The following is a 57671-nucleotide window of genomic DNA, read 5'->3' as shown; positions in this document are numbered from 1 at the left end:
AACTGCTTCGATTAACTTCTTGAAATCCTCTTCCGTACTCAGGATGCGCGGCAGGCCGAGAATAGAGTAGGGAGGATCGTCCGGATGGATAACCAGTTTTACACCGGCTTCGTCGGCTACGGGAGCGATCTCCTGCAGGAAGTAGATCAGATTAGCACGCAATTTTTCCGCATCAATATCCTTATAACGATCCAATGCTTCTTGGAATTGTTCGATAGTGAAGCTCTCTTCCGAGCCGGGCAGGCCGGCAATCATATTGCGGGTAAGCAAATGGCGATCCTCTTCGCTCATGGAGTCGAAGCGGGCTTTCGCTTTCGCCTTTTCTTCTGCGGAGTAATCCATTTCTGCTCCCGGACGCTTCAGGATGAAAAGGTCGAATGCTACGAAAGCTGCCCGTTCGAAACGGAGTGCTTTGGAACCATCCGGCATTGTATAGGCAAGATCGGTACGTGTCCAGTCGAGTACAGGCATGAAGTTGTATGTCACTACATTCACCCCGCATTTACCAAGATTACGTAGACTTTCCTTGTAGTTATCAATATATTTTTGAAATTCTCCGGTTTGTGTTTTGATATGTTCATGAACAGGAACACTTTCAACAACAGACCAAGTTAAACCAACTTCTTCGATCAACTCTTTCCGTTTCATGATCTCCTCTACCGTCCATATTTCCCCGTTAGGAATATGATGCAGGGCATTAACGATACCGGTAGCACCGGCTTGTTTGATATCCCAAAGGCTGACAGGATCATTCGGCCCGTACCAACGCCATGTTTGTTCGCATAAATACATAATATGTATAGTGTTTATTGGGTTATTAAATTGAGAATGCATCGAAACCACCGTCAACGATGGCGATTGTGCCCGTTACGAATTTAGATGCGTCACTTATTAAATATTGAATGGTACCGAACAATTCTTCCGGTGCTCCTAAACGTCTGAACGGTGTATGAGCGATAACAGATTTAGCACGGTCTGTATAAGAACCGTCCGGATTTGTCATCAAAGTTCTGTTCTGTTCTGTCAGGAAAAATCCCGGGGCGATTGCATTTACGCGCAGACCTTCACCGAATTTGATTGCTAATTCGCCTGCCATGTATTTAGTCAGGTTAGATATAGCAGCTTTAGCTGCACCGTAGCCAACGACACGTGTCAATGGGCGCAAAGCCGATTCGGATGAGAAGTTTACGATCGCACCTTCTTTTTGCTGAGCCATTACTTCTGCGAAGACCATTGTCGGGAGAACCGTACCGAAAAGGTTCAGGTCGACAACTTTTTTGAAAGCATCGATCTGCAAGTCGAATATATTGCTATCAGGCCCGATAGTAGCACCGGCCATGTTTCCACCGGCAGCATTCAGTAATGCATCGATACGGCCATATTTGGCAAGGATATCTTTCTTATTCTGTTCAAGGATTTCTTTATTCAGCACATCAGTCAGGAAAAAACAAGCTTCGCCACCTTTGGCTTTGATGTCTGCAACGATTTTTTCACCTGTCTCAACAGCACGGTCAAGAATTACTACTTTGGCACCTTCTTCAGCCAGATGACCTGCAATTCCACTACCCAGAATACCGGCTCCTCCGGTAATAATGACAACTCTGTCTTTAATACAAAATAAATTAGCCATTTTATGTATGATTTTATTGTGATATTTCCATTTTGCGCTCGATTTGTGGGCGAACACACATCGAGCGCAAATGTATACTATTTATTTGTCAAACAAAAAAAATAGAGGGGAAAAATGATAAATTATGCCATTAAATATAATTATTGTAATACTTAATGTTCTCTTTTATAAGTATATCAATCGGCATATAGTTTATCTGTTCGATTTTTTCCTTCAATACCAGGTGCCGGAATAAGGCACGCACACAATTGAATCCCTGTACTTCCGGTCGCTGGGCGATCAGGTGGGTGATGTGCCCGCTGTTCAGATAGTCCAGATTGGAGTCGATCACATCATATCCAATCAGCCTGAAGCGTTTGTCGGTATCCCTATGCCGGAAATAGTCTCCCAGTACATGTGCTCTGGAATTAAAGATGATGCCGGCTTGTATTTCCTCATGCGTGGCGAAGAATGAATCGAGAATATCTTTATTTTCCTTTGATTCGTCTGCGTGAATATGTACCGGGAATATCTTTCCCTGAAAGTCGTGTCCGTACAGATAATCACGGAAACCTTCCTCGCGTTTCATAACCTGGGTAGAATGCATGTCGCCTTTCCGGATGAAACGGAAGATCGCGATATTGTCTTCAGGCTGTATCTGTTCGAATAACAGGCGTCCGGCAATGTATCCTGAGTCGTACGAATTGGTTCCGTAGTAGGCTATGCAATTCGTATTTTCGATAAAGGCATCGATCAGTACATAAGGAATCTCCAGTTTGTCGAGTTGTTGGGTGAGTTGCAAAACGCTTTCCTTGAATAAAGTAGCGATGATTACTCCCTGGCAATCGGATTTTTCAATTACGGGGATCAGATTGTCGAAACTGGTTTTGTCATACTGGTCGAAACACATCCGTTCGATTTCAACGTTATAGCTGAACAGTTCCTGCTCTGCTTTATCGATGCCTTCCGATAGTTTAGCCCAATATTCTCCTTCGGCAAAAGAAGGAGTGAGCGTTATGAAGTGATATTTCTTCTTCAAGGCAAGCGAACGGGCTATCAGATTCGGATGATAGTCTATCTCTTTCAATACTTTTTCAACCTTTTTCTGAGCTTCTTCAGATACCTTACCACGATTGTGCAGGATACGGTCGACCGTTCCGGTCGATACTCCGGATAACTCTGCTATATCTTTTATTCTATATGTTTTCCCCATAGGGCTATTAGTTATTTATACTTCTTCAAGAATTTGCAAAGGTGCATTTAATTTACGAAAAACATAGGCATACATCATATATATAAGCGGCATTGCCACAAATATTCCTATACCTAACAGGATAAGACCTAAAATACAGATCCCGATCATAGCCAACATCAGCATGAAAAGAGACATCTCTTGTCCACGGGTGATTTCCCAGCTGCGTTGGAGTGACTCGATTATTCCTGCATCATCTTCAACGATAAGAGCTGCATAGAACTGCAGCCTCAAAGCCAGGTAGATTCCCGGAATGATAAACAGGCATAACCCCAAAGTAACGATGATTGCCATAAGAATATTGGCTACAAGATAAGTAATGATCTTTCGGGCTTGCTGTCCATAAGCCGAGAATTGAGGTTCTTCTCCGTCCAAAGCCTGGAATATATTTTTCATGTACCCCAGAGCAAAAATACAAGAGATGATGCAACTGATCAGATTAATAACGATCGCTCCCATTACCGATTGCTGTATAGGCATTGCAAATGCCCCTAATGTAAAAGAAATAATGCTCATACCTATTATCAATCCGGATAAAACCCATATCTGAGCCTTGGTCCGTTGCCATGAAGTACTACATACTTCGGAAATTGAAAATTTAGATCCCATCAGATTGTAGATTATAAAGTTTAAAAGATAGCTGTAAATTTAAGGTAAATTATTGAATAAACAAATTATGCCCTGAATTTGTATAGCAATTTGGACTAATTTACTTTCGAACGGTCAAAAAATAAGCTATGTGTTTGATCTCTACATATAAATAAGCTATTTTTTAGTATAAAAGAATGTATAAACGGGAAAAGTACAATAAAAAGACTTTACATTTGTACGTTTTTTTAGATATGAGTCCTTCAAAAATCGAGCCTGATAAAACAAGACTTTGAATCGTTTGCAAGAAAATATACTAGGCAGAAATATATTAAATTATGAATATGAATAGACAAATGTTGAGAACTACTATTACCCAATTTAGGCAAATTGCATTATTTGCAGTGGGAGTGTCTTTATTAACCGCCTGTGGAAACAGCCAGAGTGGTATGAAATTAGGCGACAGCGAATACGCTGTTCTGGCCCTTAATTCCTCTTCCAGCAATCAGACAACGTCTTATCCGGCGACTATCAGAGGTACGCAGGATATCGAAGTGCGTCCCCAGGTGTCAGGGTTTATTGTAAAGTTGTGTGTCGATGAAGGTGCAACAGTCCGCAAAGGGCAGCCCTTGTTTGAAATTGATCCTACGCAGTATAAGGCAACTGTGAATCAGGCTAAAGCTGCTGTGGCTATGGCTAAAGCTAATGTTAATACGTTGAAGCTAACAGAGAAGAACAAGAAAGATTTGTTCGACAAAGCGATTATCAGTTCCTTTGAATATCAGACAGCTGTTAATCAGTTGTTGTCGGCAGAAGCAACGTTGGCGCAATCGGAAGCTTCTTTGGTGAGTGCAAATCAGAATTTATCTTTTTGTACGGTGACCAGCCCGTCCAACGGTGTTGTGGGTACTTTCCCGTACCGTGTCGGAAGTTTGGTTAGTCCTTCTGTGGCAGAACCGTTGACCACTGTCTCTGAGATCGGTGATGTTTATGTTTATTTCTCGATGACGGAAAAAGAATTGCTGCAACTGACAAAGGCAGGCGGCACGCTGAAAGAACAGTTGGATAAGATGCCGGCAGTTCAGTTACAGCTGGCTGACGGAACAATGTTGGCGGAAACTGGTAAGATCGACGCTGTCAGCGGTGTTATCGACCAGTCTACCGGTTCGGTAAGTATGCGTGCAGTTTTCCCGAACAACCAGAATATATTGAGAAGCGGTGGTACAGGTAATGTCGTATTCCCTTACTCAATGGATAATATCATTATGATCCCTCAGTCTGCTACGGTGGAAATTCAGGATAAGAAGTTCGTATATGTTCTGCAACCTGATAATACAATTAAGAATGTTGAAATTCAGATTTCTTCTTTGAACGATGGCAAGAGCTATCTGGTAACAAAAGGCTTGAAGGCCGGTGACAAGATCGTTGTCGAAGGTGTTCAGAGTTTAAGGGACGGTCAGGAAATTAAGCCGATCACACAGGCTGAGCAGGCTGCTAAGTTTCAGCAGGCGATGAAAGACCAGAACGAAGGAAACTTAAAAACAGCTTTTAATTAATTAAAGGTATTATAGAATTAGCCGGGTTACACCTGATGCTATTCATATATAAAAAAGTAACATATGAAATTAGATAGATTTATTAACCGTCCGGTGCTTTCAACGGTGATCTCCATCCTGATTGTCATCCTGGGTATATTAGGTTTGTTCACATTGCCTATTACCCAATATCCGGACATTGCGCCTCCTACCGTTTCGGTAAGGGCCACTTATACAGGTGCCAATGCGCAGACTGTATTGAATAGTGTGATTGCGCCGCTGGAAGACCAGATCAACGGGGTAGAGAACATGATGTATATGACATCAAATGCATCCAATAACGGTTCAGCCGATATTTCCATATACTTCAAGCAGGGTACCGATCCGGATATGGCGGCGGTAAACGTTCAGAACCGTGTGTCTATGGCACAAGGTCTGTTGCCTGCCGAAGTAACGAAGATCGGTGTAACTACCCAGAAACGCCAGAACTCCATGCTGGTTGTTTTTGCCGTATATGATGCGGAAGACCGTTACGACCAGAAGTTTCTGGAAAACTATGCAAAGATCAACCTGATCCCGGAAGTACAGCGTGTGCCCGGTGTTGGTGATGCCAACGTGTTGGGTACCGACTACTCTATGCGTATTTGGTTGAAGCCGGATGTGATGGCCCAATACAAGCTGGTGCCTAATGATGTATCGAATGTGCTGGCTGAACAGAACGTGGAGGCTGCTCCGGGTTCTTTCGGTGAACAGGGAAACCAGTCGTTCCAGTATACGATCCGTTATAAAGGACGTTTGCAGACTGCTGAAGAGTTTGATAATATCGTAGTTAAAGCATTACCCGATGGTGAAGTTCTTCGTTTGAAAGATATTGCCGATATCGAGTTGGGACGTTTGACTTATAACTATGTGAATAAGGTAAACGGTCATAATGCGGTAGCTTGTATCGTTTACCAGATGCCGGGAACGAATGCAACTGAAACCATCAACAATATCCAGGATTTGCTGGTGAAATCGGAAAGCACCATGCCTCCGGGTATGAAGGTGGAAGTATCTATGAACGCCAACGACTTCTTGTATGCCTCTATCCATGAGGTTCTCAAGACCTTGCTGGAAGCCTTTATCCTCGTGTTTATCGTGGTATATGTGTTCCTGCAAGACTTACGTTCAACCCTGATCCCGGCTATTGCCATTCCGGTAGCCTTGATCGGTACATTCTTCCTGTTGTCACTGATCGGATTTAGTATCAACTTGTTGACACTTTGTGCGATGGTATTGGCTATTGCAATTGTGGTCGATGATGCGATAGTCGTCGTCGAGGGGGTCCATGCCAAGTTGGACCAGGGATATAAATCGGCGAAACAGGCATCTATCGATGCGATGAGTGAACTTGGTGGTGCAATCGTTTCTATTACCTTGGTGATGATGTCCGTGTTTATCCCCGTAAGTTTCATGGGAGGTACAGCCGGTATATTCTATCGTCAGTTCGGTGTGACTATGGCTATTGCCATCGGTTTGTCAGCATTGAATGCCTTGACTTTGAGTCCGGCGCTTTGTGCGATCTTCCTGAAACCTCATGACGAACATGCAGAAAAGAAGACAACTTTCGTTTCCCGTTTCCATACTTCTTTCAACGTGGCATACGATTCGCTGCTGAAAAGTTATAAGAAACGCGTTTTGTTCTTTATCCAGAAGAAATGGCTGGCATTCGGAACTGTAATCGCTTCTGTCGCTTTGTTGGTATTCTTCATGCAGGTAACGCCGACCGGTATGGTGCCGAATGAAGATATGGGTACGATCATGGGCGCTGTGACACTGCCTCCCGGAGCCTCTCAGGAACGTACCATTGAAATCATGGAACGTGTAGATAGCCTGATCGCATCCGATCCCGCTGTAAAATCACGTACGGCTATTACCGGTTTTAGCTTTATCGGTGGACAAGGACCTTCTTACGGTTCATTCATCATCAAGTTGAAAGACTGGGATGAACGTTCGATGACACAGAGTGCGGAAGTTGTTTACGGTAGCTTGTTCATGCGTGCACAGAAAGTAGTGAAAGATGCGCAGGTATTGTTCTTTACTCCGCCTATGATTCCGGGTTATTCGGCTTCCAGTGATATCGAGTTGAACATGCAGGATAAGACAGGGGGTAGTTTGGAGAAATTCTTTGAAGTATCCAAAGACTATATGGCAGCTTTGACAGCCCGTCCGGAGATTAAGTCGGCTCAGACAACTTTCAACCCGAACTTCCCGCAGTATATGATCGACATCGATGCGGCAGCTTGTAAGAAAGTCGGTATCAGCCCGAGTGATATCCTTATGACGTTGCAAGGTTACTATGGTGGTTTGTATGCTTCCAACTTCAACCGTTTCGGTAAGATGTACCGTGTAATGGTACAGGCCGATCCGGCTATGAGAGCCAATATGGAGTCGTTGAAAAATATCAAGGTGAGAAACGGTAACGAAATGGCACCGATTTCCCAGTTTATCACCATAGAAAAAGTATATGGGCCGGATATTATCAGCCGTTTTAATATGTACACCTCTTTGAAGGTGATGGTTGCTCCTGCTGATGGATTCACCAGCGGGCAGGCATTGAAAGCCCTAGAAGAAGTGGCAAGTACGACACTTCCTGCCGGTTTCGGTTACGAGCTGGGAGGTATGGCGCGTGAAGAGGCTGAGACAAGCGGTAGTACGACCGGTTTGATTTTCGTTCTCTGTTTCGTGTTCGTTTACCTGTTGCTGAGTGCCCAGTATGAAAGTTACGTATTGCCGCTGGCCGTATTGCTCTCCATCCCGTTCGGTTTGATGGGTAGCTTCCTGTTCGTTCAGGGCTGGGCAGCGCTAGGTAGCATTCCGGCATTGAAGATGATATTGGGAACGATGTCGAATAACATCTATATGCAGATCGCGTTGATCATGTTGATGGGTCTGTTGGCGAAGAACGCTATCTTGATCGTAGAGTTCGCCCTCGACCGTCGCCGTATGGGTATGAGTATTACCTGGGCTGCCGTGTTAGGAGCTGCTGCCCGTTTGCGTCCTATCCTGATGACCTCCTTGGCGATGGTAGTCGGTTTGTTGCCGATGATGTTCGCCTTCGGTGTAGGTGCTCACGGTAACCGTACATTGGGTACTGCTGCTATTGGCGGTATGTTTGTCGGTATGATCTTCCAGATCCTGATCGTTCCGGCTCTGTTCGTAGTATTCCAGTACCTGCAGGAAAAGGTTAAACCGATCGAGTGGGAAGATCTGGACAACAGCGATTTGAATACGGAAATAGAACAGTACGCTAAAAAATAAGTGAGAAGACAATGAAGAAGAAACAAATTATATATATGATGTGTGCGACCGCTCTGCTGAGCAGTTGCCACATCTACAAAGCATACGATCGTCCTGATACGATCACGGCTGACGGTATTTATCGTGATCCGGTATCAGCGACGGATACACTGGCTGCGGATACGACCAATATGGGAAATCTTCCCTGGCAGGAAGTCTTCCGCGATCCCAAACTGCAGGCTCTGATTGAAGAAGGTCTGGCAAATAACGTAGATATGCAGGCTGCCATTCTCCGTGTGGAAGAAGCGAAAGCCTTGCTGACTTCTGCCCGCCTGTCTTTCCTTCCGTCCTTAAACCTGGCACCACAAGGATCCGTGACCACAATGGGCGGTTCCAGCTATGCAAAAGCCTATACTTTACCGGCGGCTGCTAACTGGGAAGTCGATTTGTTCGGCAAACTGCTTAATGCAAGCCGCGACCAGAAAGCGATCTATCTGCAGAGCCAGTATTCGCAACAGGCCGTTCGTTCGCAACTGATCGGTGGTATTGCCAACGCTTATTTCACTTTGCTGATGCTCGACCGCCAGGTGGAGATCACAACCGAAACAGTCGGTATCTATAAAGAAAATGTACGCGCGATGGAGGCAATGAAAGAAGCCGGAATGACTACCGAAGCTGCTGTTGTCCAGATGAAAGCCGTATACCATCAGGTATCGTCTTCTTTGATCAACCTGAAACGCCAGGTGCGCGAAGTGGAAAATTCTTTGTCCGTACTGCTGGCAAAAGCACCGCAAACAATCGAACGCGGCCGTTTGGATGAACAGGTCATTCCGGACGAGATCATGGCCGGCGTACCTTTGCAGTTGCTGGAAAACCGTCCGGATGTGAAGATCGCAGAAATGTCACTGGCCAGTGCTTATTATACGACCAATAAAGCGCGTGCCGCTTTCTACCCGGGATTGAACATCACTGCTACGGCAGGTTGGACGAACGGTTCCGGTATAACTATTTCCGATCCGGGTAAATTCATGTTCCAGGCATTGGCCTCATTGGCACAGCCTATCTTCAACAACGGTAAGCTGATGGCTAACCTGAAGGTGTCGAAAGCGGAAGAGAAGATCGCGCAGATGAATTATCAGCAGAAAATTCTGGAAGCCGGCAAGGAGGTAAGCAATGCACTGCATCTGTATGATGCAACCAATAAGATGCTGGTTCAGGATAAAGAACAGATTGCGCAATTGGAGAAAGCCGTAGAATACACGAAAGCTTTGTTCCAGTCGGCACAGTCCACTTACCTGGAAATCTTATCGGCTCAACAAAGCCTTCTCAGTGCACAATTGACAGAAGTATCCGACAACGTTCAGCGTATGCAGGCTGTTATCAATCTGTATAGTGCTGTCGGAGGAGGAAGAGAGTAATAACCATTAAAACTCAGATTATTATGATTAGTCCGTTAGCTTATGTAGATGCCAGTGCAAAACTGGGTGCGAACGTAACCGTCCATCCTTTTGCCTACATCGATAAGAATGTAGAGATTGGCGATAACTGCGAGATCATGTCTCACGCCAGTATAATGAATGGCGCACGTTTGGGCAAAGGAAACCGTGTATTCAATGGTGCTGTCATTGCGGCGGAACCTCAGGATTTCAAATATAAAGGCGACAATACGCTGGTAGTTATCGGCGACGATAACGTGATCCGCGAAAACGTTGTCATCAACCGTGCCACCACACCGGACGGGCAGACGTTTATCGGTAACGGAAACTTCCTGCATGAAGGTGTACATATTTCGCATGATACCCATATCGGCAACCATTGCGTGCTGGGTTATGGCAGCAAGGTGTCCGGTAATTGTTTCTTTGAAGATTATGCCATCTTCGGTGGTAATGTGTTGGCAAGCCAGGGAAGCCGTATCGGAACCTGGTCGATGACACAGACCGGTTGCCGTTTCCGTAAAGACGTACCGCCTTATATCGTGGCAGCTCAGGAACCGACTACTTATTATGGGGTCAACTCGTTTATTTTGTCGCATCAGGGAGTTAGTGATAAGGTTATTAAACATATCAGCCATGCTTACCGTATCATCTACCAGGGTAACACCAGTCTGTTCGACGCCCTGCTGATGATCAAAGACCAGGTGCCGATGAGTGACGAGATACAGCATATCATTGATTTTATCAATGATTCGAAGCTGGGGATTATCGGAAGATAACTGTTCCGCTCTGAATTTGATTATATAAAAAACGGGATCTTCTTGAATGAGGATCCCGTTTTTTATCCGGTTGTACGTACATTTATGTTTATAGGCAGATTATTGGCAAAACTTTCCACGGAGATACAAAATGAGAATTAATCTATTTCCATTCATTTGGTAAATCGGAAAAATCTGATAATCCGACACATTCGCTGAAACAGGAATAAAAATATTTAGGTTTGATAAATTCACCGGTCTTATCATTACGTTCATAGAGATGGACTTTATTATTTTCTATTATTGTATAGGGAGATTCTCCTGTCAGATTTTTACATCCGGCGAATGTGACCATTAAATTTTCTATTTCTTTACAATTATCAAACAATCCGAAAGGAATTTCCGTCAGGTTTTTACAATTTTGAAAAGTAGACATAAAGTCGGAAGCTTGTGTGCAGTTATTGAATAATCCGGATGGTATTTCCTTCAAATTGACACAATTATGAAAAGTACTGGCAAATGTCATAACTGATGAACAATTGTCAAACAAACCGGGAGGAATTTCTGTTAAACCTGTACAACCGTTGAATGTGTTTTTAAAAGATTCAACTTGTGTACAGTTATTGAATAATCCGGATGGTATTTCCTTTAGATTGACACAATTATTAAAAATACCGGCAAATGATATAACTGATGAACAATTACCAAATAAACCGGAAGGAATTTCAGTCAGGTTTATACAATTATGGAATGTATTCTTAAAAGATATAACCGATCCACAGTCTGCAAAAAGATCGGAAGGAATTGTTGTTAACGGGCATTCGGAGAATGCATCTTCAAAAGATGTAACATCCGCAAGTGAACTTGAATCATAATTAGATAAATATGTTAAGTTAGTACATCCCTTAAATGCACTATACAGATTAGTTAGTCCGGTTTTTCCAAAATTATATATACCGGAAATACAAGCCAATTCTGATTCATCAAGTCCATTGGCGTTTATTTCTGTCACTGTGCCGGAAATAAGAATGAGATAGTCACCTTTTTTAGAATAAGTATGAGTAGGATAAGCCTCGGTAACTGTCTCCGGTTCCAGGTTATTGCCATCCCAGGCTATTTGGCAATTGACGGTGCCGGTAAAAGGTAGTTTTATCGAAGTTCCATCTATTGGAGTTGTTATTTTAAGCATCATTTTCTCTTCCAGAGGAATTTCAACTTCCGGTTCTTTAATATCTTCTTCATCTTCTTTGTCACAACTAAAAAGATGAAGACATAAAATGATGAAAAAGAATAACTTTAGTCTTTGAAAAATTACTGTTTTCATATGTTATTAATTTTATATCGGTGAGGGTGTGTCGAAACACCCTCATTAGCAGATTAATTAGTAAAGATTCTCCATTCAAGTTTTTTTCCCCAGTCAGTAGGTTGTATTTCTGATGTCCCTTTAACCGGAAAGTATAGACTTGTTCCTCCTTCTGTAGAAAAAGCCAAAGCATAGGTGGTTAATTGATAAAGTATACCGTCAGATATTGGTAGTGCTGTAAATCCAAGTGATAGAGATGTGTTGTTATTTATATTAGATACTTCTGGCATTTTGTCAGGATTTATACCTATATAATCCTGAGCTGAAGATAATGGAATTACATCTGAAACTTTCGTTGTAAAATATGCATGCAGAGTAAATGCATAAAATCTTACATTATATGGCCCGTTTCCTAAATGAGTAAAAAAATCGCTATAACCGAGTGATTGTCTAAGAGCTGAAGAAGAATAATCTGTTAGTGAAACAGTAATAGGATTAAGTATTGTTTCATAGCTACTGTATCCTGTTAATATAGTTGTTGGAATATTAGATGACGCTTTTGTTGTCACTGCTTGTGTAGAAGAATCTCTCGTAAAGAGAAAAGGCAAAACTTCTTCAATCGGATGTACAGAGGTAATTGTATCTAATGAATTAATAAGTTCTTGCATTTGTGGTGAAATATAAGTTTTAGTTTCAGCAATAAGATTCTTAATTTTATTAGGCATTTCATCTACAGATGTTATAACCTGCGGTTTATCCTCCTCTAATGGCATTTGTTTGTTTAGCTCATTGTCGTTTGAACAAGCGCAAAAGCTTAAGAAAAAAAGTACGGTTGGTAGTAGATAATAGTGTTTCATTTTTCTGGATTTTTTAATTAATAACTAGTGTTTATTTTACTTTGAATATCTTGCTACTGATTGAGTACAAATATTATAAGAATATTCGGGGTGAAAAAAGATAATCGGTGAATGGGTAGTTATAATCTATAAGGCGGGGCATTGGGAAGGTAAATTATAATAATTCAGGAGATTTGTTCTGGTTATTCAGTATTAAAATGGCTGTACATTTCTCACTATTCTATGTCAGTCGTTGTTCAATAAAAATTTATAATCTGCCACATCCAGCCAACGGTCGAACTTACGTTCGTGTAGTTTCGCGCTTCAATCCGTTGGTTTATTGGATGAAATAAAGTAACTTTGTCTGTATATAATTTAAAAAGTCTCCCGATTATGAACAAAGTGAAAGGTATACCTTATGGAATATCCGATTTCAACCGGATGCGAAACGATAATTTTTACTTTGTGGATAAGACTAAGTACCTGCCCCTTATCGAGCAGATGCCCAGTTATCTCTTTCTGATTCGTCCGCGCCGATTCGGGAAAAGCGTATTCCTGAGCATGATGCGTACCTATTATGATATTTCGCAAAAGGAAAATTTCGATAAATACTTCGGAGACTTGTGGATTGGAAGCCATCCTACGGAAACACGCAATAGTTATCAAGTACTTTATTTTGATTTTTCGAAAGCGAACCTGGGTAATGGGTCGCTGAAAGAAAACTTTAATGATTACTGTAATATCCGGCTTGCGGATTTCATGCGCCGCTATGCCTCCTACTATCAGAACGAAGGGATAGAAGAGTTCCTGAATGGTTCCGAAGCTTCAGATAAATTGCATTGGCTGGAAGCTACCGCCCAGCGCCTGGGTTATCCGCTCTATCTGATTATCGATGAATATGATAATTTCACGAACGTGATATTGAGTGAGCACGGGCAGCAGATGTTTCACGACCTTACTCATGCCAGTGGTTTCTATCGTGAATATTTCAAACAATTCAAGGGAATGTTCCACCGTATCTTCATGATGGGGGTCAGCCCTATTACATTGGACGACTTATCGAGCGGGTATAATATTGACTGGAATATCTCAACCGATCCACGTTTCAATGCCATGATGGGATTCGATGAGACGGAAGTCCGTGAAATGTTCCGTTACTACCAACAAAACGGCATGTTGACGGGAGATATTGAAGCTATGATAGCAGAAATGAAGCCGTGGTATGACAACTATTGCTTTGCTCGTTTGAGCTTAAAGGATGACAGGGTGTTCAATTGTGATATGACCTTATATTACTTACGAAATCAAGTTGATTTTCACTCTGCTCCCGAAGAAATGGTAGATAAAAATATCCGTACCGATTACAGCAAATTGAAAATGCTTGCCCGTATCGACCATGATACAACACATGACGGGAGCCGCATGAGTACGATCGAAGAGATTGCCGCTGAAGGTGAAATTTATGTCGACCTGCACACTTCCTTTCCTGCTGAACGGGTGGCGGATATAGATAATTTTCGCAGCCTGCTCTATTATTACGGGCTGCTTACTATATGCGGTACACGGGGCGACCGCTTGAAAATGTGCATTCCCAATAACTGTGTCCGCGAGCAGTATTTCGGATTCCTTCGCGATTATTATCAGCAACGTTACCAGTTAAATCTTTCCCATCTGAAGGATTTGATAGATGATTTTGTTTACGATGGGCAGTGGAAGCCATTCTTCGATAGCATTGCGCATGCTTATCGTGAAAATTCTGCCGTGCGTGATGCCATAGAGGGAGAACGGAATCTGCAAGGTTTTCTGAAAGCCTATCTCTCTCTTGCTTCCTATTACCTGATGGAGCCGGAGTTGGAGTTAAACTACGGCTACTGTGATTTTTTTCTCCTGCCCGACAAACAGCGTTATCCCGATGTGGCACACAGTTACATACTGGAATTGAAATATTCCCCCCGTACTGCCACTGACTCCGAACTGGAAGTCCAGGCCGAAGAGGGACGGCGTCAGTTGTTGCAATACAGTAAAGATAAAATGGTACGCTTCCTGGCTGAAGGAACGACACTTCATCGGTTATTGTTGCAATTCAGGGGATGGGATATGGTGAGGTGTGAAGAAGTTCAATAATCAGTTCATAATCTGCCACATCCAGCCAGCGGTCGAACTTACGGCCTACCTCATGGAAACAGGATACCTGTTTGAAACCCAGCCGCTCGTGTAGTTTCACACTCGGTTCGTTAGGGATGGTGATGCAGGCTATCAGGGCATGGAAGGAGCGGCGGCGGCAATCGTCGATCAACTGTTTCATCAATTGGTTGCCATATCCTTTGCCGGAGTGATCCGGGTGCAGATAAATGGTCGTTTCGACAGTGGTGCGGTATGCTTTCTTCACTTTCCATTCGTGCGCATAACAATAACCGACTACTTTCCCGTCTTCTTCATAGACCCATGTCGGGTAATGTTCGATGATGGGGGCTAGCCGTTGACGCATTTCGGCTTCGGTGGGGACTTCGGTGTCGAATGTTATTACGGTGTTATGTACATAATAAGCATAAATGGAGACAATCTCAGGGATGTCGTTCAGGGTCATTGGGCGGATCATAAAGCAGTTTTTCCGCAAAGATAAATATTTATTTGAGGATATGACAGGGGGAGAGGAATTGGTTTGATAGACACATGGAACGAGGTCGATAGGGCCTCATTCCATGTGCAGAATGAATTACTTCAGTTCTTTGATCTTGATGTTCTTGAAGTGGACTTCATCTCCGTGATCCTGTAAAAGGATATGACCTTCTTCTGCTTCTCCGAAGGCAGGCCAGTCTGCATATTTACTGCCGGCAACGAGAGCTCTCCACATCTGGTCGTTGCGGTTATATTCGACGACCAACATACCGTTCAGCCAATGTTCGATATGATTACCTTTCACAACGATGCGGGCTGTGTTGAACTCATTTTTTTTGAACGGCTTCTCCTGGCAGGCCGGGATCAGGTCGTATAGTGAGCCGACCGTGCGGTTGCCTTTTCTTCCCAGCTTGGCATCTGGATGTTTGTCGTCGTCGAGTATCTGGAACTCGCAGCCGATAGCCGATCCTTCTCCTTTGTTCAGTTCCGGGTCGACGAAATATTTGATACCGCTGTTGGCACCTTCCGTGATCCTGAAGTCGGCCACCAGTTCAAAGTTTTTATACGTTTTGATGGTGACGATATCTCCTCCGTTACCCGACTCTTTTCCTTTGGCTTTTTCAACCACCAGTTCGTTGCCGATGATATTCCAACCTTTTTCGGGGAAGTTTTGTTGCTTGGCTCCACGCCAGCCGTTCGTAGTCTTTCCATCCCACAGGAGTTCCCAGCCCTCGTTCTTTTCCTGGCCGGTCAATACGTTGTCTGCCTGTGCAAATGCACTGATAGGAGCTAGTGTGCAGCTTATAAGTGCGAAATAGATAAATCCTTTTTTCATGATAAATGAATTGTAAGTTTAATATTTAATTGAATGATCCTATTAATAGTAACCTTCATTCTGTTCTTCGCTGATCTCTCCGACCGGATTCAGGCGGTCGATATGTTTCTGCGGGATCGGACGGAGCTTGTGATAGGGTTTGATATGAATAGCTTCCGGATTATATTTCTTCACCCAGTCATACAGCAGTTCGCAGCGTACCAGGTCTTCCCAACGGTTGGTTTCTCCCAGTAATTCACGTCCCCGTTCATTGAGGATGAATGTGATGAAATCGTCCTTCAGGTCTGCCGCTGTTATTTTCAGATCCTCATAAGTGCTTTTAGTATCGTTACTGCCTCCTTCAAAGAGCCAGATCTGTTGATCTTTCTGTTCCCCATCAGACCATGCGGCACGTTTACGGATCACATTGATATATTCGGCGGCCTTATCGAAGTCACCTTTGCGGCCGGCAGCTTCGGCAGCCAGCAGATAGGTTTCACCCAAGCGCATACGAACCCATTCGCGGGAACCTTTTTCTTCCGAAACAGAAGGACGGTTCGGATCCAGGTATTTAACAAGTGACGGGAAATAACGGATCGAATGCATTTCACGGGGAAAATAAGAATAAGTATAGTTGGCACGGAATTTACGCATCTCATCGCTGTTGGATACGAATCCTGTCTTTTCCATTGTATAATAAATGGCTGTATCGCCATGCTGGAACTTCAGTTGACCATCGACTTGCCCTTTTGAAGGATCGGGCGTGAAATAAACAGTACCGTCGTATGACAGCGGTTCCCATACCGGCAAAGTGTTTACGTTATTGGCATAATATACCCATTTGAAACTCTTGTAAAAACGTGAGTCGTGCAGACGGTCGTACAAATCGTCCATCGTTTTTGGGGTCGCTACGTGGCGGCGGTATGGACGGCCGTTGGCAATATCACGCAACATGCCGGGTTGGTCTTCATACCAGGACAACCAGAAAAGATGCTGTTTATTGCCATCACCGTTAAACATCGGCTCTGTTGTGAACTGCACGGCAAACACAACCTCCGAATTGCCCTGGTTGCTGATATCCCACAGGGAAGCAAAATTATCCTGCAACGTAAAAGCCCCGCTATCGATCACCTTTTCTGCATAATACAGCGTACTGTCCATGTCTGTTGTTTGCTGGCCGCGCGGATCGTTGATTGCACTGCCGCGGGTCAGATACACCTTCGCCAACAGATGTGCCGCCGAATAGCGGGTGGCACGTCCTTTGGTTGCCACCTTTTCTGGCAGGTTTTCTGCTGCATTACGCAAATCGCTTATAATCAGATTATAGATATCGGCTACCGGAGAACGTTTAAAATCCGTACGGATATCGAAACTTCCTTCGGTTACCAGCGGGATACGTCCGAATTGTTGCACCAGATCGAAATAAAGATACGCACGGATAAACTGCATTTCGGCATAACTCTGCGATTTCACATTCTCCAGTAAATCCTGGGAGTCCTGAATTTTCTTCATGGCAATGTTGGCATCACTGATTCCTTTATAGTGATTTTCCCACATCTCATACAGAATCCCGTCATCGGGGTTCAGTTGTGTCGCATACTTATTATAAGATTCGCGGTGATTACCGTCCTCGCCCTCGGTAAATAAATCCGTGCCGTGCTCGGTCAGGACATCGAAACGTTCACCGCCGACTCCCCAGCGGAGAAAGCCGTATGCCGCTGTAATGGCTGCATTGACTCCGGCTTCCGTTTCGTAATAATCGTATGACATCACCGGAGCGTCATCTTCACTTAACCAGCTGCTGCAACCTGTAGTTGAGAGTGTCAGGCCTGCCAGCATATAGTAATATATAGATTTCATTTTTATTCTTTATTTATAAGGTTAAACTACAAAGTCAAATTGATACCGAAGACCCAGGAACTAACGCTCGGTGTGCCGAAGCCGCTACCGTCTGTTTTAGGATTACCCGCATCGTCCACTTTGGCCGCTTCCGGATCGATACCTGTGTAATTGGTGAAAATAAACGGATTCTGGGCGGTGAAGTAAACACGCAGTTTCTCTACCAGGAACTTCTTCGTCAAATCTTTCGGCAGGGTATATCCCAGCGTCATCGATTTTACACGCAGGTAATCGGCCTTTTCGTAATAAGTGGATGTGATATAGATCGGGCGTTCTTCGTCGATACTGGGACGAGGATAGGCATTCGTTGGATTATTCGGTGTCCAGTAATCCACTTTCACGCCACCGTTGCGTCCGCAATGTTCCACTGCGTAAATATCATTATACAACATGGACCCCAGGCTTGCATATAAAAAGACAGACAGGTCGAAGCCTTTATAATTAAAGGTGTTTACCATACTGGCAATCAGTTTGGGACGTGGATTGCCAATGATTTGCTTGTCGGCATCCGTTATCTTATGGTCACCGTTCACATCCTCGATCTTGATATCCCCCGGAGCAAAGTCTGTACCGTTGGCTGCAAACTTCGCCATTTCGGCAAGGTCTGCTTCAGTGTTTTGCCAGATACCGACCTTTTTGTAATCGTAATGTACGTTTACAGGCTGACCGATAAACCATTTGCTTCCTATATCATCATTCTTGCCATTATACAATTCGACTATTTCTTCCTTGTTTGACGACAGCATCAAATCCGTACTCCACTGGAAGTCTTTCGTATCGATGTTCACGGTATTGATGGACACTTCTATCCCTTTATTACGTGTCTTACCCACATTCGACAAAACGTTGGGGAAACCGGAAACAACCGGCAACTGGCGTTTCAGCAACAGATCGTGTGTGTTCTGCATATACAGGTCAACCGTACCGTTGATGCGTCCTTTTAAAATTCCGAAATCGATACCGAGGTTCCATTGGTCGGTCGTTTCCCAGGTCAGCAGACTGTTTGCCATGATATCGGGAGCATAACCGATGGTACCCGATGCGCCGTTATCGAACGGGTATCTGATCAATGTCAGGCGGCCTTTTGTCTGATAAGGGTCTACGGCCGAGTTACCGGTCTTACCAAAGCCGAGTCTTAACTTCAGGTTATCCAACCAACCGGATGTGTGAGCCATAAAAGACTCTTCGTTAATACGCCATGCCAAAGCTGCGGAAGGGAAAAGAACCCATTTATGACCGTCTGCCAAACGGGAAGAACCGTCGTAACGGGCGGAAACAGTCAGCAGGTAACGTCCTAAGTAGTTATAATTGATACGTCCCATGAAGGAGGCCATATTCCATTTGACCATCGAGCTCTCGATCTTGTTGGTCACCAGTCCCGATCCCAGGTCATAATATTTAAGATTATCCGACGGCAGGTTTTCCATTGCGACATTGACGCTTTCCTTTTTGTCTTCCTGAATTGACTGTAATAAAGTCACACCCAACGTATGTTTGTCATTAAATGTCTTATCATAGAAAAGCATGTTTTCCAATGTAAACATCGTGTATTTATCAACGCCGTTTTTGGCATAAGAAGTACCCATACCCCGGTTACTGGTCTTTGCGGATCTGAACTCATAATCCTGTACGGTACGTGAGTCGATACCCAGATTCGAGCGGAACTTCAATCCGTCAACCGGCAGTTTGACATCCAGGAAATAGCTACCCAGGTAACGAGTCGTTTTCAACGGACGGTCGACGGCACCCGGAACAAGATCCATCATCGTATTATATACATTATAAGAGCCGGGTAATGGAATAAGCTCTCCCTTTTCATCCCACAACTGCGCCAACGGGCTTAAACGCCAGCCACTGGCAAGTCCGGAGCCGCGTTGCTGGGTAGCATGCGAATATTGTGTCTGTGCACCGATCTTCACATATTTATTGATCTCATGGTTCAGGTTCAAACGGATAGAATACCGTTCGTAATCTTCATCTTTGAAAATACCGTCGTTCTTATTATAGGTAGCGGAAGCCAGGAAGTTGGTTCGTTCGCCACCCCCACGAATACTCAGCTGATGGTCGGTAACCATACCGGTACGGGTCACGTTATCCATATAATGCGTGGTGCGTACGCGGGACGGATCATAAACACCATTGTCGCCCCAACCCATCATGACAGACTCCATGATCGACGGGTCGCGGGTAAAGCCCGGACAAACCAGATCCTGATCCCTGGATGCAACATCCGAGTTGTAACGGATCGAGTTGTTTGCTGTGTTGCGGTAAGCTTCGCGGGTATACTCGGCATATTCGCCGCCATCCCATAAATCCAGTTGGTTTAAAATTGTTTGTGCGCCCACATAACCGTTGTAGTCAATCTGGGTTTTGCCGGACTTCCCTTGTTTCGTTGAGATCAGGATAACACCGTTAGCACCACGGGCTCCGTAGATGGCTGTTGCAGAGGCATCTTTCAATACTTCCATCGACTCGATATCCGACGGGCTGATCTCTCCCATGCCACCGGTAACGGGCACACCATCGATTACATATAACGGATCGTTGCTGGCGGTGATAGAACGTTTACCACGGATCATTACACTGGGGGTAGAACCCGGCGACCAGTTGGAATTGGAAACGACCACGCCCGGAATGCGTCCCTGCAATGCTTCCGATGCCGTAGTGGCCGGTACTGCCGTGATCTTCGCTGCATTGACGGAAGCAACGGCTCCGGTCAGGTCTCTTTTCTTAACCGTACCATAACCTACCACCACGACTTCATCCAATCCCTGTGCATCTTCCTTCAGCAAGACGTCTATTTTATTGGCTTCGGATACTTTTACTTCGACGGGAAGGTAACCGATATAGGATATCAGCAAAGACTCGCCGGAAGCGGTAGTAAGGGAAAAGTTTCCATCGATGTCGGTGATTGTTCCGTTCGTCGTACCTTTTACCACTACGTTGGCCCCGATAACAGGTATGCCTGTTTCATCGAGAACAACACCGGTGATCGTCTTCTCTGCTTGTTTGCTGTTGGTCTTAGCCGGAGCTTTAACGATTACGATTGTCTTGTTGCTGACCTTGTAAGAAAGACCATGTTTTTCCAGTACTTGATTTAAAACATCCTTTAAAGGACGGTCTGTGACGGAAACTGCTATATCCGGATTTTCACTTAATATTATATCCCGGTAAACGACGGATAAGGATGTTTGAGTTTCTATCTTATTAAAGAACTCTTTCAATGTGACATTCTGCAGATTCATCGATATCTTTTGCGAAATGTCCTGTGCATACATTGTAGAACAGAAGAACAGGAGTACGATACTCCAAAACACTTGCTTCATGATTACAAAAGTTAGATTTAAGTGGATAATTAAAAGTTTAATAAAAATACTATTTGCTTGATAACTGATGATTTACGTCATTCCATAGGCTTATCTATTTATTAAGTTTATTCGACTTGTTGATTGTGATGTTGTTGCCCGTTATTTCATAATCGAACCCGTATTGTATCTTCAATGCTTCCATCACATAAGGCAACTGTTCGTTCTTGAACGAGCCCGAGATACGGTCGCCTGCAATCTCGGGACACAATAATTCGATCTTTACACCATACCAGCGTTCTATTTTATGGAACACAGTGCTAAGTTTTTCCGATTCGAAAACCAGGTGGTCGCGCGTCCACGCTGTTTCTTTCAGATTGTCTGTGTTGTACAGGCTTATTTTCCTGTCGTTGGAATAGACCGCTTTCTGGTTGGGCTTTAATATGAATGTTTCCGACGGATATCTGGAGTCATAAAGACGGATGGATCCTTCTATCAGGGAGGTCTCGATAGAGTGGTCATCCTCGCAGGAGTGAACGTTGAAACTGGTACCGAGTACCTCGATGTTTAAATCTCCCACTTGTACGACAAAAGGATGTTCCTTGTCTTTAGATACATGGAAATAACCTTCACCGGTCAGCTTGACGACACGTTTACCGTTCTGGTAGGTGTATGATAAGCTACTGGCGGAGTTTAATTTGACGGCACTTTTATCCGGCAATGTCAACTGTACCTTGTTGCCGGACGGGACTTCCGCTAGGAAAGGCTCACCGGATGGCTGCTTCTGCATAACAGAGATATTCCAGCCGGTAACGGAGAGCAGAGTAATTACGGCGATAGCTGCCGCGATCCGGTACCACTGTACAAATGTCTTTTTCTGTTGAGGTACTATTTGTTCGTGGAGTTTGTTACGGAGATCCTGTTTGCGTTGTGCATCCATTGCCGGGAAGTGATCGTTCTTCTGCCAGAAGTCTTCCATGCTTTTGGCCAGTTCGGTATCCGGGAGTTGATTCAAAGACTCCTTGAAGTCTTTGAACCGTTCCCTGTTGGTATTTCCATTTAAGAATTGAGAATATAATTTGTTGAATAAATCAGTCATACTTTCTTGATCGTTTATAGTTACACGAAAGAGCACCAAAATAGTACCAGCTATTTTGATGTGTTCTAAAACATATTTTGTCTATGCTTAAATAAAGAGGGCAAAGAGGAAGTTGTATTTGCCGAGTTCGACACGTAATACTTTCAACGCTGCGGATAAATGGTTCTTTACCGTCTGTTCGGATAGGTTCGAGGCGGCGGCTATTTCGGTGTTGCTCATCCCTTCCTCACGGCTCAGTTCGAAGATGTTGCGTTGGGCGGGTGTCAGTTTTTGTTTGGCGATCGCTAGCTTTTCGAGGAAATCGTTGTAGTAGACTTTCTCGACGGAGGTATTATCCAGTAAGTTTTCGTCCTCACAGAAAGCGATGTAATCTTCAAAGTTTGCCCGGTTCACCTGCTGGCGGAAAATATCTATTACATGGTTTTTCGCGATAGTGAACAACATGGATTTGAAAGAACCTTCCACCGATAAGGATTCCCGCATATTCCACAGCTTGAGGAAAGTGTCCTGAACAATATCTTCAGCTTGTACAGTCGACTTGGTATGCAATAGGGCAAATCCGTATAGAGAGTCGGCGTATACATTATATAATGTATCGAAAGCCTCATACGAACCTTCTTGAAGTTTCTTTATCGTCTCACAATGTATTGATTTTTCGGGCATATAATACTAGCTTATCTTGAGTGCGTAAAGATAGGAATAATATTATTCCCTTTTCGTATATTTGAGGGAGTGAAATAAGAAGCCGTGCCGGAAAGGGCGGATATCAACAATAATCGTATCTCCAATCCTTTATAAAAAAGTTTTCCAAAATAAATCCTTCAATTGTTCAGCACCGAGGATATATAGTTGAACATCTTGTATTTAAGGCTGAAGGAAATTTTACTTAGAGGAAGGAGACGGCTTTGTTTTTGGATTAATGCTTCATATTCCTGCCTAAAATCAATACCATTCTTAGTCCATTCCTTCAGGCGAAGAGTGAGACTGGAGTAATGAGTAATAACAGGATATATAGTATACTATTATCATGCAAGTTAGTACTATTTTATTGTTTGTCATTTGTCGAACGCTTGTATCACAATTGTCGAACAAGCGTTTGACAGCTGACAAACAAGCGTTCGACAAGTGACAAACGGAAAAGAAGAAAGGACAATTGAGCCAAAAGGTCACTACCTATGCGGTAGAATACAATATACAAACAGATAATCGGCCGGAGGCTATTCGTTCTTTTTATACTATCGGAAGTTATCGTTTCTGAATAAAAAAAATCAACATTCCAGATAATTCCTTCAGCAAAATTATTTTCCTTCAGCCATACAAGTGTGATTACCAGCAAAATACCAACAATCCTGAATAAATGAAGGATTTATTTTAGAAAACTTTTATTGTATAGATTGTTCAATCGGAGGGAAGTTTTGTTTTTGCCGGATACAAATAAAAAACACCTTTAGATGTTGAAATATATAAATAATGTCTATATTTGTCCCGTTGCCTGTTATTAGGTAATAAACCAATAAAACCATTGACATATGGAAAAGTACGTAAACATTATGTTAGACAAGGCTTTTAAAACCGTATTTGGTAAAAAGCAAGTAGCAATCGACTTTATCAATGCCGTTCTTGAAGGCGAACATCAGGTAAAAGACCTGACCTATCTTGATAAAGAAATCCAACCGGAAGTAATAGAACAACGCACAGTGATCTTCGATCTTCTTTGTGAAGATGTGGACGGAACTAAATTTGTGCTTGAAATGCAGAATTGCCCCCAACGTTACTTCTTTAATCGTGGGTTTTATTATATTTGTCGGATGGTCTCCCGTCAGGGAGAGATAGGTTCTGACTGGAAGTTTAGCTTGCTTCCTGTATATGGCATCTATCAGCTGAACTTTAGTCTACCTGAATTTCAGAGTTGGCGTACAGACGTGGTGCTGGCTAATGAAGCAACAGGTAAAGCTTTCGGTGAGGTTAAACTGAAGCAGATTTATCTTTCGTTTGACCTGTTTAATTTAAGTAAAGAGGAATGTCAAACGCCTCTTGAAAATATAGTTTATATATTGAAGAATATGAATTTATTTGATATGTCTCCGTTTAAGGAGAAAAATGATGCCTTCAAACGCCTGCTTGATGTGGCTAATCTGGATGCAATGACCTCTCACGAACGGGCTGTCTATGAAGAGAACTTGAAGATTTACCGCGACTGGCGCAATACTTTGGAATATGCAGTGGAAGAGGCTGAAGAGAAAGGTCTGAAAAAAGGGAAAGCAGAGGAGCAACGTCAGATTGCTGCGAATTTAAAAAAGCAGGGAGTCGATATTAAAGTAATCGCCAAGTGCACCGGTTTATCCGATGAAGAAATAGAACAATTGTAATATTTGTGATCCTGTAAAATCACTGTTTAGCAGGTAATTAAAAGTAGAAAGAGGATAGCCCCATCGGAGCTACCCTCTTTCCTATATAATCAATGAGTTTGTTTACTGATTATAATGCACCTACTTCTTTCAAAGCAGCGTTTGTTCCCTTAACAGCTACAGCGCTCTTAGCGAACAATTCTTTTTCTTCAGCTGTCAGTTCCAGTTCAACGATCTTTTCGATACCGTTCTTACCCAGGATAACAGGAACACCGATACAAAGATCAGATTCGCCGTATTCTCCTTCCAGATAAACTGAACAAGGAACCATCTTGCACTGGTTGTGGATGATTGATTCAACAACGAATGCTCCGGCAGCACCCGGTGCATACCAAGCAGAAGTACCCAACAATTTAGTCAGTGTAGCACCACCAACCATTGTAGAAGCAACAACTTCCTGCAGTTTGTCAGCGCTCAACAGTTTGCTAACAGGGATACCTTTGTATGTAGCCAGACGAGCCAACGGAATCATTGTAGTATCACCGTGACCACCGATTACCATACCTTCTACTTCGTTAGCGTTGCATCCCAAAGCCTGAGACAAGAAATATTTGAAACGAGAGCTATCCAGAGCACCACCCATACCGATGATACGGTTTTTAGGTACACCCAGTGCTTTCAATGCCAGATAAGTCATTGTATCCATCGGGTTAGAGATAACTACGATGATTGCATTCGGAGAATATTTCAGTAGATTTTCTGCTACACTCTTAACGATACCTGCGTTTACACCGATCAACTCTTCACGAGTCATACCCGGTTTACGAGGAATACCTGAAGTGATAACAACAACATCAGAATTTGCTGTTTTTGCATAGTCGTTTGTGCAGCCAACCAATGTAGTATCGAAGCCCAGCAGCTGAGCTGTCTGCATCATATCCATTGCTTTACCTTCGGATACGCCTTCTTTTACATCAAGCATTACAACTTCGTCTGCCACTTCATTGAAGGCAAGAACATTTGCGCATGTAGCACCTACATTACCGGCGCCAACAACTGTTACTTTAGACATAATAATAAGTTTTATATGTTATTACTTATAATAATACTTCCTGTTTTTAACGAGGACAAAGGTACAATGTATTGCTGAATAAAGAAATATTTCCGTAAATAATTTATCGGCTATGATTATTAATTATAGCTAAATGGGGTATAGGTTTCCTTCGAAAACATTTCCGGTTTCATGAACAATCGTTGTTGATGGATAGTTTTTAATAAAAGGGGTTTCATAATCTTAAATCGATATGTCTATGGCTGAGTTATTTCATTCCTATTTGAAAGTTGCAATATTCTCTACAGGCTTATTATTCATCACTTCCTGGGAAGGCCGGGGGCAAGTGGCCCGGTTATTGCCTGATTCGATAAAGACTGTCGTTCCCGATACGGTGAAGATGGATGAGGAGATATCGGTGGGATATGCGACGGGCAACCAACGTACCATTTCAGGTTCTGTCGATAAGGTATCGGAAAAGCGGATGAACAAAGGTTTTGTATCCAATCCGCTGAATGCGTTAAGCGGCCAGTCGGCCGGTGTCAGTATTTCTCCGGGAACGAACAGGGCGGCCGCCCTGACTTCTGTCCGGGTACGTGGTACTACTTCCCTGACCGGTGGTAATGATCCGTTGGTCATTATCGACGGGGTTTCTTCCGATTTGAGTACGCTTAGTTCCATTTATCCGGCGGATATAGAGAGCTTCACGATCCTGAAAGATGCTTCCGAAACGGCACAGTACGGTTCGCGCGGTGCTTCCGGTGTGATCGAAGTGGCAACCAAGAAGGGGAAAGGCGGTGCGTTCAGTATCAGTTACGATGGTAGTTTCGGAGTGGAAGCGGTTTATAAGAATATGAAGATGCTTTCGGGCGACGACTTCCGCGCGGTTGCCAATGAACGGAATATCGATATCCTGGACTTGGGCTATAACACGAACTTCCCCGATGAGATTACCCGTGTCGGGATCGTGCAGAACCATCATATCGCTTTGGGCGGCGGCTCGGAAACATCCAACTATCGTGCATCCCTTGGTGTGGTGGATCGTGACGGGGTGGTACGGACAAATGATATGCAGAACTTTACTGTTAAACTGGATATTTCGCAAAAGGCTTTCAGCGACCGGTTGAAAATAGATATGGGTGTTTTCGGTTCCCTGCAAAAGAACCGTTACCTGAATGATATCCAAAAGACGTTTTATTCGGCGGCAGCGTTCAATCCGACCTTTCCCAACCACCGGGACGAACAGACCGGATCGTGGAACGGTGTTACCAATGCCAGCCAGATCACCAATCCGTTGGCCTGGTTGGAGGTGAAAGACGATGATTCGAATGCGCACTTTAATACGCATCTGAAATTTACCGTCAGGCTGAGTAAGCAGTTGAAGTTTTCCGCTTTCGGTTCTTATACCTATAATGTAATAGATAACTCCCAGTATCTGCCGACCACGGTATGGGCGCATGGACAAGCCTATAAAGGGGAGAGGAAGATGGAAGACCTGCTGGGTAACCTGATGTTGAGTTACTCGAACGACTGGGGAAAGCATCATCTGGATGCGCTTGGTCTGGCGGAAGCACAGAAGAACATACTGACCGGATTTTATACGACTGTAACGAACTTCTCGTCCGATAAGTTCGGCTATAACAATCTGCAGGCAGGAGCAGTGCGCCTGTGGGAAGGAACGAATTCTTATTATGAAGATCCTCGCCTGAGCTCTTTCCTGGGACGTGTGAATTATGTGTATGCCGGGCGGTATGTAGCCACGGTCAATGCGCGTGCGGATGCTTCGTCGAAGGTCGGAAAGAATAATAAATGGGGTTTCTTTCCTTCCGTCTCCGCTGCCTGGGTGGTAAGTGAGGAGGATTTTATGAAGCAGTTCACGTTTATGAATAACCTGAAGGTGCGTGCCGGTTATGGTTTGTCGGGAAATCAGGATGCTATCGATTCGTATAACTCCCTTCAGTTGGTCAAGCCTAACGGGGTAGTCTCTTCCGGCGGTACTCCGACGGTGACGATGGGGGTGATACGGAATGCCAACCCCGACCTGAAGTGGGAGGTGAAGCGTACGGTGAATGCCGGTATAGATGTCGGCTTTTTACGTAACCGCTTGCTCTTTACCTTCGATTATTATAATTCGAAGACGAGCGATATGCTTTATCTCTATGATGTGAGCGTTCCGCCGTTCGCCTATAATAAGTTGCTGGCAAACCTCGGTTCCATGCGTAACAGCGGTGTCGAACTGGGATTTGGTGTCACTCCTCTTCAGACGAAAGATATGGAACTGAGCGTGAACGTGAATGTGACGTTCCAGCAGAATAAATTATTGTCCCTGAGCGGAATGTATAAAGGGGAACTGATGTCTGCCCCGGAATATACCAGTATCTCGGATCTGAATGGTGCAGGCTTCCACGGTGGATATAATCATATTGTCTATCAGGTTGTCGGGCAGCCTTTGGGTGTCTTTTATCTCCCTCATTGTACAGGATTGACGCAGCAGGAGGATGGTAGTTATAAATATGAGATTGCCGACCTGAACGGGGGAGGAGTGAATATTGAGGACGGCGAAGACCGTTATATTGCCGGACAAGCAACTCCTAAAACCATGCTGGGCTCGAATATCAGTTTCCGGTACAAGCATTTCGATGTATCGTTACAGATAAACGGGGCATTCGGACATAAGATCTATAACGGGACTTCGCTTACCTATATGAATATGGGTAGCTTCCCCGACTACAATGTCATGCAGGGTGCACCCGGGCAGAATATCAAAGACCAGACGGCTACCGATTACTGGTTGGAAAAAGGCGATTATATCAATTTCGATTACTTGACTGTCGGCTGGAATGTGCCGTTAGGTAAATGGAAGAAGTATGTACGGAGCCTGCGACTGTCGTGCTCCGTGAATAACCTGGCGACGATCACCGGTTACTCCGGCCTTACGCCTATGATTAACAGCTATATAGTCAATAACACGCTGGGGATAGACGATAAACGGAATTATCCGGTTTACCGCTCTTATACTGTTGGCCTGAGTTTTCAATTTTAATCGTTTATCATGATGAAGAAATTAATTTTACTTTCCTGTATATTATGTGGCTTTGCCCTTCTCTCATGCAGTAAATTCCTGGAAGAGAACCCGAGGGATCAGATACCGGAAGAGGATGCTTATGATAATGCCACTTCGGCGTACCTGAATACAGTGGCGACACTTTATAATTATGTAGGAGGTTACAGCGATAGCCAGGGATTGCAGGGTACTTACCGGGGAATTTACGATCTGAATACGTTTACTACCGATGAGGCTATCTTGCCGACCCGGGGTGGCGACTGGTATGACGGCGGTTTCTGGCAAGGATTGTTCCTTCATAAATGGGGTGTCAACAGTGATGCGATACGGGCAACCTGGGAATATTTGTACAAGGTAATCGTATTAAGCAATAAATCGCTCGAACGGCTGGATGAGTTCTATAAACAAACCAACAATAAATATATACCGGCTTATATGGCGGAAGTCAGAGCTTTCCGGGCAATGTATTACTATTATCTGGTCGATATGTTCGGACGTGTGCCACTGGTATTATCTTCTTTTACTCCGATGAAGGAAGTGAAACAGAGTACCCGCGAAGAAGTGTTCAGCTTTGTTGTAAAGGAATTGCAGGAATCGCTGCCGCTGCTGAGTACGGAAAGGAGTAACCAGTTGGGGGATTATTATGGCCGGATGACTCGTCCGGTAGCTTATTTCCTGTTGGCTAAACTGGCATTGAATGCAGAGGTCTATACGGATAACGACTGGACGAGCGGCAGCCGTCCGGATGGGAAGAGCCTGTTCTTTGAAGTAGGCGGACAGCGCTTGAATGCCTGGCAAACAACAGTTGCCTACTGCGACTCCATCACTGCACTCGGTTATCAGCTTTCCCGCAATTATGAGGATAACTTCTCGGTATTCAACGAGACTTCCGTAGAGAATATATTTACCATTCCGATGGATAAGAATTTCTACACGAACCAGATGCAATACTTATTCCGCTCCCGCCATTATAACCATGCCAAAGCGTACGGGTTATCGGGTGAGAACGGATCTTCTGCCACTATAGAAGCGCTTCGCACCTTCGGCTATGATACCGGTTCGGTAGACTCCCGCTTCGACAAGTGTTATTTTGCCGGCATTATGCTCGACCTGAACGGGGATACCATCCGTCTGGATAACGGGGTTGTACTGGAATATCTACCTTGGACGGTCGATCTGGATGTATCGGGGAAAACGTATGAGAAAGTGGCCGGTGCCCGTATGAAGAAATACGCTATCGACAAAACGGCTACCAAAGACGGAAAACTGATGGATAACGATATCGTCTTATTCCGTTATGCCGATGTCTTATTAATGAAAAGTGAAGCGAAGGTTCGTAACGGTGAGAATGGGGATGCGGAACTGAATCAGGTCCGTTCGCGGGTCGGTATGGCCGACAGGCGTGCTACGCTGGATAATATACTGGCGGAGCGCCAGCTTGAATTTGCCTGGGAAGGATGGCGGCGGCAGGATCTGGTGCGTTTCGGTTTGTTTACCCGGGCATATAGCAGCCGTCCTCAGTTGCCGGACGAGGGGAGTGGCTATACGACCGTTTTCCCTATTCCTGAGAATATTTTGTTCCTGAATGGTAATCTAACACAGAACCCGGGATATTGATACAAACGAAAAAGGATGCTTCGTCTCCGGAGCATCCTTTTTTCATATCTGTTATAGAATTGTTTCTTATAACTGAATCCAGCGAATATATGCAAAGTCCATACGGTGAGGCAATTCTTTGTTTACTGGGTAAACGCGGAAGCCCATCTTGTGGTTACCAGCTTCGCTCGGTGTTGTCTTCAATTCGAAGAATAATTTAGAGCCTTCTTCTTTCTTCAATTCAAACTGTTTCGTATAAAGCAGTTCAAGCTGATGATTTTCTGTATTCTCTTTCGTTACAACCACTTCAGCACCTAACATTCCCTGAAGATCTTTACGGTCGATCACCAGATTGAATGAATATTCCTGGCCTACTACAGGACCGTCTACTGAAAGGTCTTTGCTGCAGGTGAATGATTCGACCTGGAAGCTGTCCCAGTGCTGAGCCACTTCTTCTTTCCATGCAGCGATCGCTTTTGCTTCGGCGAAGCTGTTTTCATGCAGATGAGAAGAACGGGTAGCCAGTTTGTTGTAGAAACGATCCACATAATCATCCAGCATACGTTTCATTGTGTAGTCAGGAGCGATCTGTGACATGGAGTTCTTGATGTACTGGATCCATTCCGGAGAATATCCCTTACTGTTCTTTGCATAGTAAGTCGGGATAATTTCTGTTTCCAGAATATGGTAGATAGTTGCAGCATCCAGCTGATCCTGATATTGCTGATTTTCGTAAGTACGCTTGTCGGTCAAAGCCCAACCTGCACCTTCTTTGTAACCTTCATACCACCAACCGTCGAGTACGGAGAAGTTCAGGACACCGTTCATTTCGGCTTTTTCACCAGATGTACCTGATGCTTCTAACGGACGTGTCGGCGTGTTCAACCAAACATCCACACCTGCGATCAAGTGACGTGCCAGACGCATGTCGTAGTTTTCGAGGAAGATGATCTTGCCCAGGAACTCCGGACGACGGGAGATCTCGACGATATGTTTGATCAGTCCCTGTCCGCCACCGTCTGCCGGGTGAGCTTTTCCTGTAAATACGAACTGGATCGGATATTTCTCGTTGTTAACGATCTTAGCCAAACGGTCGAGGTCGGTAAACAACAGGTGAGCACGTTTGTAAGTAGCGAAACGGCGACCGAAACCGATCAGCAAAGCGTTCGGATTGATCTTTTCGAGTACAGACACAACCTTTGAAGGATCGCCCTGGTTTTTCAGCCAGTTTTGTTTGTACTGAACTTTGATGTATTCGATCAGTTTCTTCTTCAATGTCTTGCGGATATCCCAGATTTCATCGTCGCCGACGTTCTGGATGGCTTCCCAGTACTTCTTGTTAGATTGATCTGTCAAGAATTTCTTGTCGAAATGTTCGCTGAAGAAACGTTTCCATTCGGTAGAAGCCCATGTCGGCATGTGTACGCCGTTAGTAACCCAGCTAACATGAAGTTCGTCGGGGAAGTATCCTTTCCATACCGGAGCAAACATCTTCTGTGATACTTTACCGTGCAACCAGCTTACGCCGTTTGCTTCCTGGCAGGTATTCAGTGCAAATACGCTCATGGAGAACTTTTCGTTTGAACCCGGGTTTTCGCGTCCCATATCGATAAATTCCTGCCAGCTGATACCCAGCTTGCTGGGGAATTCACCCATGTAACGACCGAACAGGCCTTCGTCAAAATAGTCGTGTCCGGCAGGAACCGGAGTGTGTACTGTATAAAGGGCAGAAGAACGTACCACTTCCAACGCCTGGTTGAAAGTCAGTTTGTCATTCTGGATATAGTCTACCAGACGCTGTGCGTTGATAAGGGCAGCATGTCCTTCATTACAATGGTAAACCTGTTTCTTGATACCCAGCTTGTTCAGCATTAGGATACCACCGATACCTAACAGGTATTCCTGTTTCATACGGTTTTCCCAGTCGCCACCATATAACTGGTGAGTGATCGAACGATCCCATTCGCTGTTCTGGGGGATATCCGTATCCATCAGATATAAAGGCACACGGCCTACGCTTACTTTCCAGATATGGGCATAAACGGTTCTGCCGGGGTAAGGAACTTCCAGTACCATCGGTTCGCCGTTGGATTGCATAACCTGTGTAAGAGGCAATGTGTTGAAGTTTTGTGCTTCGTAGTTGGCAATCTGCTGTCCGTCCATAGACAGTGTTTGGGTAAAGTAACCGTAGCGGTACAGGAAACCGACTGCTGTCAGGTCGATATTGCTGTCGCTGGCTTCTTTCAAATAGTCACCGGCCAGAACACCCAGACCTCCTGAATAGATTTTCAGGATGTTTGTCAGACCGTATTCCATACTGAAATAGGCTACTGACGGTTTTGTTGCATCCGGCTTTTTGTCGACGTATTTTCTGAAGTTGGCGTAAACTTCCTGAATTTCGGCCATCAATACTTTGTCTGCCTGAATTTCTTCAATACGCTTGTAAGATAAGCTTTGGAGTAGGAGAACCGGGTTTCCTTCCGTTGAGACCCACAGGTCTTTGTCTAGTTTTCCAAATAATTTAGCTCCTTCATGATTCCATACCCACCAAAGATTGGTAGCAATTTCGTGTAGGGGTTGTAGTGCTTCCGGGAGCATCGAATGTGAATAAACGTCCTGCCATATCGGACTATTTGCGTTATTCGCTTTGATTTTCATTATCGTGAAATTTAAAGTGTTTCAATTTGAAATAATATGTAAAACGCTGCAAAGATAGAATTATCTTGTTAATAATGAGATATTTTTAACAATTTCTTTTGGCTGCAGCCTTCAGAGCTTCGCTGAATGCCGTTTGATAGTAAACGATAAACTTGCTCCATTCGGCTTTTTTTGCCAGTTCAAAGCAGCGTTTACGTATTTCTCCCGCCTCTTTATTGCTTTTTTTAACAAGTGAGAGGATGGAAGTCGTGATAGCATCAGCAACATCGAAATAATTGAAGTCGGTCCGGTCGATTACGGCCACTCCATCACTGATGTTTTTTCCGGATACACTCTTTTCTGCCCAAAGGCCGAATCCGGCCAGATTGGTAGTTACTGTCGGTATGCCGAAGGCAACACTTTCCAGCGGGGTGTATCCCCAGGGTTCGTAGTATGACGGATATACGGTTGCATCCATACCGATCAACAGATCGTAATAAGGCTTGTTGAAGATACCGTCGCGTCCGTCCAGATAACAGGGAACAAATATTATTTTTAGCTTTTCGGTTGCCTGATTGGTGAATCCGGCGTGCGAAATATAATTTAAAACCTTATCCTGATCCATTAGGTTCATCCAATGGGTGATAAAAGGCATTTGCAGGGGAGAAGTCGTCTTGATATCGTTCTCGATAACCTCTTTCAGGTCTGCACGTGCGTCACGAACCCAGGCGGGAACCATAATGAATGCCACGACTTCACGTTGTAACTCTCCTGAATTACGTACGCGGTTCATCGCTTCAATGAAAACGTCGATCCCTTTGTTACGGTATTCATAACGTCCGCTGGTTGAAACGAGCAATGCTTCCGGTGAGATGGAACATCCCAGTAACTTCTCGGCTACATTGATCAACGTTTGGCGGGCTTCTGCACGTTTCTTTGTATATTCTTTTCCTTCCGGAACGAAGTTCGGTTCGAAACCGTTCGGTGTCACGATGTCCGGTGCTTTATCGAGCAGTTGCTTACATTCAAGGGCTGTGATGTCACTAACGGTAGTGAAACAGTCCACGTAATGGGCCGTCTGCTTTTCCAGAGAATGTTTGGCTTCCATGTTCAGCTCTTTGGCCATCTGATCACCGTTATAGCCTTCCATATAAGCATATAATGCTTTATTATTTCCGGCAATAGATCGACCTATGGAGGTGGCGTGTGTCGTAAACAGGGTTGCGATAGCGGGGATCTGCTTTTGTATGTAAAGCGCTCCCATTCCCAGCATCCATTCGTTGAACAGTGCTGTTACTTTTTGGTCTGATAGGTTGTTGAAGTTGTAGAAACTTTCAATTACTTTACCTACGGCATAGGCGAAAATACAGGATTCGTCGTAATCACCGTAAGCATGCATTGAATCTACGCGGAAGTTTTCCCACATAGAATAGAAGAAAGCATCTCTCTCACTGAAAAAAGGCTTGAAGTCGACGAGTATAACCGGAGGAGTACCGGGTACATTCCAGCGGCCGACCTTCATCTTTAGTTTGTCAATGGTTTTTGCATGTTGTCTCCAATCAGCAAACAGAGTATCATCTTCAATAAAATCCGGGGCGTTTGTCTTACCCCATACATCGGGTCCGATAAAGATCACTTTATCGTTGAACATCTGTTGTAATGTATGTGCTTTTGTAGAAAGTACCGTGTAGATTCCTCCCACCTTATTACAGACTTCCCAACTGCTTTCAAAGAGATATTCTGGCGTTGTTGTCTTTGTATCCATAAACGATTTTGTTTATAATCAGAGAATTCGAAGGTGCAAAGATACATTATTTTTATATTTTTTGCCCGGTGTATGAGTTATTTAATGAAGTAATTCGTAGATTTGTGGATATTTAAATGCAAATGTTATGGCTAAAAGAAGAATTTTGAAGAAAGAAATCAGTTATGTGGCTGGTGAGTTATTTTCTGAGGTGTTAGTGTGTAAACTCTTTATTCCTGGTATCAATGAAGATAAAGCTGATGCGCTGATGGCAAGAATACTTGATATGCAGGATGAATTTATCCGTCGTGCCGGTACTCCGGATGCGAAAGAGAATAAGACACTAGTAAAAGAATATTATCGTAAACTCAGAGTCGATTTGCAGACAGAAGTAAACGCCGTTGCAGACGAAATAGGAGCGCTAAGCAAAGAAAAGTAAATAAATGAAGAAAGCTATCAGTAGGGCACTTCTTCGCATGACCGGATGGAAACTGGGGCCAATAAGCGAAGATGTGCCTAAGTGCGTGATATGCGTTGCCCCGCATACCAGCAACTGGGATTTTATTGTCGGTAAGTTATTTTATACGGCATTAGGGCGTAACGCCAGTTTTCTTATCAAAAAGGAATGGTTCTTTTTCCCGTTCAATCTGTTGTTTTCGTGGCTGGGTGGTGTGCCTGTAGACCGGCATAAACGGACTTCGGTAACCGATCTGATGGTTGAGGTGTTTAACGAGCGTAAAATTTTTCAGCTGGCTGTGACACCGGAAGGAACACGTAAAAGAACGGAGGAGTGGAAAAAAGGTTTTTATTATATAGCAGAGAAGGCACGGGTTCCTATTATGATCGCTTATTTCGACTATGCAAAGAAGGAAGTCGGAGTGAAGGGATTGTTTTATCCGACCGGAGATGTAGATAAAGATATTCATACAATTCGCGAACATTATCGGGATGTGACAGCTTGTCACCCGGAGAATTTCGTACAAGTTTAATTTACTATTATGGCAGACAGTTTACGTATCAGCATGATCCAGTCCCATATTATATGGGAAGACAGAGACGAGAATCTTGGTTATTACGGAGAGTTACTCCGGCGTGTAAGCGGAAAGACGGATATTGCCGTACTTCCGGAAACATTTACAACCGGTTTTTCCATGGAGGTGGAAAGATTGGCTGATACGATGGAAGGCCCTACTATCCCGGCTATAAAGGGATGGGCCGGCAAATATAATCTGGCTGTCGCCGGTAGTTTCATTGCGAAAGAAAACGGAAAGTATTTTAATCGTGCTTTTTTTATTACTCCCGAAGGAGAGGAATATTATTATGACAAGCGTCATTTGTTCCGGATGGCTGGTGAAGACGGGCATTTCACAGCTGGTGATAAACGCACGATCATAACCTACAGGGATTGGAATATCTGTTTGCAGGTTTGTTATGACCTCCGTTTTCCGGTATGGAGCCGGAATGTAAATAATGAGTATGACTTATTGATCTATGTCGCAAACTGGCCTGAACCCCGTAAAAAGGTATGGAAAGCATTATTGCCGGCCAGGGCTATTGAGAATATGGCTTATGTTTGTGGTGTGAACCGGGTGGGAATAGATGGTAAAGGATTCACGTACCGGGGAGATTCCATGATCTTTTCCCCGAAAGGAAAGAAACTGGCGGATGCCGGTAAACGTGAAGAGATAACACGTACCTGCACCTTAAGTAAGAGCGAGCTTGAAGAGTTACGCGCAAAATTCCCGGCGTGGAAGGATGCAGATGCTTTTTCGATTCTCTGAATGATAGAACGATTGAAAAAAGAGCGGTTATCGGATTTGTTCCGGTAGCCGCTCTTTTTTATGAGATAACTAAAGGCAGTGATATTGTAAAACAGCTTCCTTTGTTTTCTTCTGATTCCAGTTCTATGACTCCTCCGAAACGATGGATGATGACCTGGCATATAGCTAATCCTAATCCTGTGCCTTGTGCAAATTCATCCAGTTTATTGAAACGTTCGAATACCGCCTTCTGTTTTTCTTTCGGAATACCGATTCCCGTATCTTCAACGAAGATATCTACAGCCAGTCGTTTAGGGTTATAACTATAGCCGATCTTGATATATCCGCTTCTGGTAAATTTGGAAGCATTATTGATGAAGTTGGTTATGACCTGTGTCAGGCGGTGTTTGTCGGTATTCAGCATAACTGCTTCTTCCGGTTTTTCTATTTTTAATTCTACACCCTCCGGCATGAGTAATCTGTGGGTCTGATAAACATTATTCATCAGGTCTGAGAGGTTGCATTCGCTGAACGAAAACTCCATTCGGCCTGACTCAATACGCGACAAGTCCAGGATATCGTTTATCAGTTTTAAAAGAAGGTCGGAATTGGTGTTTATCAGTTTCAGAAAATCATTGCGCTCACTGGATGATAGCTCGACATCTTCTTCTGCTATGATGTTTGAAAATCCTACGATCGCATTCAGCGGAGTCCGTATCTCATGACTCATATTGGCAAGGAATGCCGATTTCATTTTGTCCGATTCTTCTGCCTTTTGTCTAGCATAGATCAGTTCCTGCTCTGCTTCTTTTCCTCGCTGGATATTCAGGCAGAGGCCGCTAAAGAAATCATCCTGTTTATTATATGTATATCTGAATTCCCACCATTGATAATCCTTATCATTGAATTTGCATTGTATTTGCGAGATATTATTTTCTAAATCGCCGGATATGGCCATTTCTATATTCATATTGAATATATGCAAATGTTGAGGGAGGATATAACTGCGGAATTCCTCTATGCTGAAAGGATTTTCCTTTAAACCTACAGCTGTATAGAAGTCCCTGTCAAAATAGAACTTATTGTTTCTTAACTGGAAAGCGAAGACATTTCCCCCGGCTAATGCCAAAGACAGGAATTGTTCTCCTTTTCTCAGACTCTCCTGTGCTTGTTGTTTATTACGGTTTTCACGCAGGTAAAGATAGGTCAGGTATATTATGAGCAAAATAACTGTTATACCTATACAGATACCGAAAGATATGATATGAGATTTATATTTTTCGAAAAAAGGCATATTGACGATCTGATAGTTGCCGGGTATTTGGTTGAGAGGAATGTTCCATCGAACCATTTCTTCCCAATCGATCAGATATTCTTTTGGACTTTTTGTAATGGGAATACTACTGAGTGGCTTTCCTCGTAATACTTCACTGGCTGTTTTTACAGAGAGTTCGATTTGTGTGTGATAAGGTGTAATGTAACCTCCCAGTAAACCTTCTTTTAATCCAAAGCCTTCGTTGATTACGGTGATAGTAGGTGCACTGGAAAATAGCCCCAGTCGTTTGGATGTAAAATCACGTTTACTTTGTACGAAGACAGAGTAGCGGGCTAATCCGGATAAGGCCCATAATAGCTGGGCTGATTCTGTTTCCCGCCCATTGGTTAGTGCATAGTATGTTTTTGACGGTTTGTTAAGTACTGTTTTCTCTATTATCAGGGAACTGTCTTTAGTTAATATGTATTGATTTTTATCGTCTACCGTGAAATGATAGCCAGCAACATAATTTATGCCCTGTGCTTTTAGCTCATTGAGAAAAGAACCGGTTGTTTGCTTTCCTAGATAGGTGTTGTCTGTCCAGATATTAATTCTCATAGGCCCGTATATCTCTTCTGACATTTTGATTGTTTTTAGAAATTCCGGACGATCCCAATAACCGGTTATATTGGGGTGTTTTTTCAGCAGGCTCCAGTTTGGATAGTTTACACCGGAGAAAATAGTTGGAACTTGTTTGGATAGCGGATGGTCACTATTCATAAATGAATAACATGCCTGATCATCATATGTCAGAACTATATCCGGGCGCCAACCGTCAAGTGAATCCAGGTAGTTGTAAATTCTAGCTTTTTCTTCTTTATCCATGTATGACTCACAATCCAGATAAAAAGTCCGAATATCCGTTTTTATGTGATTTCGTTTGAATTCATGGAGTATTTTGTGTTCTGTACCAATATATCCGTCGTACTCCGGTTCGTATGATTGAATAACCAGTATCCGTTTTAAGTCTGATGCCGATTGATTGCAGGAGAAACAGGCAGCCAGTAACAGTATGCCTGTGAGGTGGAATAGATATTTAGTTAATGCCGTTTGCATAAATACTAGTGTTACTTTTCCGGGTTATCGTGATCAAGCGACTGAAACCGTATTGTTTATATTTAAGGGAGCAAATATAACGAGTAGTTTTTGAATATCAACGAATTTTGGTTTTTTAATTTACAGGGTCAAAAAAAAGCGACTGCCGGAGGTTAGTCCGACAATCGCTCTTCATCTTATGTGGAAAATGTAATCTTATTATTTTACTTCTTCGAAGTCTACATCTGTTACGCCACCGTCTTTAGTTCCACCGGCGTTATTGTTTGCCTGTTGCTGTCCGAAGTCTGGTCCCGGTTGTGCACCGCCCTGAGCATTCTGGGCATTGTACATTTCCTGGCTTGCAGCCTGGAATACCGTATTCAGTTCAGCCATAGCTGCGTCGATACCTGCAACATCCTGCGCTTTGTGAGCTTCTTTCAGCTTATTCAATGCAGCTTCGATAGGAGCTTTCTTGTCAGCCGGAAGTTTGTCGCCCAGGTCTTTCAACTGTTTTTCAGTCTGGAAGATCATACTGTCAGCCTGGTTCAGCTTGTCGATACGTTCTTTTTCTTTCTTATCGGCTTCTGCGTTAGCGGCAGCTTCGTCTTTCATACGTTTTACTTCGTCATCGCTCAAACCGCTGGAAGCTTCGATACGTATGCTCTGTACTTTACCTGTACCTTTATCTTTTGCAGATACGTTCAGGATACCGTTTGCATCGATATCGAAAGTAACTTCGATCTGAGGTACACCACGTTGTGCAGCAGGTATGCCGTCCAAGTGGAAACGACCGATCGATTTGTTATCCTTAGCCAGGGAACGTTCACCCTGCAGGATATGGATTTCTACAGACGGCTGGTTGTCGACAGCAGTTGTAAATGTTTCCGATTTCTTAGTAGGGATAGTTGTGTTAGCTTCGATCAGCTTAGTCATCACACCACCCATTGTTTCAATACCCAGAGACAGCGGAGTAACATCCAGCAACAGTACGTCTTTTACTTCACCTGTCAATACACCACCCTGAATGGCAGCACCTACAGCTACTACTTCGTCCGGGTTAACACCTTTGGAAGGAGCTTTGCCGAAGAATTTTTCAACGATAGCCTGTACAGCCGGGATACGTGTAGAACCACCTACCAGGATTACTTCGTCGATATCGGAAGTGCTTAAACCTGCATCCTGCAATGATTTGCGGCAAGGTTCGATACAAGCCTGGATCAGGCTGTCTGCCAATTGTTCGAATTTAGCACGAGTCAATGTCTTAACTAAGTGCTTTGGAATACCGTTAACCGGCATGATATACGGCAGGTTGATCTCAGTACTTGTTGTACTTGACAATTCGATCTTTGCTTTTTCTGCTGCTTCTTTCAAACGTTGCAAAGCCATCGGATCCTTACGCAGGTCGACACCTTCTTCACGCAGGAATTCTTCTGCCAGCCAGTCGATGATTACGTGGTCGAAGTCATCACCACCCAGGTGAGTATCACCGTTAGTTGATTTTACTTCAAATACACCGTCTCCTAATTCCAGGATTGAAATATCGAATGTACCGCCACCAAGGTCGAATACAGCGATCTTCATATCTTTGTTAGTCTTATCAAGACCATAAGCCAATGATGCGGCAGTCGGTTCGTTCACGATACGGCGAACATTCAGACCTGCAATTTCACCTGCTTCTTTTGTTGCCTGACGCTGAGCATCGCTAAAGTAAGCCGGAACAGTGATAACTGCATCTGTTACCTCCTGTCCTAAATAATCTTCAGCTGTTTTCTTCATCTTCTGAAGAACCATTGCTGAAATTTCCTGCGGAGTATACAAACGACCTTCGATGTCTACACGCGGAGTGTTGTTTTCGCCACGTACTACTTTATAAGGTACACGGTTGATTTCTTTTGTTACCTGATCGTAAGACTCACCCATGAAACGTTTGATAGAGAATATCGTTTTCTCAGGATTGGTGATAGCCTGACGTTTTGCGGGATCACCTACCTTACGTTCGCCGCCTTCCACGAAAGCTACGATTGAAGGAGTAGTTCTTTTACCTTCGCTGTTAGCAATAACAACCGGTTCGTTGCCTTCCAGTACGGCAACACATGAGTTGGTTGTTCCTAAGTCGATACCAATAATTTTTCCCATAATTCGATAATATTTTAATTGTTATTATTTTTCGTCTTTGCTTTTTCTCTTGTCGAGTTGCACCAATTAGTATACAAAACGTATGCCAAAGTAACAATGAACGCTTCCGAATTGTTTTTGTTGTCAGAAATAATGACAATACGGCAGATGTTAAAACGATATATTTTTATCTTTGTGCCATAGGATGGATGATGACATAATTTATATGTAAAGAAGAGACTATTATCAATTAAATCGTTTATAAAATGAAAAACTATCTAGTTTTTACCATGACTGCACTTTTATTGGGAACTTCCTGTTCTTCCAAAAAAGAACAGACCGAAGGTTTTACCGGTGCTCAGGGAGAGGTAAAGCTTATAACGCTTGATCCCGGACATTTCCATGCAGCCCTGGTACAGAAAGTATCTTATCCGCAAGTTTGTAAAGATGTTTATGTGTACGCACCCGGAGGTTTTGATGTAGATGAGCATCTGAAGCGTATCGAGGGGTTTAATACACGCGCAGAGAATCCGACCGGGTGGAATGAAATTGTTTATACGGGTTCCGATTATCTGGAGAAGATGCTTGCCGAAAAGAAAGGGAATGTAATGGTTCAGGCCGGTAATAACGGAAAGAAAACCGAGTATATAAAGAAGACACTTAAAGCCGGCATCAACGTGCTTTCTGACAAGCCGATGGCCATCAACAGTCAGAATTTTCAATTGCTGGAAGAGTGTTTTGATATTGCAAAGCAAAAGAATATCCTGTTGTATGACATTATGACGGAAAGGAATGAGATCACCACCTTATTACAGCGTGAACTTTCAACGATCCCTGCTATCTATGGAGAACAGTTGAAAGGATCTCCGGAAGAACCGGCTATTGTGAAGGAAAGCGTACACCATTTGTTTAAGCTGGTGGATAATAAGCCGCTGACCCGTCCGGTGTGGTATTTTGACGTGACTCAGCAAGGAGAGGGGATTGTGGATGTGACGACTCACCTGGTGGATCTCGTTCAGTGGGAGGCTTTCCCGGATCAGATCATCGACTATAAAAGAGATATTGAATTTGTGGATGCGAACCGTTGGACGACTTCAATCAGCCCGGAAGAGTTTAAGCAGGTGACGGGTACGGATGCTTACCCTGATTTCCTGAAAAAGGATGTGGAGAACGATACGCTGAAAGTCTATTGCAATGGTGATATCGTATATAAGATCAAAGGGGTAACGGCCAAGGTTTCAGTTATCTGGAATTATACTTTCCCTGAGGGTGGTGGTGATACTCATTTCTCTGTCATGAAGGGAAGTAAGGCCGACTTGATTATCCGTCAGGGTAAAGAACAGGGGTATAAGCCGGAATTATATATTGAGGTATTGCCCGATATTGATCTGGCTGCTTATGAAAAAGAACTGGCTGCTGCCATGTCGACCGTGGCGGATAAATATCCGGGAGTTGCTTTGGAGAAGGTTTCAGATAATGTATGGCAAGTTCAGATCCCTGCAACATACAGGGTAGGGCATGAAGCCCATTTCGGACAGGTGATGGAAAATTATCTGCAATATTTGAAGGATGGAAAATTGCCGGACTGGGAAGTCCCGAACATGATCGCCAAGTATTATGTGACAACGCATGCGTTGGAGATGGCGAAGGCAAAGAAGTAAAATAGAAACAAAAAGCCCCGGAGTTTGTCACTTCGGGGCTTTTTTATTACTTCATTTCCTTTTCTTCCATCATGTCGAGTTCATTCTTGTCGGAATCGATAAACTTGTATTCCAGAAAACCCAGACTTTGGTTAGGAATGACTTTCATACTTTTTGAGTACTTTAGTTTCCATTTCATACTAAGGGGAAATAATCCCTTATTAACGAATGCTGCAACGTAGGGGTGTACGTGCAGGGCGAATTTCTTCACATTGTGCTTATTCACTAAACAATCGATCTTTCCTTCCAGATTGTCGGTAAACAGGATCGACGGTTTGATTGTTCCTGTGCCGAAACAGGTAGGACAAGATTCCGTTGTATCTACATCCATAGCCGGGCGAACCCTTTGGCGGGTAATCTGCATCAGTCCAAACTTACTTAAAGGCAGGATGTTGTGTTTGGCCCGATCGTTTGCCATCGCTTTAGACATGTGCTCGAATAACTTCTGTCGGTTGGCAGCCTCTGCCATATCGATGAAGTCGACCACAATAATACCGCCCATGTCGCGAAGACGAAGCTGGCGTGCTATTTCGTCGGCGGCGGCTGTGTTTACGTCGATAGCTGTTTTTTCCTGGGCGTCGCTTCCTTTGGAGCGATTGCCGCTGTTTACATCTATCACGTGCATGGCCTCGGTGTGCTCGATGATCAGGTAAGCTCCACTTTTATACGTAACCGTACGTCCGAACAACGATTTGATCTGCTTGGTGATACTGAAATTGTCGAATATCGGCAGTTCACCGGTGTATCGCTGTACGATCTCTTCCCTTCCGGGAGCGATCAGACTGACATAATCGCGGATGTTATGGAATACGTCCGCGTCGTTTACGTAAATGTTTTGGAAAGAGGGATTGAATATATCGCGGAGCAAAGCTACTGTACGTGCCGTTTCTTCGTATACGATCGACGGAACTTTTAGCTTTGGAACCTTGACGATGTTTTCTTCCCATCGTTTCACTAATGTCTTTAATTCATGGTCGAGTTCAGCAACACGTTTACCTTCTGAAGAGGTACGCACTATTACGCTGAAATTTTTCGGCTTGATACTCTGGATCAGCTGCCGTAAACGGGCACGTTCTTCACTCGACTTGATTTTCGTGGAGACAGAGACCTTATCGGCAAATGGTATCAACACGATATATCTTCCGGCAAAAGATAGTTCGGAAGTCAATCGCGGACCTTTCGTAGAGATCGGCTCTTTAGCAATTTGCACCAACACCTCTTGTCCGACTTTCAGCACGTTACTTATACTTCCGTCTTTTTCAATTTCGGGAAGTATCTGCACTTTTGAAATAGCAGGAACCTTTTTCTGGTCGCTGAGTGCTTGTTTGAGGAACTTCTGCTGGGTGTTGAAGTTTGGACCTAAGTCCAGATAATGAAGAAATGCGTCCTTTTTATACCCTACATCAATGAAAGCAGCATTCAACCCCGGCATCAGTTTTTTAACTTTACCAAGATAAATATCACCTACGGCAAACGAGACATTGCGGGCCTCCTTCTGGAGTTCCACAAGGTTCTTGTCTTCCAATACGGCAATAGATACCTCTTTGGGTTGTACATCTACTACTAATTCACTTATCACTTAAAAAAGGGTTTTTTAATTCAGACCTTTCTAAATACGCAAAGAACAAACTTAAAAGGTCACTTATTAAGTTTGTTCTTTAGAGTTTCTTGATAGACTTATTTTTTCTTATGTCTATTCTTCTTCAGTCTCTTTTTGCGCTTGTGCGTAGACATTTTATGTCTTTTTCTTTTCTTTCCGCTAGGCATTGTTTCTAAATTTTAAATTAAACTATAATTACTAATTACTTAACTTCGTTCAGGAAGGTTTTAGCCGGCTTGAATGAAGGGATGTTATGCTCAGGAATAATGATCGTAGTATTCTTTGAAATATTACGAGCAGTCTTCTGAGCTCTCTTCTTAATAACGAAACTACCGAATCCTCTCAGGTATACGTTTTCTCCTTCAGATAATGAACTTTTTACAATATCCATAAAAGATTCTACGCTATTCAATACCGTCTGCTTGTCGATGCCGGTACTTTTTGCAATTTCGCTAACAATATCTGCTTTAGTCATGTCTATAAATTAATTAATGATTTGGACCTATTAATTTTTTGGAATGCAAATATATAGCTTTTTATTTAAGTGGAAAAAGAATTGCCCGCCATTTTTTAATAAAAAAGATTCCTTACAATTCATTATATCTGCGTATGTTTGCATTAATCAACGAGTTGGGAGTTTGAAATGTACGAAAAGAGGACAAATATGTCGCATTTGAAAAAGGAACTGAAAACCAGCAATATGCTGTTAGACTGGTATAAAACGAATAAAAGGGCTTTACCCTGGAGGGAGTCGTCCGACCCCTACATTATCTGGATATCGGAAATTATTCTTCAGCAGACCCGTGTCGCTCAGGGAATGGATTATTTCTATCGTTTCACCGAACGTTTCCCGGATGTGGCCTCTTTGGCTTCGGCCGAGGAAGACGAAGTACTAAAATATTGGCAGGGATTAGGTTATTACAGCCGTGCCCGGAATCTGCATGCGGCGGCTAAAAGTATTATGGATAAGTTCGGAGGTGTTTTCCCTTCCGAATACAAAGATGTTCTGTCTTTGAAGGGGATCGGAGAATATACGGCGGCTGCCATTGTCTCTTTTGTCTGGAATAAACCTTATCCGGTTGTCGATGGGAATGTCTTCCGGGTGTTATCCCGTTTGTATGCGGTCGATACGCCTATCGATACGACAAGCGGGAAGAAGCAGTTCACTGAATTGGCCGGGATCGTGATGAATCCGGAAAAGGCCGGAGCCCATAATCAGGCGGTCATGGAGTTTGGAGCCTTGCAATGCGTCCCTCAGAATCCGGACTGTGAAGCCTGCCCGTTGAAGGAATGTTGTATGGCGTATGCATCTCATACTGTACAAAGCTTTCCGGTGAAACAGAATAAGACAAAAACGCGTCCCCGGTATTTTCATTATCTATACATAATATATAAGGGGCAGACGTGGCTTTCACGCCGGGGGAAAAAAGATATATGGGAAGGCCTTTACGAATTTCCGCTCATCGAGACCGAACAACCGGCCGATTTTGCCGCTTTGCAGGAAACGGATGCTTTCCGGCATTTGTTCGACGGTGCCGGGAAGCTAAATGTTTCGGTCGATATACCGGAAATAAAACATGTGCTGTCCCATCAGGTATTGCATACCGCTTTTTACCGGGTAGAGATAGAGAAAATCAGTGACGCTTTAAATTCGTATCTGGCTGTTCCGTATAAAGATATCGAACGATATGCCGTTCCCCGTCTTGTACATATTTATTTGGAGAAATTAAATGGAAACTTGTCAGAATGATCGAATTTATGTTTCTTTGTAAGATATTAAAAGAATTATTACTATGTCATTGAATAAAGTCATTTTGATCGGTAACGTGGGTAAAGATCCCGACGTACGTTATTTCGACAGCGGTGCAGCTGTTGCAAACTTCCCTTTGGCAACTTCGGAAAGAGGTTACACACTTGCAAACGGTACGGTTGTACCTGAAAGGACAGAATGGCACAATATTGTGGTGCGCCGCGATCAGGTAGCCTTTGTCGAGAAATGGGTGAAGAAAGGCTCGGGTGTCTATGTGGAAGGAAAGATCCGTACCCGTAGCTACGACGATCAAAGCGGTGTGAAACGCTATGTTACTGAAATTCATGCAGACCGCATCGAATTTTATAATACCGGAACAAGACCGGCTGACGGAGCGTCTGCCAATACCGGAACAAGTTTCCAGCAGGGTGGACAGCAACAGGCTACATCTTATCAGCAACCGGTTTCGCAACAGCCGGATATTTCTTCGGATTCAAACAGTGCGGATGATCTCCCGTTCTGATATTGTTTAACTAATACGGTTCCCCTTGGACTCAGACTATTATTTATCGGGCTTATTTGACCAGGTTACTATACAGGCGCTTACAGCAGGCCCTGTTATAGCATTAAGCCTCGCTTGTATACTGCTGTTAGTGTCCGGCTTCGTGTCGGCATCAGAAGTGGCATTTTTTTCTCTTACCCCGGGTGACATTAACGACATCCGGGAAGAGAATTCTCCTTCAGATCCACTTATCAGACAACTACTGGATCGTTCCGAATATCTGCTTGCGGCTATCCTGATCGCAAACAATTTTGTGAATGTCGCTGTCGTTATGCTTTGTACCTACGGTATCAATGCCCTGATCAACTTCTCGGCGGTGCCTGCTTTAGGTTTCGTGCTGGAAACGATCATACTGACCTTTTTACTTTTACTTTTCGGCGAGATCATGCCTAAGATCTACGCACAAAAGAACTCCCTTCGTTTCGTTCGCCGTTCGGCTTCCGTATTGAATATGGTCGAGCGTATCTGCCGGCCGCTGTCGAAGGTGCTGGTGACTTCCACCTCTGTTATCAATAAGGCACTGGTCAAGAAGAAATACGATCTTTCCGTCGATGAACTCTCCAAAGCGCTCGAACTGACTTCTACCGGAATACCGGAGGAGAAAGAGATGTTGGCCGAGATCATCAAATTCTATAATAAGACGGCAGACGAGATCATGACTCCCCGTCTGGATATGGAAGATATCGAGATAAAGACAAGTTTCCGTAATGTGATCGATTTCGTTATTACTTCCGGTTATTCGCGTATTCCAGTGTATGCCGATTCGGAAGACAATATCAAAGGAATCCTTTATATAAAAGACTTGTTGCCCTATATCGAAAAGCCAGATACATTCCGTTGGCAAAGCCTGATCCGTCCGGCCTATTTTGTGCCTGAGACGAAGAAGATCGACGACCTGCTGGAAGAGTTCCGGACAAACAAGATACACATGGCAATCGTGGTCGATGAGTTTGGCGGCACTTCCGGTATTGTTACGATGGAAGATATTCTCGAAGAGATTGTCGGGGAGATATCCGACGAGTATGATGAAGACGAAAAGCAATTCATCCGTCTGGCGGATGGCAGCCTGATCTTCGAAGCCAAGATCTTGCTGACAGACTTTTTCCGTGTGATCAATGCCGATCCGTCCGAGTTCGGAAAACTGACGGAAGATGTGGAAACGCTGGCCGGCCTTCTATTGGAGATAAAGGGTGATTTCCCGCGTCGCAGGGAGATTATCGACTACAATGATTATCGTTTCCAGATACTGGAAATGGATAACCGCCGTATCTTGAAAGTTAAATTCAATCGCATCCCGGAAGGAGGGAAAGGAGAGGAGTGATGAAGTCTGTTCCGGCAATCCTGGTTTCCCTGTTTATCTTTTTGTGTATCTCCTGTACGGAATATACACCGAAACCGCGCGGCTACTTCCGTATCGAGCCGCCGAAGGCCCGTTATCAGGCATTGCCTCTGGACAGTTTGCCTTATACCTTTAATGTATCCCAGTTGGTTACGGTTGAACTTCCCCCGGTGGGAAGTCCCGAAGGATGGATCAACCTGTCTTATCCCTCGTTGGGTGTGAAGGTGTATTGCAGCTACCTGCCTGTAACCCGGAGCACATTACAGACAGCAGCGGTCGAATCCCGTTCGCTGGTTTCCCGGCAGGCCAAACAGGCCAATGCGGTGAAGGAGCAAGGGTATAGCAATCCCGAAGAACAGGTATATGGCTCTTTGTTCCTGCTCGATGGAGAGTCGGCTTCCCCCGTGCAGTTCATGTTGACGGACAGTGTTTCAAACTTCTTCCGTGGCGCTTTGTATTACGACTGCGTTCCGAATGCGGATTCGCTGGCTCCTCTGACCGACTATTTGCGGCAGGATATCATCGAGTTGATACAATCCTTTAGCTGGAAGAAGTAATGCCTGTCCTTTTTAAACATACGCGCCCCTTGTTTGGAGTCTGGAAGATCGAGGAGACTTCGGACGAACTGTTATCTATGCTCGCTCTCCGGTCGGAGTATCTGCCTTTCCTTCAGAATATAAAAACGGAGAAGCGGCGCCAGGAATGGTTAGCCAGCCGTGTGCTGCTGAAAGAACTATCAGGATCGGAATTACTGATCGCTTATCACGAAGACGGTGCGCCCTATTTACCGGACTCCGCTTACCATCTGAGCATTTCCCATACCAATGGTTATGCCGCAGTTTTATTGCAGGAGCAACCGGCGGCAGGTATCGATATCGAGTATTATTCTACCCGGATATTGAAGATACGCAGCCGCTTCATGTCTCCCGAAGAAGATGCTTCCGTCGACCCGGATAATGCAGTGAAGCACCTGCTCGTCTACTGGTGCGCCAAGGAAGCCCTGTTCAAGATGATCCGGCAGCAAGACGTCGACTTTATCGAACATCTGCATATCGAACCTTTTACTTATGCGGACTCCAGACAAATCAAAGCCTATGAAACCCGTACCGGAGATACCCAGTCCTACACCTTAAGCTATGAGGTGCGCCCTGATTTTGTCTTTGTTTACAGCTTACCTTCCGGCTCCGGTATTTCGAGGTAATACCGTTCTGATCTCTTTTGTCTGTCCTTGTCTCATTATCATAATGTCTTATACTGAATAGGGTTTACACCCAGTGTAACCATAAAGTGTAAAAAAATGCAAAAGCGTAAGAAATGTCATTATGAAGAAAGTTTCAAATTAGAGGTTCTAACAGACTACTATGCCAGTGGCAGCAGTGTTCGTTCAATAACATTGAAGTATGGTCTAAGCTGTACCCGTGTGCTTTTATCCTGGCTGCAACGCTATCCTATTGATGGCAAAGAGTTATCTTTGTCAGAAGAAGTAATAAGCAAGCATATGGCAAAGATTGAAGACCGATCAAATCCCCGGTCCGAAAAGGCGTTAAATCAACGTATAGCAGAGCTTGAAAAGGCTCTGTGGTATGCCAATCTCCGGGCTCGCGGCTTGGAGCTCCTCATTGATGTAGCAGAGAAGAATGAGGGCATAAGCATCAGAAAAAAGCCTGGTGCCAAACAGTAACTCTCCTGCGTGAAGAGTATCAGCAAGAAAGTGTTGAAACTCTTTGCGGATTGTTTGGTAATAGTAGGCAAGCCTACTATCAGTACAAGAAAGAACATGCTGGCCAAGAGATCGTGGAGAACATGATTTGTTCGGCTGTAAAGGAATATCGAATGGAAGATCCCGGCATAGGTGCTTTTAAACTGTATCTAATCCTTTGTGATCTCTATGGGCGTGATCAAATGATGGGACGTGATTCTTTTTACAAGCTTCTACGGCGTAAAAAGCTGATGCTCAAGCCTTCCAAAGGACGTCGGACAACAAACTCCAATCATCGGTATCGCAAGCATAAGAACCTGATAAAAGGCTTCACACCGGATGCGCGTAATCAATTGTGGGTAAGCGACATAACCTACATACCATTAAAAGATACGGTTTGCTATCTGCATCTGATAACTGATGCTTATTCTCATAAAATAATTGGTTGGTGCATGGCTCCCGGGCTTCATGCCGTTTATACGTTAAGTGCTTTAAATCAGGCCATAAAACAGGTTGGTAGTGAACCTCTGTCAGGACTGATTCATCATTCGGACAGAGGCGTCCAGTATTGCTGTGACTTATATGTGCAGACATTGACTGACCATCATATAGCTATCAGTATGACAGAGGATTACAAGCCAACAGACAATGCTGTAGCCGAGCGGGTTAATGGAATAATCAAACAGGAGTGGCTTTACAAGATGGGGGTGTTTGAGAAGCTGGAAGAGATAGAAAAGAAAATGTGTCAAATCATTGATTTCTATAATACCAAGCGTCCTCATATGAGTAACAATATGCTTACTCCCGAGAAAGCCCACCAGGGCACAGGGGTATTGAAAAAGTACTGGAAAAACAAAGTTTATACACCTAAAGAGGCTATGAATCAGGATTATGTATAACTTTGCAAGACCCGGAAAGAAAGAGGCTCCGGATTGTCCATTGTTGACCGTGTAAACTTTTTTAGTAAGACACGGTTAGCTACTGTAAAGAGTATCAGTATGAATAAACTTATTTTGACAAGTTTTTTAGTATTGAAGTAATTAATTTGTAAACCTATTTCAGGTAAAGTCAATAATATATTTCACCTTATTATCATATATTGTGCCAACGTTGTGCCATATATTATGATACTGGAATGTCATAATATATGAGAATGCAGTATCACAATATATGATACTGCAATGAAGTGCCGGATCAAAAAAATTAAAACATAATATCTGTTATCTTGTTTTAAATTATAGAGTATCTGCCTTGCGGATTACATTTATAATAAGATATGGGGCAAAAGAAGAAAATAGCAAAGTATATTTTCCCGGCAATAGGATTGCTGGTCGTGGCTCTTACTGTCTTGAACCTGTATCTGAGCAACCGTCTTGAAAGATATCTGAAAAAAGAACTGAGCCGCCGGACAGCGGAAGCTACGGATGGTTTTTATGCGCTCTCGTTCGACGACCTGTCTATCGGTTTTGTAAAGGGAGAGTTGAAGATAAAAGGCATCAGGCTCGTGCCCGACACAACGGTGTTCCGGCAATGGGCGGCTATCGATAGCTTGCCTCGGACATACGTGAAGGCCGAAGTCGGTGTGATCGATTTTAAAGGGGTGAACCTGACATGGCGCTGGAGTTATAAGAAACTGCATTTTAATTCTTTCGAAATAAAAGATCCGAAGATAGAGATCTTTGATTCGTACAACTCCGACCGGACAGAGAAGAAGGTGAGGAATGTCAGCACTAAATCTTTGTATGAAGTGATCTCACCCTATATAAATGTATTGAGCGTGCGGACACTGAACCTGGAAGATGCCAGTGTCTCTTACACGGTGGAGAATCCGGCGACACCGATCGTCTATGCTTTGGCCGATGTCAGTTTCCGGGCGTATGGTTTTATATTGGATGAGAACTCTTCGCGAAGCGGTAAATTGCTTTATTGCGATAACTTTGAATTTGTCACTCACCAACCGCAGACGCTGCTGGCCAATAACGACTTCGTACTGGAAACCGACAGCATCAAACTGAGCACGCAGGATTCGATAATCTATATAGAAAAGATCAATCTGATCCCGCAGGAGAAGTTGTGGGCGGAGAAAAACCAGAAACCGGACAGCTATGTCGACGCACTGGTTAAAACCGTTGAGGTGAATGGCATACAGTTTAAACGGGAAGAGGCTTTGAATTATCTTACTGCCCGTTCGTTCGAAATCTCATCGTCAGACATACAGGTCTTTAACCTAGCAGGAAATACGGCGTCAAAAGATACCGTGGCTGACACTTTGGTGAAAGTGGATGCCGACTCGTTGGTACAGGCCTTGTCTCTTTACGATATCATATCGCCCGTGTTGCATAGCGTCTCTATTCAATCTATCGGCATCCGGGATGCAAAAGTAGCTTATTCGCAGGCGGTGAAAGATTCGGTGGAGGTATATAAACTGGATAACTTTAATTTCCAGGCGAATGACTTCCGGGTGGATTCCGTTTCGGAGGTGAAGCATGGTCTGTGGTATTCAACCAGTTTCGCTTTTGAAGCGACCGGGATCAGTGGGATGATGACAGCCCGTAACCATCGCCTGGACGTGGAGCGTATGGCATTGAACACGGAAACGGGTGATTTCAGTATCGAGAACATCCGTCTGAAACCCCTCTCGGTGCGGTCGCGGAACGACTATATGTCGGGAAGCATCGATACGATCGTCCTGAAAGGTTTACTGTATGATAAAGGGATCAGTGCCGACCTGTTTAAGATAGACCGTCCTGTCATCCGTTATAATAAAGCACCTTCTTATAGCCGGAAAAATAAAGAACTGAAGGTTCCGGTCGATACCCGGGGGGATATTGAAGGGATATTGAATCCGTTGCTTCAGTATTTATCCATCAAAAAGATCCGTTTGAACCATGCCTTTGTGACGTTGAATGATAGGAGCGTTCCTGATCCCGTCGTTTACAGGTTGAAGGATTTTAATTTCGATGCAACCGATTTCCTGATCGATGATAGTACGAACCGAAGTAAAGGACTGTTCTTTCAGTGCGACCACTTTGGATTCAGCCTGAAGAATTTCGATAATTATTTACCGGGAAAAGAGTATCGCCTGATTGTCGGTAAAGGCGACTTTTCAACCAGGAAAGGTGTGCTTCGTTTACAGGATGTGAAATTACTGCCTCAGGATTCGTTATGGAAAAAGCCTTCAGACTGGCAGGTTCGCTTTGAAACTCCCCTGATCTCAATTTCCGGTATGAACCGCTTACCCGAAAAGCTTGCTCAAAGCCTGGAGACGGGAACAGTTCATATACAATCGCCGGATGTCGGGATAATCAAAAAGGACGGAACTTTCTTTCAAGCCTGTCTGAAAGATTTTGCAGTCAGCAAGGTCGTATGGGATAGTCTGCATTTGGCTGTTGGAGATATTCTGCTGGCTGATCCTGTGTTTTCTTATCAATTGGAGAATGCGCCGGATAAGGAGAAAAAGCAACCGGCTGCAAAGGAGTTGAAAGATATATATGAAGTATTGGGGCGTTTTACCCCTGACCTGTCTTTAGGAAAGCTGGATGTATCGAATGCCGTGCTGAATAGCGATACGGCCAGTCTGTTGCTGGAAGGGTTACACGTAAACGCGGCAGGCCGTTCGTTTAAGCTAAAGACAATCCGGTTCGATACGAAGGATTTATCTTTCCCGCTGGATAATGGTTTCTATACCTTACATATCGGAAAAATAAACCTGGATAACACCGACCTCGACCTCGCTGATATCCGTCTGCTTTCCAAATATCCCAAAAAGGAGTTTGCTTATCTCCAGCCGGAGCATAAGGATTGGTTTGATGTCCGGGCGGGACGTCTGAGTCTGTCGGGAATCGATCTGCCTGCCTGGATTGCGGAGAAAGTAATCAGGGTAAGAAAGGTACAGGTGGACGATGCCGTCCTGCAGAATTTTAAAAATCAGCAAATCATTGTCCCTAGGCGTATTGTACCGATGATCTATTCCGGTTTACAGAAAGCACCGGTTAAGTTGGCGATCGATAGCCTGGATGTCAATAACTTTTCCGTCGTTTACGAAGAACTGGCCCGGAAAGGGATAGAGCCGGGAAAACTATTCTTTACGGAGATGAATGGGAAGTTCTCCGGATTTACGAATATCGTTACCCGTCCGAATCAGTATATCCGCCTGGATGCAAACGGCAAATTGATGGGCAAAGGATACTTTACCGCTACCTGGCTATTACCGGTCGACTCGCTGAACGACCGTTTTATCCTGAATGCCCACATGAAAGATTTCGACCTGACAGCCTTAAATGAACTGATCACCCCGCTTGCCTTTGCCAAAGTGGAAAGTGGCCGGCTGGATGATTTTACATTCAGTACGGAGGCTTCGAGCAAAGGGGCGAAAGTCGATATGTTGTTTCTTTACAGGGATCTGAAAGCGGAGATATTCAAGGAAAAGCATGGTGAAGTGATCGATAATAAGTTTTTGTCGCGCCTGGCCAACCTGGTGTTGAAGCACGATAACCCGGATCATCCGGAAAAAGGAGGGCACAAACCCCGTCAATCGGACCTGACAGTTGAGCGGGATCCGTATCATTCCACCTTTAATTATATATGGCAGATACTGCGCCCCCCTCTGATCGAGTCGGTAGGAGTTTCTAAAAAGACACAGGATGTGGCGAAGGAAGTAAGCGGCTTTTTAACAAAAATAAAAAACTTCTTCCATCCCCGGAAGAACAAGGCGCAAGCTGAAGAAACGGCCGGGAAAACAAATTAACGGGTGAACTTATCCGTGGATGAAATGTTTTAACTATATAGATGTTTGTCTCGCAGATAAGTAATAAACGTAAATATGGAATATGACATAGTTCATCATCCGGAGAAATATCGCTTCGAGGTGAAACAAGATGATTTAACAGCCTTTGTACAATACAGGCTTGTCGGTAATAACCTGGATATTATTCACACGATAGTACCCGGTCCTCTGGAAGGGCAAGGCATCGCCGCTTCGTTAGTGAAAGCAGCCTTCGACTACGCATTAGAGAATCAATTAAAGCCGCGGGCAGTTTGCTCGTACGCTGTTGTATGGTTAAAAAGACATCAGGAATATGCAAGATAACCAATTTGAGAATGATGATTATCCTTTAATCGTAACTCCCAGCAAATGGGCTAGTTCGAGTGCTTGTAGGGAAGTTACAGTGGCTCCACGTAACTCACAACCTGTGATGGGGCTTATCCGTATGCCGGATATGTCGCAGTTACTTAAATCAGCACCTTTCAAGGAAGTACGGTAAAACTCCGCTTCTTTCAGGTTGCATGCATCAAATACCGTATAGGCAAACTGGCAACTCTCCAACGAACCGCTTTTCAGGTCGCTTTGATGGAAGCCGATATATTTTAATTTGCTCATGGTCAGGTTGATATATTCAGCCTTGCAGTTGCTGAAAGTAATATGATTTAAAGACGATTCGGAGAAATTCGCACCGATCAGTTTACAATCGATAAACTCGACACGGTGGAAGCCGGATTCGGAAAAATTGACATTAGAAAGATCGCAGTTCCGGAAGATTATATCACTGAACTGCTATTTTTTTATGCTGCAACCGATCAGCATACAATTCGTGAACAAACAGGATTGTATACTGATATTTTTAGTCTTGATCTCGAATACTCTTTGATTCTTGAAAGCAAACTCTGTCAAATCTTCCCCCTCTTTCAGGAGTACCTCATCCAGCGCTATGTCTTCTTTTAAAACGGCTGTTATCCGCGGAGCAGTTATCTTCATCTTATCTCGTTTTGTAATGAGTCGGTAAAGGTAACTATTTTGATCCGGATTTCCCGTTTCATCTATCTTAATCCAGCAACTTACCGGGAATAACGATCTTGTTCTCCTTTTGTGTCCTGAAGATAATAAATTCGACCTCTTTCGATTTATCGACCTTTTGAAGTACTTCCTGCATCTCCCGGAGGTTATTGACCGGAGTTGTCCCTATCCGGACGATCACGTCGTTAGGGCGGATATAATCCCGTAGCTTGCCACCCAATGCATTGACCGAAATAACGTATACGCCCCGTTCCGAGTCCATTCCCGTAGCCGAACGTTCGCCCAGTGTCTGTAAACTTTTGATCGTGGCACCACACCAGTCGGTGATGTCGCTGCCGGCATGGTCGGCGATCATGATCGGTGCCGGCATCTTGGGTGTGTGTGCGATCGCTTTCAGGCGGGGAGAGACTACGCCGAACTGATCCATGACAAAGTTATGGAAACCGCCTTTCGTGATTGCTTCGGAATCGTCGGGAATAGTGAAATCTCCTTCCGACGGATTGCGGAATTGTACGGAGGTGACGATCGAATGTTCATCCGTCTTGTTTTTGATTGCTGCCGCGTACGACATGCTGTCCGTAAAGATATTGTAGTCGACCATCAATCCCCATTCGCGCACGCTGATCGGTTTATATTCGGTCATCACGATATTCCGTGTAAAGACGTCGCCGCTGTTATTGAACCAGACGTGCGGGTGGAAAGAGTTGTTGATCATGATGTTATTCTCTACTACCCGGTAGAAACCCTCCCTTAACTTGATCCCTCCGTTGAGGCATAAGTTATTATATATATGGTAGTTGCTTGAACCGTCATCGAGGTCGATATCCCATCCCCGGTCGCAACGGAAGCGGTTGTTCCTCATGATGGTCGTCTGGGTGGCATCAGCCAGGATGAGGGCGGGATCTTTGGCTGCAATCGACTCCATCTCCTTGTATTTCGGATGCCAGTAGCGGTCGCGTCCCCAGGAATTGAAAGAACCGTGGTCACCTGTTTCCTTGACCGTATCGAATATGTCGTTGAACTCCAGGATATGGCCGCCCCAGGTTCCTTCGCTGATATTGATCCCGGCGCGGGGAGTGTCGTAGATACTGTTGTGGCTGACGGTGATTGCCTGGCACATGGACAGCTCGACGCCTGTGATCTGCTTTTCGTAGAGGCCGATCGAATGGATCAGATTGTCGTATACGAGACATTGTGCCGGATAATTATTGTTTTTGGGGCCTTTACCCGGATCGATCTCATCGTACGGGACAAACTCGCCGTATTCGAAACTCGGTGAACGAACGCCGGCCGGATCGCCGACGAAGCAGATCGCACTGGCTCCGATCTGCGTCAGGTGCGAACCGGATACTTCCGAATGGCGGTTGTAGTTGGAGAAGAATACGGCATTCCCTCCCAGGTTATGCAGGTAAGCATTACGCAAGGCACAATGTTCCGTTCCTTCAAAGAACACCGCCGCTCCCCGGTAGATCGACCAGTCCGAGCGGAGCAGTTGCTCGTAAGGTTCCATAAAGGTGCGGAGGGTCTGCGTCAGTTCCAGTCCGTCAAGCGTGATGTTCTTTACCGGATCGGCTTCTGTTCCCCGGAATTCGATCAGGTGTTTGAGCTGCGGGGATTCGAAGAGGACTTCGGATACGTTTTCACCCTCGAGCGGGTAGTAGTATAGAACTTGTTCGTCGGCAGCGTAGAACCATTCGCCGGGAGCGTCCAGTTCTTCAAATATATTTTCCACCATCCGGTTGTCCGGATGTATTCCCAGCTGGCGGTTGTTTTGCCAGCCGCCTTCCATCGACAATTCTCCTTTTTTGTTTTTTCCGGTGATGCGGTAATGGAAATCTCCCCAGTCGTGTTTATGCATGGCATGTAAATAACCACCGGCCGGATTTTTCCATTTTTTTACCCGTTCGGGAGCGGTTGCCTGGGCGGAAGTCCCGTTGAAACGGACGGCTTTCTCGTCGAAGTTCGGGAAGCGGGCCAAATGACGCAATTGTCCGTCGGCAACCAGCATATCCATAACCGGACTACCGTTTACTTTCGCTTTCATGATCCCTTTCTTATAAGGTTCCCATTGCAGGTTCAAAGGTATTCCCCCTGAGAGGACGACCTGTTCGCCAGGATAGGCTTTTACGGATAATTGCCGGGTGTCGTTCCCATCCTGCGAAGTGAAAACGACCGGTTTGTCGAGAATATACTTCCCTTCCCGTAAATAAATAACAATTTCACCCTTTTCCGT

General features: G+C 44.2%; 42 protein-coding genes and 2 pseudogenes (2 of these 44 running past the window's edge). 21 read left to right on the top strand and 23 right to left on the bottom strand.

Going from position 1 to position 57671, the window contains the following annotated elements; genetic code table 11:
- The 4 genes from uxuA to HMPREF1536_RS03395 form a co-directional block, all read right to left on the bottom strand.
- Nucleotides 1-792: the 5' portion of a mannonate dehydratase gene (uxuA, locus tag HMPREF1536_RS03410; protein ID WP_028728628.1), read on the bottom strand. It extends 384 nt beyond the left edge of the window; the window shows 792 of its 1176 coding nt (coding positions 1-792); it begins with the start codon at nucleotides 790-792; the stop codon falls past the left edge of the window.
- A gap of 25 nt (nucleotides 793-817) precedes the next feature.
- Nucleotides 818-1630 (bottom strand): SDR family oxidoreductase, encoded by an 813-nt coding sequence (locus HMPREF1536_RS03405; RefSeq protein WP_028728627.1) that lies wholly within the window; start codon nucleotides 1628-1630, stop codon nucleotides 818-820.
- A gap of 130 nt (nucleotides 1631-1760) precedes the next feature.
- On the bottom strand, nucleotides 1761-2822 hold the full coding sequence (locus tag HMPREF1536_RS03400; protein ID WP_028728626.1) for a LacI family DNA-binding transcriptional regulator: 1062 nt from the start codon (nucleotides 2820-2822) through the stop codon (nucleotides 1761-1763).
- A gap of 15 nt (nucleotides 2823-2837) precedes the next feature.
- On the bottom strand, nucleotides 2838-3470 hold the full coding sequence (locus HMPREF1536_RS03395) for a DUF7847 domain-containing protein (protein ID WP_028728625.1): 633 nt from the start codon (nucleotides 3468-3470) through the stop codon (nucleotides 2838-2840).
- A gap of 323 nt (nucleotides 3471-3793) precedes the next feature.
- On the opposite strand from HMPREF1536_RS03395, the gene HMPREF1536_RS03390 reads away from it, so the two are divergent.
- From HMPREF1536_RS03390 to lpxA, 4 genes are all read left to right on the top strand, one after another.
- Entirely contained in the window at nucleotides 3794-5005 is a 1212-nt protein-coding gene (locus tag HMPREF1536_RS03390) for an efflux RND transporter periplasmic adaptor subunit (protein WP_044192746.1), read from the top strand.
- 63 nt (nucleotides 5006-5068) lie between these two features.
- The gene (locus tag HMPREF1536_RS03385) at nucleotides 5069-8284 is read left to right on the top strand and encodes an efflux RND transporter permease subunit (RefSeq protein ID WP_028728623.1); all 3216 of its coding nucleotides are present in this window, start codon (nucleotides 5069-5071) and stop codon (nucleotides 8282-8284) included.
- A gap of 11 nt (nucleotides 8285-8295) precedes the next feature.
- A complete protein-coding gene (locus HMPREF1536_RS03380) occupies nucleotides 8296-9681 on the top strand; it encodes a TolC family protein (RefSeq protein ID WP_044192742.1) in 1386 nt (461 codons plus the stop codon).
- 23 nt (nucleotides 9682-9704) lie between these two features.
- The gene (gene lpxA, locus HMPREF1536_RS03375; protein ID WP_028728621.1) at nucleotides 9705-10475 is read left to right on the top strand and encodes an acyl-ACP--UDP-N-acetylglucosamine O-acyltransferase; all 771 of its coding nucleotides are present in this window, start codon (nucleotides 9705-9707) and stop codon (nucleotides 10473-10475) included.
- A gap of 142 nt (nucleotides 10476-10617) precedes the next feature.
- On the opposite strand, the gene HMPREF1536_RS03370 is transcribed toward lpxA, so the two are convergent.
- Complete coding sequence (locus HMPREF1536_RS03370) at nucleotides 10618-11778, bottom strand: hypothetical protein (RefSeq protein WP_028728620.1); 1161 nt, start codon at nucleotides 11776-11778, stop codon at nucleotides 10618-10620.
- 53 nt (nucleotides 11779-11831) lie between these two features.
- Nucleotides 11832-12614, bottom strand: coding sequence for a hypothetical protein (locus tag HMPREF1536_RS03365; protein ID WP_028728619.1), 783 nt, complete (start codon nucleotides 12612-12614; stop codon nucleotides 11832-11834).
- Between the two features lie 372 nt (nucleotides 12615-12986).
- Here HMPREF1536_RS03365 and HMPREF1536_RS03360 point away from each other — a divergent pair, with 372 nt between their 5' ends.
- Nucleotides 12987-14717, top strand: a complete 1731-nt coding sequence (locus tag HMPREF1536_RS03360; RefSeq protein WP_028728618.1) for an ATP-binding protein — start codon at nucleotides 12987-12989, stop codon at nucleotides 14715-14717.
- On the opposite strand, the gene HMPREF1536_RS03355 is transcribed toward HMPREF1536_RS03360, so the two are convergent.
- The 6 genes and pseudogenes from HMPREF1536_RS03355 to HMPREF1536_RS03330 all read right to left on the bottom strand — a co-directional run bounded on the left by HMPREF1536_RS03355 (nucleotide 14677) and on the right by HMPREF1536_RS03330 (nucleotide 22992).
- Complete coding sequence (locus HMPREF1536_RS03355) at nucleotides 14677-15192, bottom strand: GNAT family N-acetyltransferase (protein ID WP_028728617.1); 516 nt, start codon at nucleotides 15190-15192, stop codon at nucleotides 14677-14679. The two genes, HMPREF1536_RS03360 and HMPREF1536_RS03355, sit on opposite strands and share 41 nt — an antisense overlap.
- Before the next feature lie 117 nt (nucleotides 15193-15309).
- A pseudogene (locus HMPREF1536_RS03350) lies at nucleotides 15310-15954 on the bottom strand (3-keto-disaccharide hydrolase); the annotation flags it as partial.
- 135 nt (nucleotides 15955-16089) lie between these two features.
- On the bottom strand, nucleotides 16090-17886 hold the full coding sequence (locus tag HMPREF1536_RS03345; protein ID WP_028728615.1) for a RagB/SusD family nutrient uptake outer membrane protein: 1797 nt from the start codon (nucleotides 17884-17886) through the stop codon (nucleotides 16090-16092).
- A gap of 26 nt (nucleotides 17887-17912) precedes the next feature.
- Nucleotides 17913-21251 (bottom strand): TonB-dependent receptor, encoded by a 3339-nt coding sequence (locus tag HMPREF1536_RS03340; RefSeq protein ID WP_028728614.1) that lies wholly within the window; start codon nucleotides 21249-21251, stop codon nucleotides 17913-17915.
- Between the two features lie 94 nt (nucleotides 21252-21345).
- Nucleotides 21346-22329, bottom strand: coding sequence for a FecR family protein (locus HMPREF1536_RS03335; protein WP_028728613.1), 984 nt, complete (start codon nucleotides 22327-22329; stop codon nucleotides 21346-21348).
- Nucleotides 22330-22416: 87 nt separating this feature from the next.
- Nucleotides 22417-22992, bottom strand: coding sequence for an RNA polymerase sigma factor (locus tag HMPREF1536_RS03330; RefSeq protein ID WP_028728612.1), 576 nt, complete (start codon nucleotides 22990-22992; stop codon nucleotides 22417-22419).
- Nucleotides 22993-23858: 866 nt separating this feature from the next.
- Between HMPREF1536_RS03330 and HMPREF1536_RS03325 the strand changes: the two genes are divergently transcribed.
- Nucleotides 23859-24698 carry an Rpn family recombination-promoting nuclease/putative transposase gene (locus HMPREF1536_RS03325; protein WP_028728611.1) on the top strand — a complete coding sequence of 280 codons (840 nt, stop codon included), beginning with the start codon at nucleotides 23859-23861 and terminating at the stop codon, nucleotides 24696-24698.
- Between the two features lie 109 nt (nucleotides 24699-24807).
- Here the strand turns inward: HMPREF1536_RS03325 and mdh are convergent, their stop codons facing one another.
- Nucleotides 24808-25749: a malate dehydrogenase gene (mdh, locus tag HMPREF1536_RS03320; RefSeq protein WP_028728610.1), complete on the bottom strand. Its 942-nt coding sequence runs from the start codon at nucleotides 25747-25749 to the stop codon at nucleotides 24808-24810.
- 238 nt (nucleotides 25750-25987) lie between these two features.
- Between mdh and HMPREF1536_RS03315 the strand changes: the two genes are divergently transcribed.
- Complete coding sequence (locus tag HMPREF1536_RS03315) at nucleotides 25988-28771, top strand: SusC/RagA family TonB-linked outer membrane protein (RefSeq protein WP_225607988.1); 2784 nt, start codon at nucleotides 25988-25990, stop codon at nucleotides 28769-28771.
- Between the two features lie 12 nt (nucleotides 28772-28783).
- Entirely contained in the window at nucleotides 28784-30409 is a 1626-nt protein-coding gene (locus HMPREF1536_RS03310) for a RagB/SusD family nutrient uptake outer membrane protein (RefSeq protein WP_028728608.1), read from the top strand.
- 66 nt (nucleotides 30410-30475) lie between these two features.
- On the opposite strand, the gene glgP is transcribed toward HMPREF1536_RS03310, so the two are convergent.
- Both glgP and HMPREF1536_RS03300 read right to left on the bottom strand, forming a co-directional pair.
- Nucleotides 30476-33046, bottom strand: a complete 2571-nt coding sequence (gene glgP / locus HMPREF1536_RS03305; RefSeq protein ID WP_028728607.1) for an alpha-glucan family phosphorylase — start codon at nucleotides 33044-33046, stop codon at nucleotides 30476-30478.
- Between the two features lie 85 nt (nucleotides 33047-33131).
- Nucleotides 33132-34790 (bottom strand): glycosyltransferase, encoded by a 1659-nt coding sequence (locus HMPREF1536_RS03300; RefSeq protein WP_028728606.1) that lies wholly within the window; start codon nucleotides 34788-34790, stop codon nucleotides 33132-33134.
- Between the two features lie 127 nt (nucleotides 34791-34917).
- Here HMPREF1536_RS03300 and HMPREF1536_RS03295 point away from each other — a divergent pair, with 127 nt between their 5' ends.
- Genes HMPREF1536_RS03295 through HMPREF1536_RS03285 form a run of 3 tightly spaced genes read left to right on the top strand, consistent with a single transcriptional unit; the run spans nucleotide 34918 to nucleotide 36550 of the window.
- Nucleotides 34918-35208 carry a hypothetical protein gene (locus HMPREF1536_RS03295; RefSeq protein ID WP_028728605.1) on the top strand — a complete coding sequence of 97 codons (291 nt, stop codon included), beginning with the start codon at nucleotides 34918-34920 and terminating at the stop codon, nucleotides 35206-35208.
- Between the two features lie 4 nt (nucleotides 35209-35212).
- Nucleotides 35213-35758 carry a lysophospholipid acyltransferase family protein gene (locus HMPREF1536_RS03290; RefSeq protein ID WP_028728604.1) on the top strand — a complete coding sequence of 182 codons (546 nt, stop codon included), beginning with the start codon at nucleotides 35213-35215 and terminating at the stop codon, nucleotides 35756-35758.
- A 9-nt stretch (nucleotides 35759-35767) separates the two neighbouring features.
- Nucleotides 35768-36550, top strand: coding sequence for an amidohydrolase (locus HMPREF1536_RS03285; protein ID WP_028728603.1), 783 nt, complete (start codon nucleotides 35768-35770; stop codon nucleotides 36548-36550).
- 58 nt (nucleotides 36551-36608) lie between these two features.
- On the opposite strand, the gene HMPREF1536_RS03280 is transcribed toward HMPREF1536_RS03285, so the two are convergent.
- Nucleotides 36609-38900: a sensor histidine kinase gene (locus HMPREF1536_RS03280; RefSeq protein ID WP_028728602.1), complete on the bottom strand. Its 2292-nt coding sequence runs from the start codon at nucleotides 38898-38900 to the stop codon at nucleotides 36609-36611.
- A 198-nt stretch (nucleotides 38901-39098) separates the two neighbouring features.
- The gene (gene dnaK, locus HMPREF1536_RS03275; protein ID WP_028728601.1) at nucleotides 39099-41015 is read right to left on the bottom strand and encodes a molecular chaperone DnaK; all 1917 of its coding nucleotides are present in this window, start codon (nucleotides 41013-41015) and stop codon (nucleotides 39099-39101) included.
- A 245-nt stretch (nucleotides 41016-41260) separates the two neighbouring features.
- Between dnaK and HMPREF1536_RS03270 the strand changes: the two genes are divergently transcribed.
- Entirely contained in the window at nucleotides 41261-42655 is a 1395-nt protein-coding gene (locus HMPREF1536_RS03270) for a putative oxidoreductase C-terminal domain-containing protein (protein ID WP_028728600.1), read from the top strand.
- A 46-nt stretch (nucleotides 42656-42701) separates the two neighbouring features.
- Here the strand turns inward: HMPREF1536_RS03270 and HMPREF1536_RS03265 are convergent, their stop codons facing one another.
- The gene (locus tag HMPREF1536_RS03265; protein ID WP_028728599.1) at nucleotides 42702-44273 is read right to left on the bottom strand and encodes an Rne/Rng family ribonuclease; all 1572 of its coding nucleotides are present in this window, start codon (nucleotides 44271-44273) and stop codon (nucleotides 42702-42704) included.
- A gap of 223 nt (nucleotides 44274-44496) precedes the next feature.
- Entirely contained in the window at nucleotides 44497-44769 is a 273-nt protein-coding gene (locus tag HMPREF1536_RS03260; protein ID WP_028728598.1) for an HU family DNA-binding protein, read from the bottom strand.
- A gap of 189 nt (nucleotides 44770-44958) precedes the next feature.
- Between HMPREF1536_RS03260 and mutY the strand changes: the two genes are divergently transcribed.
- The 9 genes from mutY (at nucleotide 44959) to HMPREF1536_RS03215 (ending at nucleotide 54733) form a co-directional block, all read left to right on the top strand.
- On the top strand, nucleotides 44959-46044 hold the full coding sequence (mutY, locus tag HMPREF1536_RS03255) for an A/G-specific adenine glycosylase (protein WP_028728597.1): 1086 nt from the start codon (nucleotides 44959-44961) through the stop codon (nucleotides 46042-46044).
- A 43-nt stretch (nucleotides 46045-46087) separates the two neighbouring features.
- Nucleotides 46088-46567, top strand: a complete 480-nt coding sequence (locus HMPREF1536_RS03250) for a single-stranded DNA-binding protein (protein WP_028728596.1) — start codon at nucleotides 46088-46090, stop codon at nucleotides 46565-46567.
- Nucleotides 46568-46592: 25 nt separating this feature from the next.
- Nucleotides 46593-47927: a gliding motility-associated protein GldE gene (gene gldE / locus HMPREF1536_RS03245; RefSeq protein WP_028728595.1), complete on the top strand. Its 1335-nt coding sequence runs from the start codon at nucleotides 46593-46595 to the stop codon at nucleotides 47925-47927.
- Nucleotides 47927-48502: a gliding motility lipoprotein GldD gene (gldD, locus tag HMPREF1536_RS03240; RefSeq protein WP_028728594.1), complete on the top strand. Its 576-nt coding sequence runs from the start codon at nucleotides 47927-47929 to the stop codon at nucleotides 48500-48502. The genes gldE and gldD overlap by 1 nt, the downstream gene beginning before the upstream one ends.
- Nucleotides 48502-49146, top strand: coding sequence for a 4'-phosphopantetheinyl transferase family protein (locus tag HMPREF1536_RS03235; protein WP_028728593.1), 645 nt, complete (start codon nucleotides 48502-48504; stop codon nucleotides 49144-49146). Before gldD ends, HMPREF1536_RS03235 begins: the two co-directional genes overlap by 1 nt.
- A gap of 96 nt (nucleotides 49147-49242) precedes the next feature.
- On the top strand, nucleotides 49243-49626 hold the full coding sequence (locus tag HMPREF1536_RS03230) for a hypothetical protein (RefSeq protein ID WP_046149985.1): 384 nt from the start codon (nucleotides 49243-49245) through the stop codon (nucleotides 49624-49626).
- A gap of 50 nt (nucleotides 49627-49676) precedes the next feature.
- Nucleotides 49677-50543, top strand: a complete 867-nt coding sequence (locus HMPREF1536_RS03225) for an IS3 family transposase (protein ID WP_122147178.1) — start codon at nucleotides 49677-49679, stop codon at nucleotides 50541-50543.
- Nucleotides 50544-50920: 377 nt separating this feature from the next.
- A complete protein-coding gene (locus HMPREF1536_RS03220) occupies nucleotides 50921-54391 on the top strand; it encodes a DUF748 domain-containing protein (protein WP_028727942.1) in 3471 nt (1156 codons plus the stop codon).
- 75 nt (nucleotides 54392-54466) lie between these two features.
- Nucleotides 54467-54733: a GNAT family N-acetyltransferase gene (locus HMPREF1536_RS03215; protein WP_028727941.1), complete on the top strand. Its 267-nt coding sequence runs from the start codon at nucleotides 54467-54469 to the stop codon at nucleotides 54731-54733.
- A gap of 18 nt (nucleotides 54734-54751) precedes the next feature.
- Here HMPREF1536_RS03215 and HMPREF1536_RS28505 read toward each other — a convergent pair whose 3' ends face one another.
- The 4 genes and pseudogenes from HMPREF1536_RS28505 to HMPREF1536_RS03205 all read right to left on the bottom strand — a co-directional run.
- On the bottom strand, nucleotides 54752-55024 hold the full coding sequence (locus tag HMPREF1536_RS28505; protein WP_233426393.1) for a pentapeptide repeat-containing protein: 273 nt from the start codon (nucleotides 55022-55024) through the stop codon (nucleotides 54752-54754).
- Between the two features lie 6 nt (nucleotides 55025-55030).
- A pseudogene (locus HMPREF1536_RS28500) lies at nucleotides 55031-55183 on the bottom strand (pentapeptide repeat-containing protein); the annotation flags it as partial.
- 15 nt (nucleotides 55184-55198) lie between these two features.
- The gene (locus HMPREF1536_RS28060) at nucleotides 55199-55399 is read right to left on the bottom strand and encodes a hypothetical protein (protein WP_225607990.1); all 201 of its coding nucleotides are present in this window, start codon (nucleotides 55397-55399) and stop codon (nucleotides 55199-55201) included.
- Nucleotides 55400-55466: 67 nt separating this feature from the next.
- Nucleotides 55467-57671, bottom strand: partial view of a PDZ domain-containing protein gene (locus tag HMPREF1536_RS03205; protein WP_028727940.1) — the 3' portion only. The gene runs 168 nt beyond the window's last position; 2205 of the gene's 2373 nt are visible here — the last part of the coding sequence; its start codon lies beyond the right edge, outside the window; its stop codon occupies nucleotides 55467-55469.

Source organism: Parabacteroides gordonii MS-1 = DSM 23371 (assembly GCF_000969825.1).
GTDB classification, from domain to species: Bacteria; Bacteroidota; Bacteroidia; order Bacteroidales; family Tannerellaceae; genus Parabacteroides; species Parabacteroides gordonii.
This window is presented reverse-complemented; position numbering and strand designations above follow the sequence as displayed.

What these genes read in the sequence shown, in the direction of transcription:
- HMPREF1536_RS03405 (WP_028728627.1), bottom strand. Translation starts at nt 1,630, where the DNA reads ATGGCTAATTTATTTTGTATTAAAGACAGAGTTGTCATTATTACCGGA.
- HMPREF1536_RS03400 (WP_028728626.1), bottom strand. Translation starts at nt 2,822, where the DNA reads ATGGGGAAAACATATAGAATAAAAGATATAGCAGAGTTATCCGGAGTA.
- HMPREF1536_RS03395 (WP_028728625.1), bottom strand. Translation starts at nt 3,470, where the DNA reads ATGGGATCTAAATTTTCAATTTCCGAAGTATGTAGTACTTCATGGCAA.
- HMPREF1536_RS03390 (WP_044192746.1), top strand. Translation starts at nt 3,794, where the DNA reads ATGAATAGACAAATGTTGAGAACTACTATTACCCAATTTAGGCAAATT.
- HMPREF1536_RS03385 (WP_028728623.1), top strand. Translation starts at nt 5,069, where the DNA reads ATGAAATTAGATAGATTTATTAACCGTCCGGTGCTTTCAACGGTGATC.
- HMPREF1536_RS03380 (WP_044192742.1), top strand. Translation starts at nt 8,296, where the DNA reads ATGAAGAAGAAACAAATTATATATATGATGTGTGCGACCGCTCTGCTG.
- lpxA (WP_028728621.1), top strand. Translation starts at nt 9,705, where the DNA reads ATGATTAGTCCGTTAGCTTATGTAGATGCCAGTGCAAAACTGGGTGCG.
- HMPREF1536_RS03370 (WP_028728620.1), bottom strand. Translation starts at nt 11,778, where the DNA reads ATGAAAACAGTAATTTTTCAAAGACTAAAGTTATTCTTTTTCATCATT.
- HMPREF1536_RS03365 (WP_028728619.1), bottom strand. Translation starts at nt 12,614, where the DNA reads ATGAAACACTATTATCTACTACCAACCGTACTTTTTTTCTTAAGCTTT.
- HMPREF1536_RS03360 (WP_028728618.1), top strand. Translation starts at nt 12,987, where the DNA reads ATGAACAAAGTGAAAGGTATACCTTATGGAATATCCGATTTCAACCGG.
- HMPREF1536_RS03355 (WP_028728617.1), bottom strand. Translation starts at nt 15,192, where the DNA reads ATGATCCGCCCAATGACCCTGAACGACATCCCTGAGATTGTCTCCATT.
- HMPREF1536_RS03345 (WP_028728615.1), bottom strand. Translation starts at nt 17,886, where the DNA reads ATGAAATCTATATATTACTATATGCTGGCAGGCCTGACACTCTCAACT.
- HMPREF1536_RS03340 (WP_028728614.1), bottom strand. Translation starts at nt 21,251, where the DNA reads ATGAAGCAAGTGTTTTGGAGTATCGTACTCCTGTTCTTCTGTTCTACA.
- HMPREF1536_RS03335 (WP_028728613.1), bottom strand. Translation starts at nt 22,329, where the DNA reads ATGACTGATTTATTCAACAAATTATATTCTCAATTCTTAAATGGAAAT.
- HMPREF1536_RS03330 (WP_028728612.1), bottom strand. Translation starts at nt 22,992, where the DNA reads ATGCCCGAAAAATCAATACATTGTGAGACGATAAAGAAACTTCAAGAA.
- HMPREF1536_RS03325 (WP_028728611.1), top strand. Translation starts at nt 23,859, where the DNA reads ATGGAAAAGTACGTAAACATTATGTTAGACAAGGCTTTTAAAACCGTA.
- mdh (WP_028728610.1), bottom strand. Translation starts at nt 25,749, where the DNA reads ATGTCTAAAGTAACAGTTGTTGGCGCCGGTAATGTAGGTGCTACATGC.
- HMPREF1536_RS03315 (WP_225607988.1), top strand. Translation starts at nt 25,988, where the DNA reads ATGGCTGAGTTATTTCATTCCTATTTGAAAGTTGCAATATTCTCTACA.
- HMPREF1536_RS03310 (WP_028728608.1), top strand. Translation starts at nt 28,784, where the DNA reads ATGAAGAAATTAATTTTACTTTCCTGTATATTATGTGGCTTTGCCCTT.
- glgP (WP_028728607.1), bottom strand. Translation starts at nt 33,046, where the DNA reads ATGAAAATCAAAGCGAATAACGCAAATAGTCCGATATGGCAGGACGTT.
- HMPREF1536_RS03300 (WP_028728606.1), bottom strand. Translation starts at nt 34,790, where the DNA reads ATGGATACAAAGACAACAACGCCAGAATATCTCTTTGAAAGCAGTTGG.
- HMPREF1536_RS03295 (WP_028728605.1), top strand. Translation starts at nt 34,918, where the DNA reads ATGGCTAAAAGAAGAATTTTGAAGAAAGAAATCAGTTATGTGGCTGGT.
- HMPREF1536_RS03290 (WP_028728604.1), top strand. Translation starts at nt 35,213, where the DNA reads ATGAAGAAAGCTATCAGTAGGGCACTTCTTCGCATGACCGGATGGAAA.
- HMPREF1536_RS03285 (WP_028728603.1), top strand. Translation starts at nt 35,768, where the DNA reads ATGGCAGACAGTTTACGTATCAGCATGATCCAGTCCCATATTATATGG.
- HMPREF1536_RS03280 (WP_028728602.1), bottom strand. Translation starts at nt 38,900, where the DNA reads ATGCAAACGGCATTAACTAAATATCTATTCCACCTCACAGGCATACTG.
- dnaK (WP_028728601.1), bottom strand. Translation starts at nt 41,015, where the DNA reads ATGGGAAAAATTATTGGTATCGACTTAGGAACAACCAACTCATGTGTT.
- HMPREF1536_RS03270 (WP_028728600.1), top strand. Translation starts at nt 41,261, where the DNA reads ATGAAAAACTATCTAGTTTTTACCATGACTGCACTTTTATTGGGAACT.
- HMPREF1536_RS03260 (WP_028728598.1), bottom strand. Translation starts at nt 44,769, where the DNA reads ATGACTAAAGCAGATATTGTTAGCGAAATTGCAAAAAGTACCGGCATC.
- mutY (WP_028728597.1), top strand. Translation starts at nt 44,959, where the DNA reads ATGTCGCATTTGAAAAAGGAACTGAAAACCAGCAATATGCTGTTAGAC.
- HMPREF1536_RS03250 (WP_028728596.1), top strand. Translation starts at nt 46,088, where the DNA reads ATGTCATTGAATAAAGTCATTTTGATCGGTAACGTGGGTAAAGATCCC.
- gldD (WP_028728594.1), top strand. Translation starts at nt 47,927, where the DNA reads ATGAAGTCTGTTCCGGCAATCCTGGTTTCCCTGTTTATCTTTTTGTGT.
- HMPREF1536_RS03235 (WP_028728593.1), top strand. Translation starts at nt 48,502, where the DNA reads ATGCCTGTCCTTTTTAAACATACGCGCCCCTTGTTTGGAGTCTGGAAG.
- HMPREF1536_RS03230 (WP_046149985.1), top strand. Translation starts at nt 49,243, where the DNA reads ATGCAAAAGCGTAAGAAATGTCATTATGAAGAAAGTTTCAAATTAGAG.
- HMPREF1536_RS03220 (WP_028727942.1), top strand. Translation starts at nt 50,921, where the DNA reads ATGGGGCAAAAGAAGAAAATAGCAAAGTATATTTTCCCGGCAATAGGA.
- HMPREF1536_RS03215 (WP_028727941.1), top strand. Translation starts at nt 54,467, where the DNA reads ATGGAATATGACATAGTTCATCATCCGGAGAAATATCGCTTCGAGGTG.
- HMPREF1536_RS28505 (WP_233426393.1), bottom strand. Translation starts at nt 55,024, where the DNA reads ATGAGCAAATTAAAATATATCGGCTTCCATCAAAGCGACCTGAAAAGC.
- HMPREF1536_RS28060 (WP_225607990.1), bottom strand. Translation starts at nt 55,399, where the DNA reads ATGAAGATAACTGCTCCGCGGATAACAGCCGTTTTAAAAGAAGACATA.